This is a genomic window from Clostridium homopropionicum DSM 5847 (assembly GCF_001263795.1).
GTDB lineage: Bacteria > Bacillota > Clostridia > Clostridiales > Clostridiaceae > Clostridium_H > Clostridium_H homopropionicum.
The window spans coordinates 115,343-173,013 of the sequence record NZ_LHUR01000010.1 but is presented as its reverse complement, the minus strand read 5'-3'; the positions used below and the strand labels follow the sequence as shown (position 1 = coordinate 173,013).

The 57,671-nt window shown below is 29.6% G+C and carries 56 protein-coding genes and 2 other annotated features (2 of these 58 running past the window's edge); of the genes, 45 read left to right on the top strand and 11 right to left on the bottom strand.

The genetic code is table 11. The features are described from left to right. Both CLHOM_RS02105 and argH read left to right on the top strand, forming a co-directional pair. Positions 1-1,201 carry the 3' portion of an argininosuccinate synthase gene (locus CLHOM_RS02105; RefSeq protein ID WP_052220029.1) on the top strand. The gene continues 2 nt to the left of window position 1, outside the view, so 1,201 of the gene's 1,203 nt are visible here — the last part of the coding sequence; the start codon is cut by the window's left edge — 1 of its three bases falls inside, at position 1; its stop codon occupies positions 1,199-1,201. Positions 1,202-1,329: 128 nt separating this feature from the next. Next, positions 1,330-2,643 carry an argininosuccinate lyase gene (argH, locus tag CLHOM_RS02100; RefSeq protein WP_052220028.1) on the top strand — a complete coding sequence of 438 codons (1,314 nt, stop codon included), beginning with the start codon at positions 1,330-1,332 and terminating at the stop codon, positions 2,641-2,643. 87 nt (positions 2,644-2,730) lie between these two features. On the opposite strand, the gene CLHOM_RS02095 is transcribed toward argH, so the two are convergent. The 3 genes from CLHOM_RS02095 to CLHOM_RS02085 all read right to left on the bottom strand — a co-directional run bounded on the left by CLHOM_RS02095 (position 2,731) and on the right by CLHOM_RS02085 (position 4,596). Beyond that, positions 2,731-3,258, bottom strand: coding sequence for a tryptophan transporter (locus tag CLHOM_RS02095; RefSeq protein WP_052220027.1), 528 nt, complete (start codon positions 3,256-3,258; stop codon positions 2,731-2,733). A gap of 140 nt (positions 3,259-3,398) precedes the next feature. After that, positions 3,399-3,657: a binding site (T-box leader), on the bottom strand. A gap of 106 nt (positions 3,658-3,763) precedes the next feature. Next, on the bottom strand, positions 3,764-3,973 hold the full coding sequence (locus CLHOM_RS02090; RefSeq protein ID WP_052220026.1) for a DUF378 domain-containing protein: 210 nt from the start codon (positions 3,971-3,973) through the stop codon (positions 3,764-3,766). 158 nt (positions 3,974-4,131) lie between these two features. Beyond that, positions 4,132-4,596 (bottom strand): Lrp/AsnC ligand binding domain-containing protein, encoded by a 465-nt coding sequence (locus CLHOM_RS02085; protein ID WP_052220025.1) that lies wholly within the window; start codon positions 4,594-4,596, stop codon positions 4,132-4,134. A gap of 351 nt (positions 4,597-4,947) precedes the next feature. On the opposite strand from CLHOM_RS02085, the gene CLHOM_RS02080 reads away from it, so the two are divergent. The 3 genes from CLHOM_RS02080 to CLHOM_RS02070 all read left to right on the top strand — a co-directional run bounded on the left by CLHOM_RS02080 (position 4,948) and on the right by CLHOM_RS02070 (position 7,003). Then, positions 4,948-5,334, top strand: a complete 387-nt coding sequence (locus tag CLHOM_RS02080; RefSeq protein WP_052220024.1) for a hypothetical protein — start codon at positions 4,948-4,950, stop codon at positions 5,332-5,334. A 56-nt stretch (positions 5,335-5,390) separates the two neighbouring features. Beyond that, entirely contained in the window at positions 5,391-6,161 is a 771-nt protein-coding gene (locus CLHOM_RS02075; RefSeq protein WP_052220023.1) for a histidinol phosphate phosphatase, read from the top strand. 176 nt (positions 6,162-6,337) lie between these two features. Continuing rightward, the gene (locus tag CLHOM_RS02070; protein WP_052220022.1) at positions 6,338-7,003 is read left to right on the top strand and encodes a L,D-transpeptidase family protein; all 666 of its coding nucleotides are present in this window, start codon (positions 6,338-6,340) and stop codon (positions 7,001-7,003) included. 136 nt (positions 7,004-7,139) lie between these two features. On the opposite strand, the gene CLHOM_RS02065 is transcribed toward CLHOM_RS02070, so the two are convergent. The 4 genes from CLHOM_RS02065 to CLHOM_RS02050 all read right to left on the bottom strand — a co-directional run bounded on the left by CLHOM_RS02065 (position 7,140) and on the right by CLHOM_RS02050 (position 14,142). Continuing rightward, the gene (locus CLHOM_RS02065) at positions 7,140-10,127 is read right to left on the bottom strand and encodes a vitamin B12-dependent ribonucleotide reductase (RefSeq protein ID WP_052220021.1); all 2,988 of its coding nucleotides are present in this window, start codon (positions 10,125-10,127) and stop codon (positions 7,140-7,142) included. Positions 10,128-10,389: 262 nt separating this feature from the next. Next, complete coding sequence (locus tag CLHOM_RS02060) at positions 10,390-12,999, bottom strand: cation-translocating P-type ATPase (protein ID WP_052220020.1); 2,610 nt, start codon at positions 12,997-12,999, stop codon at positions 10,390-10,392. A gap of 76 nt (positions 13,000-13,075) precedes the next feature. Beyond that, the gene (locus tag CLHOM_RS02055) at positions 13,076-13,606 is read right to left on the bottom strand and encodes a chromate transporter (RefSeq protein WP_052220019.1); all 531 of its coding nucleotides are present in this window, start codon (positions 13,604-13,606) and stop codon (positions 13,076-13,078) included. After that, the gene (locus tag CLHOM_RS02050) at positions 13,606-14,142 is read right to left on the bottom strand and encodes a chromate transporter (RefSeq protein WP_052220018.1); all 537 of its coding nucleotides are present in this window, start codon (positions 14,140-14,142) and stop codon (positions 13,606-13,608) included. The genes CLHOM_RS02055 and CLHOM_RS02050 overlap by 1 nt, the downstream gene beginning before the upstream one ends. Positions 14,143-14,285: 143 nt before the next feature. Here CLHOM_RS02050 and CLHOM_RS02045 point away from each other — a divergent pair, with 143 nt between their 5' ends. Further along, entirely contained in the window at positions 14,286-14,708 is a 423-nt protein-coding gene (locus CLHOM_RS02045) for a YaaR family protein (RefSeq protein ID WP_052220017.1), read from the top strand. Between the two features lie 47 nt (positions 14,709-14,755). Here CLHOM_RS02045 and CLHOM_RS02040 read toward each other — a convergent pair whose 3' ends face one another. Next, positions 14,756-16,663: an NAD(+) synthase gene (locus tag CLHOM_RS02040; protein ID WP_052220016.1), complete on the bottom strand. Its 1,908-nt coding sequence runs from the start codon at positions 16,661-16,663 to the stop codon at positions 14,756-14,758. A 396-nt stretch (positions 16,664-17,059) separates the two neighbouring features. On the opposite strand from CLHOM_RS02040, the gene CLHOM_RS02035 reads away from it, so the two are divergent. The 21 genes from CLHOM_RS02035 (at position 17,060) to yhbY (ending at position 35,393) form a co-directional block, all read left to right on the top strand. Further along, positions 17,060-17,488, top strand: coding sequence for an NfeD family protein (locus tag CLHOM_RS02035; protein WP_082204337.1), 429 nt, complete (start codon positions 17,060-17,062; stop codon positions 17,486-17,488). Positions 17,489-17,512: 24 nt separating this feature from the next. Beyond that, entirely contained in the window at positions 17,513-18,460 is a 948-nt protein-coding gene (locus CLHOM_RS02030; RefSeq protein WP_161803188.1) for an SPFH domain-containing protein, read from the top strand. Between the two features lie 197 nt (positions 18,461-18,657). After that, complete coding sequence (locus CLHOM_RS02025; RefSeq protein WP_052220014.1) at positions 18,658-19,272, top strand: glycosyltransferase family 4 protein; 615 nt, start codon at positions 18,658-18,660, stop codon at positions 19,270-19,272. Positions 19,273-19,526: 254 nt separating this feature from the next. Further along, the gene (gene gdhA, locus CLHOM_RS02020; RefSeq protein WP_052220013.1) at positions 19,527-20,867 is read left to right on the top strand and encodes an NADP-specific glutamate dehydrogenase; all 1,341 of its coding nucleotides are present in this window, start codon (positions 19,527-19,529) and stop codon (positions 20,865-20,867) included. Between the two features lie 134 nt (positions 20,868-21,001). Then, the gene (locus CLHOM_RS02015) at positions 21,002-22,558 is read left to right on the top strand and encodes an ABC-F family ATP-binding cassette domain-containing protein (protein ID WP_052220012.1); all 1,557 of its coding nucleotides are present in this window, start codon (positions 21,002-21,004) and stop codon (positions 22,556-22,558) included. A gap of 106 nt (positions 22,559-22,664) precedes the next feature. Next, entirely contained in the window at positions 22,665-23,093 is a 429-nt protein-coding gene (locus CLHOM_RS02010) for a SoxR reducing system RseC family protein (RefSeq protein ID WP_052220011.1), read from the top strand. Positions 23,094-23,239: 146 nt separating this feature from the next. Beyond that, positions 23,240-23,662, top strand: coding sequence for a DUF2935 domain-containing protein (locus CLHOM_RS02005; RefSeq protein ID WP_052220010.1), 423 nt, complete (start codon positions 23,240-23,242; stop codon positions 23,660-23,662). Positions 23,663-23,846: 184 nt separating this feature from the next. Further along, positions 23,847-25,013, top strand: coding sequence for an iron-containing alcohol dehydrogenase (locus CLHOM_RS02000; RefSeq protein WP_052220009.1), 1,167 nt, complete (start codon positions 23,847-23,849; stop codon positions 25,011-25,013). A gap of 134 nt (positions 25,014-25,147) precedes the next feature. Beyond that, complete coding sequence (locus CLHOM_RS01995) at positions 25,148-25,561, top strand: bacteriohemerythrin (RefSeq protein WP_052220008.1); 414 nt, start codon at positions 25,148-25,150, stop codon at positions 25,559-25,561. A gap of 135 nt (positions 25,562-25,696) precedes the next feature. After that, positions 25,697-26,419, top strand: coding sequence for a M23 family metallopeptidase (locus CLHOM_RS01990; RefSeq protein ID WP_052220007.1), 723 nt, complete (start codon positions 25,697-25,699; stop codon positions 26,417-26,419). Positions 26,420-26,423: 4 nt separating this feature from the next. Next, a complete protein-coding gene (locus CLHOM_RS01985; protein ID WP_052220006.1) occupies positions 26,424-27,371 on the top strand; it encodes a M50 family metallopeptidase in 948 nt (315 codons plus the stop codon). A 78-nt stretch (positions 27,372-27,449) separates the two neighbouring features. Further along, the gene (locus CLHOM_RS01980) at positions 27,450-29,312 is read left to right on the top strand and encodes a TIGR03960 family B12-binding radical SAM protein (protein ID WP_052220005.1); all 1,863 of its coding nucleotides are present in this window, start codon (positions 27,450-27,452) and stop codon (positions 29,310-29,312) included. Then, a complete protein-coding gene (locus CLHOM_RS01975) occupies positions 29,290-29,991 on the top strand; it encodes a TIGR03936 family radical SAM-associated protein (protein WP_052220004.1) in 702 nt (233 codons plus the stop codon). Before CLHOM_RS01980 ends, CLHOM_RS01975 begins: the two co-directional genes overlap by 23 nt. A gap of 38 nt (positions 29,992-30,029) precedes the next feature. Then, entirely contained in the window at positions 30,030-30,650 is a 621-nt protein-coding gene (locus CLHOM_RS01970) for an exonuclease domain-containing protein (protein ID WP_052220003.1), read from the top strand. 14 nt (positions 30,651-30,664) lie between these two features. Next, the gene (locus CLHOM_RS01965) at positions 30,665-32,119 is read left to right on the top strand and encodes an Rne/Rng family ribonuclease (RefSeq protein WP_423230621.1); all 1,455 of its coding nucleotides are present in this window, start codon (positions 30,665-30,667) and stop codon (positions 32,117-32,119) included. Between the two features lie 34 nt (positions 32,120-32,153). Continuing rightward, positions 32,154-32,225: a sequence feature (ribosomal protein L21 leader region), on the top strand. A gap of 12 nt (positions 32,226-32,237) precedes the next feature. Next, positions 32,238-32,549 (top strand): 50S ribosomal protein L21, encoded by a 312-nt coding sequence (rplU, locus tag CLHOM_RS01960; protein ID WP_052220001.1) that lies wholly within the window; start codon positions 32,238-32,240, stop codon positions 32,547-32,549. Between the two features lie 2 nt (positions 32,550-32,551). Further along, on the top strand, positions 32,552-32,878 hold the full coding sequence (locus tag CLHOM_RS01955; RefSeq protein WP_052220000.1) for a ribosomal-processing cysteine protease Prp: 327 nt from the start codon (positions 32,552-32,554) through the stop codon (positions 32,876-32,878). A 3-nt stretch (positions 32,879-32,881) separates the two neighbouring features. Beyond that, positions 32,882-33,181 carry a 50S ribosomal protein L27 gene (gene rpmA / locus CLHOM_RS01950; protein WP_052219999.1) on the top strand — a complete coding sequence of 100 codons (300 nt, stop codon included), beginning with the start codon at positions 32,882-32,884 and terminating at the stop codon, positions 33,179-33,181. Positions 33,182-33,233: 52 nt separating this feature from the next. Then, on the top strand, positions 33,234-33,773 hold the full coding sequence (locus tag CLHOM_RS01945) for a Spo0B domain-containing protein (RefSeq protein ID WP_052219998.1): 540 nt from the start codon (positions 33,234-33,236) through the stop codon (positions 33,771-33,773). A gap of 44 nt (positions 33,774-33,817) precedes the next feature. Then, complete coding sequence (obgE, locus tag CLHOM_RS01940; RefSeq protein WP_052219997.1) at positions 33,818-35,092, top strand: GTPase ObgE; 1,275 nt, start codon at positions 33,818-33,820, stop codon at positions 35,090-35,092. A gap of 10 nt (positions 35,093-35,102) precedes the next feature. After that, complete coding sequence (yhbY, locus tag CLHOM_RS01935) at positions 35,103-35,393, top strand: ribosome assembly RNA-binding protein YhbY (RefSeq protein ID WP_052219996.1); 291 nt, start codon at positions 35,103-35,105, stop codon at positions 35,391-35,393. Positions 35,394-35,415: 22 nt separating this feature from the next. Here the strand turns inward: yhbY and CLHOM_RS01930 are convergent, their stop codons facing one another. After that, entirely contained in the window at positions 35,416-36,480 is a 1,065-nt protein-coding gene (locus CLHOM_RS01930) for a GerAB/ArcD/ProY family transporter (protein ID WP_052219995.1), read from the bottom strand. A 116-nt stretch (positions 36,481-36,596) separates the two neighbouring features. Here CLHOM_RS01930 and CLHOM_RS01925 point away from each other — a divergent pair, with 116 nt between their 5' ends. From CLHOM_RS01925 to CLHOM_RS01895, 7 genes are all read left to right on the top strand, one after another. After that, positions 36,597-37,997, top strand: a complete 1,401-nt coding sequence (locus CLHOM_RS01925) for a spore germination protein (protein WP_052219994.1) — start codon at positions 36,597-36,599, stop codon at positions 37,995-37,997. Then, a complete protein-coding gene (locus CLHOM_RS01920) occupies positions 37,994-39,115 on the top strand; it encodes a Ger(x)C family spore germination protein (RefSeq protein ID WP_052219993.1) in 1,122 nt (373 codons plus the stop codon). Before CLHOM_RS01925 ends, CLHOM_RS01920 begins: the two co-directional genes overlap by 4 nt. A 99-nt stretch (positions 39,116-39,214) precedes the next feature. After that, on the top strand, positions 39,215-39,817 hold the full coding sequence (gene nadD, locus CLHOM_RS01915) for a nicotinate-nucleotide adenylyltransferase (protein WP_423230622.1): 603 nt from the start codon (positions 39,215-39,217) through the stop codon (positions 39,815-39,817). A gap of 21 nt (positions 39,818-39,838) precedes the next feature. Beyond that, entirely contained in the window at positions 39,839-40,408 is a 570-nt protein-coding gene (gene yqeK / locus CLHOM_RS01910; RefSeq protein WP_052219991.1) for a bis(5'-nucleosyl)-tetraphosphatase (symmetrical) YqeK, read from the top strand. Positions 40,409-40,419: 11 nt separating this feature from the next. Beyond that, positions 40,420-41,373: an LCP family protein gene (locus CLHOM_RS01905; RefSeq protein WP_052219990.1), complete on the top strand. Its 954-nt coding sequence runs from the start codon at positions 40,420-40,422 to the stop codon at positions 41,371-41,373. A gap of 47 nt (positions 41,374-41,420) precedes the next feature. Beyond that, positions 41,421-41,804: a RidA family protein gene (locus CLHOM_RS01900; RefSeq protein WP_052219989.1), complete on the top strand. Its 384-nt coding sequence runs from the start codon at positions 41,421-41,423 to the stop codon at positions 41,802-41,804. After that, complete coding sequence (locus CLHOM_RS01895; protein WP_052219988.1) at positions 41,797-42,702, top strand: RluA family pseudouridine synthase; 906 nt, start codon at positions 41,797-41,799, stop codon at positions 42,700-42,702. Before CLHOM_RS01900 ends, CLHOM_RS01895 begins: the two co-directional genes overlap by 8 nt. A gap of 32 nt (positions 42,703-42,734) precedes the next feature. Here the strand turns inward: CLHOM_RS01895 and CLHOM_RS01890 are convergent, their stop codons facing one another. After that, entirely contained in the window at positions 42,735-43,985 is a 1,251-nt protein-coding gene (locus tag CLHOM_RS01890; protein ID WP_052219987.1) for a D-alanyl-D-alanine carboxypeptidase family protein, read from the bottom strand. Between the two features lie 156 nt (positions 43,986-44,141). Between CLHOM_RS01890 and CLHOM_RS01885 the strand changes: the two genes are divergently transcribed. From CLHOM_RS01885 to holA, 5 genes are all read left to right on the top strand, one after another. Further along, a complete protein-coding gene (locus CLHOM_RS01885; RefSeq protein ID WP_052219986.1) occupies positions 44,142-44,801 on the top strand; it encodes a helix-hairpin-helix domain-containing protein in 660 nt (219 codons plus the stop codon). Positions 44,802-44,894: 93 nt separating this feature from the next. Beyond that, positions 44,895-45,134: a hypothetical protein gene (locus tag CLHOM_RS01880; RefSeq protein ID WP_052219985.1), complete on the top strand. Its 240-nt coding sequence runs from the start codon at positions 44,895-44,897 to the stop codon at positions 45,132-45,134. Positions 45,135-45,272: 138 nt separating this feature from the next. After that, a complete protein-coding gene (locus tag CLHOM_RS01875; RefSeq protein ID WP_052219984.1) occupies positions 45,273-47,864 on the top strand; it encodes an HAD-IC family P-type ATPase in 2,592 nt (863 codons plus the stop codon). Between the two features lie 90 nt (positions 47,865-47,954). Further along, entirely contained in the window at positions 47,955-49,292 is a 1,338-nt protein-coding gene (locus CLHOM_RS01870; RefSeq protein WP_052219983.1) for a ComEC/Rec2 family competence protein, read from the top strand. A gap of 37 nt (positions 49,293-49,329) precedes the next feature. Continuing rightward, positions 49,330-50,358 carry a DNA polymerase III subunit delta gene (gene holA, locus CLHOM_RS01865; protein WP_074782843.1) on the top strand — a complete coding sequence of 343 codons (1,029 nt, stop codon included), beginning with the start codon at positions 49,330-49,332 and terminating at the stop codon, positions 50,356-50,358. 32 nt (positions 50,359-50,390) lie between these two features. Here holA and rpsT read toward each other — a convergent pair whose 3' ends face one another. Further along, entirely contained in the window at positions 50,391-50,657 is a 267-nt protein-coding gene (gene rpsT, locus CLHOM_RS01860; RefSeq protein ID WP_052219982.1) for a 30S ribosomal protein S20, read from the bottom strand. Positions 50,658-50,885: 228 nt separating this feature from the next. On the opposite strand from rpsT, the gene gpr reads away from it, so the two are divergent. The 6 genes from gpr to hrcA all read left to right on the top strand — a co-directional run. Beyond that, positions 50,886-51,860, top strand: coding sequence for a GPR endopeptidase (gpr, locus tag CLHOM_RS01855; protein WP_052219981.1), 975 nt, complete (start codon positions 50,886-50,888; stop codon positions 51,858-51,860). 54 nt (positions 51,861-51,914) lie between these two features. Continuing rightward, positions 51,915-52,976, top strand: a complete 1,062-nt coding sequence (locus CLHOM_RS01850) for a stage II sporulation protein P (protein ID WP_052219980.1) — start codon at positions 51,915-51,917, stop codon at positions 52,974-52,976. Positions 52,977-53,032: 56 nt separating this feature from the next. Continuing rightward, the gene (locus CLHOM_RS01845) at positions 53,033-53,437 is read left to right on the top strand and encodes a hypothetical protein (protein ID WP_052219979.1); all 405 of its coding nucleotides are present in this window, start codon (positions 53,033-53,035) and stop codon (positions 53,435-53,437) included. Positions 53,438-53,486: 49 nt separating this feature from the next. Continuing rightward, on the top strand, positions 53,487-55,292 hold the full coding sequence (gene lepA, locus CLHOM_RS01840; protein WP_052219978.1) for a translation elongation factor 4: 1,806 nt from the start codon (positions 53,487-53,489) through the stop codon (positions 55,290-55,292). A 22-nt stretch (positions 55,293-55,314) separates the two neighbouring features. Continuing rightward, on the top strand, positions 55,315-56,445 hold the full coding sequence (hemW, locus tag CLHOM_RS01835; RefSeq protein ID WP_052219977.1) for a radical SAM family heme chaperone HemW: 1,131 nt from the start codon (positions 55,315-55,317) through the stop codon (positions 56,443-56,445). A gap of 184 nt (positions 56,446-56,629) precedes the next feature. Next, positions 56,630-57,671: the 5' portion of a heat-inducible transcriptional repressor HrcA gene (hrcA, locus tag CLHOM_RS01830; protein ID WP_082204334.1), read on the top strand. 29 nt of this gene lie beyond the right edge of the window; only the first 1,042 of its 1,071 coding nucleotides appear in the window; its start codon is at positions 56,630-56,632; its stop codon lies off the right edge, out of view.

The following is a 57,671-nucleotide window of genomic DNA, read 5'->3' as shown; positions in this document are numbered from 1 at the left end:
GAAAGAAAAAGTAGTATTAGCTTACTCAGGTGGATTGGACACTTCAATTATAATACATTGGTTAAGGGAAAATTACGATTTAGATGTTATAGCTTGCTGCGTTAATGTTGGTCAAGATGAGGATTTTGAAGAAATTAAGAAAAAGGCTATAAAGTCTGGTGCTTCAAAAATATATGTAGAAGATGTAACAGAAGAATTTGTAACTGATTTTCTTTTTAAAGGAGTTAAAGCAAATGCAGTTTATGAGGGAAAATATTTATTAGGAACTTCTTTTGCAAGACCATTAATAGCTAAAACTCTTGTAAAAATAGCTCAATTGGAAGGAGCCAAGTATATTTGCCACGGATGTACAGGAAAAGGAAATGACCAAGTTCGTTTTGAAGTTGGAATTGCATCATTAGATCCTTCTATAAAGATAATAGCTCCTTGGAGAATTTGGAATATAAAATCAAGAGAAGATGCTATAGATTATGCTAATGAAAATGGAATAGATGTTCCAGTAACTAAAGAAAAGATTTATTCAAGAGATAGGAACATATGGCATACAAGCCATGAAGGTGGAGATTTAGAAAACTTAAAAAATGAACATAAGGGAGAAATGTACCTTATGACAGTTCCACCTGAAAAAGCTAAAGATGAGCCTACATATGTAGAAATTTACTTTGAAAAAGGTATAGCTAAAAAATTAAACGGAGAAGAAATAAGTCCAGTAGAATTAGTAAATAAATTAAATAAGATAGGCGGAGAAAATGGAATCGGTGTTGTTGATCTTTTAGAAAACAGACTTGTAGGCATGAAGTCTAGAGGAGTATATGAAACTCCAGGTGGATCAATACTATATGCAGCACATAGAGAGTTAGAATATTTAACTGTTGAGAAGGAAGCTTTCCACTTTAAAGAAATGGTATCTCAAAAATACGGTGAATTAGTGTATAACGGACTTTGGTATACAACAATAAAAGAAGCTCTTGATGCTTTTGTAGATAAAACACAAGAAAAGGTAACAGGAAGCGTAAGGTTAAAATTATATAAGGGAAATATCATGTTTGCAGGAATGGAATCACCTTATGCACTTTATGAAGAGACTATTTCTTCTTTTGGAGCTAGCGACTTGTATGACCATAAAGATGCTGAAGGCTTTATAAACTTATTTGGTCTTCCATACAAAATAAATGCAATGCTTAATGGCAATAAGAAATAGGTACTGGGTTCTAGGTTCTAGGAAAATATAATCACTAATCGCTAGTCACTAATCTCTATTCTCCAGAAATAAGTAGAGATTAGCGATTAGTGACTAGAGGTTAGCTATTAAAAGAACGGAGTGATTTAATGAAGCTTTGGGGTGGAAGATTTAAAAATGAAGAAAGCAAGCTTATGGAGGACTTTAATAGTTCTCTAAGCTTTGATAAACGATTATATAAAGAAGATATTACAGGAAGTATGGCTCATGTTAAAATGCTTGCTAAGTGCGGTATTTTGACAGAAGAAGAGGGCAATAAAATTGCAGAAGGATTAAAGTCCATACTAAATGACATAGAAGAAGAAAATCTTCTAATTGAAGGGGATTATGAGGATATTCACAGCTTTGTAGAAGTTAATCTTATAGGTAGAATTGGCGAATTAGGTAAAAAGCTTCATACTGGAAGAAGTAGAAATGACCAAGTAGCAGTAGATATGAGAATGTATGCAAAAGCTAAGGCTTATGAAGTTATTGAAAACATAGATGAGCTTTTAAATACTATTAAGACATTAGGTGAAAATAATAATGTTATAATGCCTGGTTATACTCATCTTCAAAGAGCTCAGGTAGTAACTTTCAAACACCATATGATAGCTTACTACAGCATGCTTATAAGAGATAAAAAGAGGATTTTAAGTGATATTGAAATTTTAGATGAAAGTCCTTTAGGGTGCGGTGCCTTAGCAGGCACTACCTACAATATAGATAGAGAGCTTACAGCAAAAGAATTAGGCTTTAAAAAGCCTGTAGATAATTTTATGGATGGTGTAAGTGATAGAGATTATCTAATAAGTCTATTATCCTCTTTCTCTATAATAATGATGCATTTAAGCAGACTTAGTGAAGAGTTAATATTATGGAGCAGTAAAGAGTTTGATTTTATTTCTATTAGCGATGAGTTTTCTACTGGAAGCAGTATTATGCCTCAAAAGAAAAATCCAGATGCCGCAGAGCTTATTAGAGGAAAAACAGGAAGAGTTTATGGGGCTTTGATGTCTCTATTAACAACTATGAAAGGAATTCCTCTAGCTTATAATAAGGATATGCAAGAAGATAAGGAAAGATTTTTTGATGGTTTAGACACTGTATTAAAAAGCTTAAAGGTTATGAATGGCATGTTAGCTGGATTAAAGATTAAAGAAGCAAATATGTACAATAGCGTGAAAAAAGGCTTTTTAAATGCTACAGAAGCTGCAGATTATCTTGTTAATAAAGGAATGGCCTTTAGAGATGCTCATGGGGTTATTGGCTCTATAGTGTTGTATTGTGAAGAAAATAATAAGGCTATTGAAGAACTAAATTTAGAGGAAATGAAAAAATTTAGTATTCTTTTCGATAAAGATGTATACGAATTTATTGATTACAAAAATACTTTAAAAAGAGGAATTAAGAAGAATATCTAACAAATAAAATAAAAAGATAGTAAAAACATGCAGGAGGGGGTCCTGCATGTTTTTTTACTATCAGTATTAAAGTCAGCATATTATAAATTAATATACTTTTGAGTTTGATCTTTTTAAAGAAATATTTATTATATTGTAAAGGATAACTCCTCCAATAGCGTTAATTAAAGTTGCTGGAAGTACTACACCTATAAATAAAGCTTTAAAGGAAGCTCCTCCAGGTAATCCTGCTAAAATGGCAGCTGATCCTAGGAAAACTGAACCACTAATGATAGTTCCAATTATAGTAATAACAACAGCTTTTACTTGTGAATTTAATTTGTTTCTAATTGGTAATAACATTAAGTATACAGCATGTGAAGTCACTATTTTATCTATGATGTTTGGAACTTGTCCATTTGGAAAGCCTGTAGTTAGCGCAGTCAGAATTCCACAAACAATTCCAGAAGTTAAAGCAGTTTGATAATCATCATTAATTAAAATTACTATAAATAACATTATTAATGCAAGATCGGGCTTCATTCCCATAATAATCGGTGGTGTTATTTCATGTAGTATCAATCCTACAGCTAGTAATAGTGAGTTAATGATAAGCTTTTTTACATTTAATTTCATAATTAATTCATCCCTTCTTAAATAAAAATTGTTATAATTGCAATTTGCAAGTTGTGTATTATATAACCAATTTGAGGATAGTTCCTTTCAAGCCATAATAACTCACCACCTTTTCTAAAAATAAAAAAACTCCGCCCTAATTATAGGGCGAAGTATCATTCGCGTTGCCACCTAAATTATGAATAAAGTGTATAAAGAAAAGCTTCATTCATATCTCATTTCAGATACATACATATCCTATCGCTGTAACGAGCGAATCACGGTAAATACTACTCTCTAAAAAGATTTCGGTTTACATCTAACAGGTCCATTCACTAAAGGTTATCGTATTGAGATCCCACCATCCTCAACTCTCTGAAACTAAATCCTAAAGTTACTATTCCTGATCAAAGATTTTGAAAACAAACTATTGAATTTATTTTAATGTAATAAAGTGATAAAGTCAATAGAAAAATTAAAAAAAATCTCAAATATTTTAAAATATTTGAGATTTTTTTTAATTTTTCTATTTTGTTTCTCTAGGTTCTCTATCTCTACCAAAGAAAGAAATAGCATAAAGTCCAGCAATACCAACTAAAGCATATATAGTTCTAGTAAGTCCTGAGAAATCTCCAAATATTGAAGCAACAAGATCATATCTAAAAAAACCGATAAGTCCCCAGTTAATTGCGCCTATAACAACTAAGATAAGTGCAATTGCATCAAATGTTCTCATAAGAAGTTACATCTCCTTTATAAAATATTTTTACAAAAATATTATTAGCAATTAATAAAAAAATATTAACTAATAAATAAACCAAATAGTAAAAATATGAAAAGCTATACTGAAAAGCACAATCAGTACAGCTTTAATTTAAGGAAATACTATATGTATTAAAGTTGAACATTTCTTTCAATAGGCTGTGATAATGAAATTAATGTATCTGTTCTTTGAATTTCAGGAATAGCTTGAATTTTGTTCATTAGCAAATTTTGTAAGTCTCCTATGCTTTTACAAATAACTTTCATAAACACAGAGTATTCTCCAGTAGTATAATGTAATTCTACTACTTCACTTATTTTTTCAAGCTCTGATAGGACGCTTACATAGGAAGCAGCCTTGTCTAAATATATACCTATAAAACAACATACATCATAACCAAGCTTACTATTGTCTAAGATAAGCTTAGTCCCCCTTATGATACCCATATCCTCCATTTTTTTCATTCTAACATGAATAGTACCGCCACTAACGTGACATTTTCTTGCTATTTCCAAGTATGGAGTTCTAGAATCTCTTATTAATATTTCTAATATCTGAATATCTAGATCATCAAGTCCGTTTATTTTTAAATCCATAGAAACCACCTCAAGAGATAATATATTTAATAACATTATAACAGAATTATTAATAATTTATCAAAAAAAACAATAGTAATTATTAATATATTATGAAAATATTTTTTTATTACATATTTTATTGATTAATTATTAGAAATTTAACGTTTTTTTATCAATATTATAATTATTCATAAAATATATTATGATTTTATAACATAACTTTAAAAATAATATATAGCATAAAGATAATTACTGAAAATAATATTTATTCATAATAAATGGGAGGTTAATGTAGATTAACCTTGATAAATATAGAAATATATATGTATAATAATAATGTACACAATTAGACTATGAGGAGGAAACACAATGGAGTTTTTAAAGGCATTTATACCAATGTTAATAATGGTCATTATAATTTTACTAGTTTATAATGCACTAAAGATTTTTGTTTTTGATAATATTAAGGTAAATAAATGGGTAATACTTGTTATTGCTGCGGTAATCTTTGCAGTTCCAAATATAATTTGGAGTGGTAAAATAGTAGGTGTATGGCAATACCTTCATATGGGCGTATTCTTAATTTTCTTTTTATGGTTTATGGATTTGATTGGATTATACGGAAAAGGAGCAAAGAAAAAGCCAAAAGTTGAAACACGTAATGGAGTTATAAAGGCTAAAGCAAAGCCAAATAGAATAAAAGATGGTTCTATGGAAGTAATATCAGCTAAGAGTAAAACTAGAAAAAAGAAATAGGTTAAATTAAGCAAAACATAAAGATGTTTTGCTGTTTTTTTAAAGGGAGAGAAAAGATGTTTGATACACATTTACATACAAAGTATTCTACGGATTCTAAAATGAATATAGAAGAGGCTATAAATAAAATTAAGAATAATCAAATTGGAATTATAGTAACTGAGCATATAGATTTAAATTATAAGGATAAAAGTCAATTTAACTTTAATATAAAGGACTATTTTAATGAATATGGATCATATAGAGGAGAAAACCTTTTACTTGGAGTAGAGATTGGCATGAGTAATAGATATTCTAAGGAAAATAGGGCAATATCTACGGACTATCCATTTGATTATGTAATAGGTTCTCTTCATGAAATGTATGACACAGATTTGTATGAGGCTGAAAAAATTTATAAAAGCATAAGTAAAAAAGAACTTTACATTGAGTATTTTAAGCAAATAATAAATTGCCTAGAAGAGCATTCTTTTGTAGATAGTTTAGGCCATATTGATTACATTTCAAGGTGTGCAGTCTATAATGATAAAGAGATGTATTATGAAGAGTATAGAGAATATATAAATGAAGTATTGCGAAAAGTAATTCATATGGGAATGTGTTTAGAATTGAACACAAGAAGGCTTGGAGATAAGAAAGCCGTAGAAAATTTAATAAAAATATATAAGAATTATTTTGATTTAGGTGGCAAATATGTGACTTTAGGCTCTGATGCACATAGACCAGAAGATATAGGTAAGAATTTTGAACTTGCAAAGGATATTATTGATTATTGCAATTTAAGAGCAGTCTATTATAAAAATAGAAAAATTGAATTTGCACATTAAGAATAAAATGGGATATCTAATTTTTAAGATGTCCCATTTTATTCTTATAGGATTTTTATTTTTTCTCGGTATTTTTATCTTTAAAATATCAAATCATAATAAAGGGACTTTTTAGATTTGTTTTGATATGAAATGAGGTGTTATAGCTGGTTAAGATAAGGCTTAAAAGGAAGACTATGATTTTATATCTAATCATCTTATTTATTTTTAATATTAGTGAATATACTGTAAATGCAGCACCTATTGAAAATTCTAAGAAGAATCTTGCTATATTAGTAGATCTTAATGAAGAAAGACTTTATTTAGTAGATAAAGATAACAACATAATAGTAAAAAAATATAGTATAGCTAGTGGCAAATTAGAAACTCCTTCGCCCATCGGTACCTGGAAAGTAGTGAGTATGGGGAAATGGAGCGGAGGCTTTGGAACAAGGTGGATTGGAATAAATGTACCCTGGGGAAAGTTTGGAATTCATGGAACCAATAAGCCACATACAATTGGATCAGAAGCTTCACATGGCTGTATTAGAATGTTTAATAAGGATGTTGAGGAGTTGTATGAATATGTGACATATGGAATGATAGTATCAATTTATGCAGGCCCTTTTGGGCCTTTCGAAAAGGGTTTGATTACACTAAAACCTGGAGACAGAGGTTCAGCAGTTTATGAGGTACAGAGAAAGATGAAGGAAAAAGGATATTATCCAGGGCATTTAGATGGAATATATGGAGAAGGCATGAAAGAATATGTAATAAAGTTTAGAAAAGATAATAACCTAACTATAAGTCATAATGTAGACTATCAATTTTATAAAAAGTTAGGAATAACATTAATTGATTAGGATATCTTATATAGAAGATATTTGTTAGATATATATTTTATAGATAATAAGATACTAATATTAAAAAATCACTACTTAATTTTGGGTTTAAGTAGTGATTTTCAATCTATTTATTACTTATGAATTAATAGTATCTTTAGCTGCATCCTGTTGTGGAGCCGCAATCAAGACAAACTTTACAAGTACCGTTTTTAACCATTCGGGTACTTGAACAGGTTGGGCAAATACTATCATATAGACGTTCTCCCTCCTGACTAATATCTTCTGGTTTAGGAGCAGTATAAGAATTTCTAAAATTAGCATTTAAGGTTTTTGCCATATACTCTTCATCTTTTACTTGACACCTTGTAAAATCCCCAAGTTCTATATCAATTATTTTACTAATTAAGTCTGAAATAGATGTTACGTATTTTATATACGGATGCTTCTTTACATAACCATATGGTTCATATTTTTGTCCTCTAAGCATTCTAGCGATGTCTTGCGGTGCTACATGGTATTGAAGCATTACGGAAATTGATTTTGAAAGAGAATTTAATAATCCAGTAATTATAGTTCCTTCTCTATCAGTAGTTATATATATTTCTGAAATTTCCCCTTCAGTATTTCTATTAACAGTAGTATATATTTTAACATCATCAATTTGAGCAGGATGAGTAGTACCTTGTCTTATTCCTATTAGTTTATCCCTCTTAGAATAATGATGTTTAGATTGAAGGTCTCGAACTTTATCTAATAGCTCATAATAATTCAAATCTTCAATTCTTTTACTTCCATCCTCTGAAAGACTTGTATTTAGAGGCTGGCTAGCTTTGGAACCATCTCTATATAGAGTTATTCCCTTAACTCCTAGGCACCATGAATTAAGAGTTACCGATTTAAATTCATCAATAGTTGCCGTTTTAGGAAGATTTACAGTTTTTGAAACTGCTCCAGAAATAAGTGGGGTAATAGCTGCAACTAATTTAACATGACCCATTGGGGCAATATACCTTTTACCACTTCCGCACTTATTGGCAGTATCAAAAATTGGGAGATGTTCTTCTTTTAAATGAGGGGCTCCTTCAATTTTTCCATCAACTATTTTTTCATATTCAAATCCATTTTCTTCTATAGTTTCTTTTCGCATAATATAGTTTACAATGTCATCAATCTCCTGATCAGTGTATCCAAGATTCTTAAGCGATACTTCTAAAACAGGATTTACAATAGTCATAAAGCCACCACCCGAGAGCTTTTTATAAACTACATGACTAAAGAAAGGTTCAATGGATGTAGCACCAGAATCCATAGCAAGGGAGATAGTTCCGGTTGGAGCCATAACCGATACCTGGGCATTTCTGTAGCCGTATTTTTCACCAGATTTAAGAGCATTTTTCCAAATTTCCTTTAAAGTAACACTTAATTTACTATGGTTTTTATTATTAAGTAAGTTATGATCAACTTTAATAGGTTCGTAATTTAAGTTTTCATAAGCTGAATCAAGAGCGCCGGCTACTCTAGAATGGTTTCTAATAACTCTTAACATATGTTCCTTGTTTATTTCATACTTATTAAAACTTCCAACCTCCTTAGCCATTAATGAAGAAATATAATATGAATAACCAGTTAGTATTCCTATTAAGGCAGAAGCAAGGGCTCTGGCTTCATCGGAATCATAAGGGTATCCAATTGCCATAAATAGTGAAGCTAAGTTGGCTATACCAAGGCCTGTTGTTCTAAAAAGATATGTTTTTCTTGCTATATCTTCAGTTGGAAACTGTCCCCAATGGATAGATGCTTCTAAAGCTAATTGAATAAGCCCTACCATATGTATGTATCCATCCAAATCAAATTCTTTTTTATTTATATTGTAGAAATTAAAAATATTAATGGAAGCAAGATTACATGAAGTATCATCTAAAAATGCATATTCTCCGCAAGGATTTGTTGAATTTATCCTATTGTATGGAGCATTAAATACACCATCTTCTCCTGATGGACAAGTATGCCAAGCATTAAAAATGTCATCAAATTGAGGTGCAGGGTCGGCACATTCATAAGCAGATTTATTAAAGGCATCCCATAACTCAGATACAAGTAGGGTTTTATTTACTATGTTACTTACTCTGCCTTTTAGTTCTATTTTAGCGTCAGAGTTAATAGAAAGATTATTTACTTTTCTCATGAAATCATCAGAAAATCTTACTGAGTTATTTCCATTTTGACCGGAAACAGTTTCATAAGCTTCTCCCTCAAAGCTAATGTCATAGCCCATCTTACCTAAAGCTCTAACCTTATCCTCTTCTTTAGCCTTCCAGGTTATAAAGTCCATAATTTCAGGATGATCTACATCAAGGCAAAGCATTTTAGCAGCACGTCTTGTTGTTCCCCCAGACTTTATAGCACCAGCATTTCTATCAAGTCCTTTTAAGAAACTCATAAGACCTGATGAAAAGCCACCTCCAGAAAGAGGCTCTCCTTTAGCTCTAAGGTGAGAAAAATTAGTACCAGTACCAGAACCACCTTTAAATAGTCTTGTTTCAGTTACGTATTGCTCTGAAATGGAATGTGGTCCTAGAAGCTTATCTTCAATAGATAAAATAAAGCAGGCAGATGCTTGGGTTCTTGAATAGGCATCTAAGCTCTCAACTACTGAATTATCTTTTTCGCTATAATAATAATTTCCTTGTTTTGAGCCCTTTATTCCGTATGATAGGGATAACCCAGTATTAAACCATTGAGGAGAATTTGGTGCATACATTTGGCTCAATAGTCCATAAACCATCTCATCGTAATAAATTTTAGCTTCTTCCTCTGTGGTGATTATTTTTTCATCCTTTAGAGCCTCAAGCCAAAAGTTTACTAATCTATGAGCTACCATTTTCATGCTGTTCTCATAACCAAGCTTATTTGGAACACCGGTACGCCTAAAATATTTTGAAGCTATGATATCACATGCGTTTTGAGAGAAATTTATAGGAAATTCTAAGCTTCTCATATCGGTTAAGGTTTCACCAGTTTTATAATCTTTTAATATTACATCTACTTTTTTCCATTGAAACAAATCATAAACTGTTTTTGAACTATCCTTTTCCAATTCCTTAGTATAATATCTAATAAGTATTTTTTTTATGGAATCCATTTTAATCCTCCTTTAAGGTACTACATATAGTGAACAATATGAAATGACACACTACATATAGTATTATATAGTAAACTTTTCTATGAATCAAGTAAATTATTCACATATGAGGATGCTAGTGTATGATTTGGAACTGTTATAAGATAAGGTAAAAATAAATTGAAAAGCTGTATATTAAAGTATCTAAAGAATATATAAAATAATATTAAACCAGTAATTAGTTAGTTTGTTAGTACTAGTTACTGGTTTAAAAAATTAAGATTTACTTTGAGTTTTTAAATAGTTTTACTATTTCATTTACTACTAGAGGTGTTAAGCTTAGAGCGATTATCCAGGACCAATCATATAGGTTAAGCATATAAACACTAAAAATATTTCTTAGTATAGGAATAAATAAAATCATAGTTTGCAATAATATTCCTATTAAAATGGAACCTAATAGTAATTTGTTAGTAAAAAAACCAAGTTTGAAAATAGATTTGTCTGTACTTCTTACATTTAAGGAGTGAACTAATTCAGAGATACTCATTACCATGAATGCCATAGTTTGTGCATGCAATAGAGAATTTGAATATCTAATCCTCCCAATATAGAAGGCAATTAAGGTAAGAGAACCAATTAGTAATCCATTAAAAGCAAGATTCCATAATACTCCATGGAAGATACTTTCTTTGGGACTTCTAGGTGTATCATTCATAACACTAACATCTTTTGGGTCAACTCCTAGGGCTAGTGCAGGAAGGGAGTCAGTTACAAGATTTATCCATAAAATATGTATAGGTCTTAAAGGAGAAGACCATCCTATTAGTATGGATATAAATATTGCAATTATTTCTCCCATGTTGCAAGATAGTAGAAACAATATGGATTTTTTAATATTTCTATATATATTTCTTCCTTCTTCAATGGCAGATATTATTGTTGAAAAGTTATCATCTGTCAGTATCATATCTGAAGCACCTTTTGCCACATCAGTGCCTGTAATACCCATAGCAACTCCTATATCAGCTATTTTTAAGGAAGGGGCATCATTTACACCATCTCCGGTCATGGATACTATATTTCCTTTTGACTTAAAGGCTTTTACTATTTTAACCTTGTGTTCTGGAGATACTCTTGCGAAAACCCTTATGTTTGGGATTATCTCATTAAGTTCTTCTTCAGACAAACTGTCAAGCTCTGAGCCTGAAATAATTTTTTCCTTATCTTTGGTTATATCTAAAGTTTTAGCAATAGCAAAGGCTGTGTCCTTGTGATCACCAGTTATCATGACTGTAGAAATTCCTGCTTTTTTACATAGAGCTATAGAGTCTTTAACTTCTAGTCTTGGAGGATCTATCATTCCAACTAAGCCTATAAAAGTTAAATCTTTTTCTAGAGCATCTATTTCTACATGGGAATTTGATAGTATCTTAAAAGCTGATCCCAGAACCCTTAGAGCCTCCTTTGACATTAATGAGGCAGAGGAGAGAATTTGATTTTTCTGATCTTCTGTTAATGGAATAATTTCACCATGTATATATACAGTATTACAAAGCCTTAATAAATTATCCATAGCTCCTTTAGTCATTACATAATATTTATTATCATAAGTATTAACAGTTGTCATTAACTTCCTATCTGAATCAAAAGGAATTTCATCTATTCTTTTATGGTTTCTTTCTAAATCTTCCTTAAAAATGTTATGTGCTAAACCAGCATTTAATAGTGCTATTTCTGTAGGATCACCTGTAGCATTGTTTTTTGAAGAAGTTGCATCATTACATAAGACTATGTTTTCTAAAAGTAATCTGTGAACAGGATTTGAGTAGTCTAGCTGTTCAATATCATTTAAACTATTATCTGAATAAAATTTTGTTACTGTCATTTTGTTTTGAGTTAAAGTGCCAGTTTTATCTGAACATACAATATTTACTGAACCTAAAGTTTCAACTGCAGGTAATTTTCTTATTATGGCATTTTCCTTTATCATTCTTTGAACTCCAAGAGCAAGAACAATAGTAACAATTGCTGGCATTCCCTCTGGAATAGCGGCAACTGCTAAACTAATTGATGTTAAAAAAAGTTCAAATAAATCTCTACCTTGAATAAGCCCAATTATAAATATAATAGTACAAATGCAAATGGCTGCAATACCTAGTATTTTACCTAGCTGCTCTAATCTCTTTTGAAGAGGAGTCAATTCATTTTTGTTTTCCTTTAACATTGAGGCAATTTTACCTATTTCAGTTTTCATTCCTGTATTTACTGCTATTCCAACACCACGACCGTTGCTAACAAGAGTAGACATAAATGCCATATTTTTTTGATCGCCTAAAGGGGTGTTTAAATTCTCCAATACTAAATCAGCATTTTTATCAACGGGTATAGATTCACCTGTAAGAGATGATTCTTCAATTTTAAGATTAGCAGATTCAATAAGTCTTAAGTCACAAGGAACATATCTTCCAGCATCAATAATTACAATATCTCCAGGAACAATATCCTCAGAAGATATCTCCTTTAATTCCATATCTCTTTTTACAAGAGCTTTTGGAGTGGATAAGCTTTTTAAGGCTTCTAAAGATTTTTCAGCTTTAGATTCCTGAATTATTCCTATGATGGCATTTAATAATATTATTATTCCTATAATAACTGAATCACTAATTTCACCTACAAGGGCAGAAATAATTGCTGCAGCAATTAGAATATATATAAGAATATCATTTATTTGAGCAAAAAATCTTTGAATTATAGTTTGTTTTTTTTCAGTTGCTAGTTTATTTAAACCGTATTCTTTCCTTCTTTGTTCTACTTCTGAAGTAGTAAGTCCATTTGAAGAATTGGTTTTAAAGTCTTGTATAATCTGCTCAGTTTTCTCTGAATAAAACATAAAAATCACCTCGTTCTTATTATTCTATACTGGCAATGAAAATATTACTTTTAATCATTACTTCTTAAATATATTTTTAGTACCAAAATATAATTCCCAAAAAACCAGATAATAATATTATTAAAATTGGATGAAGTTTTGTTTTAAAAAGAAAAAATCCTATAATAGTCCCAATGATTATGCTTTTAAAATCTTTTATATTATAAGATATTTTAGCCAAGGATAAGAATGCAGAAATAATAAGACCAATTAGAGCAGGTCTCATCCCAAGAAGAGCTGCTTTTAAATGTTTAGATTTCTTGAATTTTATTACATAATGACTAGCTATAGATACTAATAAAAAGGAAAAACTTACTACACCTAAGGTTGCAGCTATGCTGCCCAATATCCCACTCATTCTATATCCGATAAAAGTAGCTGAATTTATTGCTACGGGACCAGGGGTCATTTGAGATATTCCGATTATATCTATAAATGTTTTTGAATCAATCCATTTGTGATTAATTAGAACCTCCTTTTCAATAAAAGGGAGCATTGCGTAACCGCCTCCGAAGCTAAACATTCCAATTTTTAAAAAGGTAAGGTAAAGGTTTATTAGTAATTTCATTAGTTAACCTTCTTTCCTAAAAAAATTAGACCATACAGTGCGGAGAGGATTATTACTAGAATAGGATGTATCTTTAAAAAAGAAATGGCTATTACTGTGAAAAGAACAATTGCTAAATTTATTAAATTTTTATTTACTGACTTTGAAAGGCTAATTACTGCAACTAAAACTAACATTGGCACTGCAGCAGATATTCCTTTAAATACTAATTCAACAGTTGGATTATTTCTAAATTGTTGGAAGAATATTGCTACGATTAGTATTATGAAAAATGATGGAAGTACAACACCTAGTAGAGCTAGAATTCCACCTAAGATACCACCAATTTTATACCCAATAAATATTGAAGAATTCACTGCAAGAGCCCCGGGAAAGCTTTGGGAAATTGCAAGTATATCAAGGAATTCTTCTTTTTCTAGCCATCGTTTTTTATTTACTACCTCTGCTTCAATTATGGGGATCATAGCGTATCCACCACCAAAAGTAAAGGCTCCTATTTTAAAAAAGCTAATAAACATAATTAGTAATTTTTTCATGAGATCACCCTTTAAACTTTTTATTGCTTACATTATTATAATCCTATATTAAGTTACAAGCAAATGTCATTAGTAAAGGATGCTTTGTTTTTGCAGTAATATGCTATATAATATAAGTAAAGTTGTTATTTGGAGGTGAATTGATGGAAATATCTAGGATAAGGCGAGGTTCTCAAGTAAGTTCAGAAAAAAAAATAATTTCAAGCAAAAAAGATTTTTCACAAAGCTTCAGCTTTGCCCACCAAAGAAAATCCGAACAGCAACTTAAAGAAATGATTGAAAATATTAAAAAGAAGGGAAATAGGTTAACAGTTTCTAAATGTTATGGGGATGTAGCTGCATATAAAAGAATGATTAGAGAGTATTTGGAATCAGTACTTTATTATATGTATGGGATAAAGAAGGATATTAGCTTTTGGCAAACACAGTACTTCATTACAGTTGAAACTATAGATGCTAAGCTCGAGGAGTTAACACAAATGCTTTTAAATGAAGAGAAGGACAACCTGGCCATTGCAAGCACTATTGATGAAATTACTGGACTTGTTGTAGATATATACAAGTAAAATAATAAGGAATAAATCATAGGTTAATGATTTATTCCTTATTATTTTTAAGGAAGCCAAAGTGAATAATCTGCATCTGAAGGCATTCTCCAATCTCCTCTAGGAGAAAGACTAATGGTACCGACCTTTGGACCATCAGGTATAGCAGAGCGTTTAAATTGCTGAGTAAAGAATCTCCTTATAAATTTATTAAACCATTTATTTATAGTTTCAGTATCGTAGTCATATTTAAAAGCTTCTTTTGCTAAAAACATTATTTTCTCAGGTGAAGCATTTTGTCTTATAAAATAATATAAGAAGAAATCATGAAGTTCGTAAGGACCAACTATATCTTCAGTTTTTTGAGATATTTCTCCACTAGTATCTTTGGGAAGAAGTTCAGGACTTACAGGAGTATCTAAAATGTCTAAAAGTACTGCGCTAGCTTCCTTATTTACTTCCTTTTCAGCCACATACTTTACTAAATATCTAACAAGAGTTTTAGGTACTGAACAATTTACTGAGTACATGGACATATGGTCTCCGTTATAAGTAGCCCATCCTAAAGCAAGCTCAGATAAATCACCAGTACCAACCAATAAGGCATTTTCTTTATTAGATAAATCCATTAATATTTGAGTTCTTTCTCTTGCTTGAACATTTTCATAGGTTACATCATGAATTTCAGCTGCATGACCAATATCTTTAAAGTGCTTAAGGCAAGCTTCTACTATATTTATTTCTCTAATTTCAACGCCTAGTTCAGTGCAAAGAGAAATAGCATTATTATAAGTTCTGTCTGTGGTTCCAAACCCTGGCATAGTAATAGCTATAATATTTTTTCGAGGCAAATTAAGCATATCCAAAGTTTTTACTGCAACAAGTAAAGCTAAGGTTGAATCAAGCCCACCAGAAATACCAATAACTGCTTTTTCAATTCCTGTATGAGTTAGTCTTTTTGCTAAACCAGCAGCTTGAATATTAAATATTTCTCTAGAACGTTCCTCTCTTTCGTAAGGATTTGAAGGAACAAAAGGATGTTTATCAATAAACTTATCAAAATTTATTGGAAGTGTATTTTCAAAATTAAAGTTAATTACTTTTGCCTTATATGTGCTTATATTGGCACTATCTCTAAAGCTTATATTTTTAATTCTTTCATTATTTAGCTTATCTACATCTATTATATAAGAAATAATTTCATTTTCTCTTTGAAATCTTTTATTTTCATTTAAAATTCTGCCATATTCACTAATTAACAAGTGTCCGCTAAATACTAAATCAGTAGTAGATTCGAATACTCCACAGGATGAATAAACATAAGAACACATGCATCTAGCACTTTGAGATTCTACAATAGATGTTCTATAATTGGCTTTAGAAACTAACTCGTTAGATGCAGATAAGTTTCCAATTATATTAGCACCTAATAGACTTAAATATGAACTTGGTGGAATTACTGTCCATAAGTCTTCACAGACTTCAAAAGCAAATTTAAAGGCGCCACTTTCAAATATTAAGTTTACACCGAATGGAATGTTATCTTGAAAAGACAAGTTTATTATATCATCTATAATATCTTTCCCAGGAGTAAACCAACGTTTTTCGTAAAATTCAGTGTAGTTAGGAATATAGCTTTTAGGTACAATTCCAAGAATTTTACCACTATAAATTATATAAGCACAATTATATAAACAATAGTTTTTCATTAGAGGAGCACCAACAGCTATTAATATATCTTTATTTATAGAAAAATCACAAAGATCCTTTATTGCTTTCATACTTTCATCAATTAAGTGCTGTTGCAGAAATAGATCTGCACAAGTATATGAAGTTATTGATAGCTCAGGAAAAACAATGAGTTTTGAATTTTCTTTTATAGAATTATCTATACATTCTTTTATATTAGTTAAATTAAAAGAAATATTTCCAACTTTTGTAACGGGACATGCAGCGGACACTCTAATATAATTCATTAGTTTCACTCTCCATATGTTAATTTAATTAAATTTTACTATTAAACTTTAACTCTTAAGAATATATTTTGTCAACGATTCTTGAGATTATACTTAATTACAATTTAAGAAAAATGCGATGCATTTTTCTTAGGTACTAGGTGCGAGGTTCTAGGTACTAGTGAAAGATGTTTTGCTTAGGCGAAACTACTATCGCATATTGTAGCTTGCTACAATTGGGGATTTCATAATTAAGCTCTGCTTAATTATTTCAATTACTAGAACCTAGTACCTCAAGAATTTTACGTCGTAGAATTCTTAAATTATGGAAAAAATTATATATGATGTTATTTAAGCTGATTTTATAGTATAATAGATATGAAGTAATTTAAACAATATATGGGGGGAGGAAATGAAATGTGGCAATATGTGTTATTATGGATAATAATTGCTGCCATAGCCTTAGCGATTGATTTAATAACTAGTAGCTTCTTATTTGTCTGGTTTACAGTAGGTGGAATTGTAGCAACAGTATTAGCTTTATTTAACTATACATTTTCAATTCAATTAATTACTTTCATCGGAATAAGCTCTGTTCTTATGGCTATAGGTTATCCCATTGTAAAAAGAACAATACAGAAAACAGTTCCTATAACTCCAACTATGGAAGAAAAATATATTGGCGATGAATTTCATGCAGATTCAGATGTAAATGAAAAAGCAACTATAAAGTTCCAGGGAATTTATTGGACAGTTAAGAATGAGGGAGAAGAAATAAAAAAAGGTGATAAGGTAAAAATAATTGGAATTGAAGGAAATAGACTTGTAATTAAAAAAATTAATTAATAAAAGAAAGGTATGGTGTTAAGTATGCCAAGTATTATAAGTATTATAGGAATTATTTTGCTAATTATTGTTTTAGCGGCAGTGTTGTCAAGTATTAAGGTAGTAAATACTGGTAACGTGTATATTGTTGAAAGATTTGGGCAATATCACAGAACCCTTGAGCCAGGTTGGCATTTTACAATCCCATTTGCAGACTTTGTTAGACGCAAAATTTCTACAAAGCAACAAATTCTTGATATTGAACCTCAATCGGTTATTACAAAGGATAATGTTAAAATATCTATTGATAATGTTATTTTTTATAAAATTTTGAATTCAAAAGACGCTGTATATAACATTGAAGATTATACATCAGGTATAGTATATTCAACTATAACCAATATGAGAAATATTGTGGGAGATATGACACTTGATGAGGTTTTATCAGGTAGAGACAAAATTAATTTAAAGCTTCTTCAGATTATAGATGAAATTACAGATGCTTATGGAATAAAAATATTATCAGTAGAAATTAAAAATATAATGCCTCCAAATGAAATCCAAATGGCTATGGAAAAACAAATGAAGGCAGAAAGAGATAAGAGAGCTACAATTCTACAAGCAGAAGGACAAAAACAAAGTGAAATTGAAAGAGCTGAAGGTGAAAAGAGAGCTGTTATTCTTCAAGCAGAAGCAGAAAAAGAGGCTAATATAAGACGTGCAGAAGGTCTTCGTGAATCACAATTACTTGAAGCTGAAGGTAAAGCTAGGGCAATAGAAATTATTGCTAATGCAGAAGCAGAAGCAATAAATAGAGTAAACAAGGCAATTTTAGAATCAGGAACAAATGAAACGGTTATTGCTTTAAAACAGGTGGAAGCCTTAATAGAGATGGCTAAATCCCCAGCTAATAAGTTGATACTTCCAAATGAAACAGTATCATCACTTGGCAGCATCGCAGCAATTGCAGAAATGTTAAAAAAAGAAAAATAGGCTATATTTTAAGAGATAGTTGAGTTCGTATAATATCGAAAACAATTCTAGATTTATAATAACTACTAAAACACTCATAATATGAGAAAAATAAAGCTAGTAGAGAAAAATACTAGCTTTATTTTTATAGTTATTTTACATAAAATGGATTATAATATAGTATTAGGAATTAAATTGTTTTAGAGGAGAAAATGTTTATGAAAATTATAATGCTTACTTTTAAATATCCTCCATGTACTGGGAGCATTTCAGATTATGTGTATTTTTTAGCTAAAGGATTAATTGATTTGGGACATGAAATCCACTTAATAACCATTGAAAATAATATGTGCCCAATAAAAGAAGATCAGAATGGAATTTTTATAGCTAGAGTAAAAGCATCTTTCCCATATACAGAAGATTACACAAAATGGGTTTTACAAGTAAACTTTTCTATGCTTGAAGAATGTATCAGAATTATTGAAAAATACGGAAAACCAGATTTAATTCATGCTCATGACTGGCATACTTCATTTGCAGCTAAAACAATTAAGTGGGCATATAATATTCCGTTAGTGTGTAATGTACATTCCACTGAGTTTGAAAGAAATGGATCAATTAATACTGACAGTAGAAGATTTATTTCTTCTACAGAGTGGACACTTGTTTATGAAGCAAAAAAAATAATAGTATCAAGTGAATATTTAAAAAGTCAAATTAAAGATATTTATTCAATACCTAAAGAAAAGATAAAATGTATAAATAATGAAATAATTTTGGATAAAAACATCTCTAAAGAAGTTGGTCAGATTTATGAAGGAATATTTTTATAATTGTATTAAAAAGTGTAATTTAGATACCATTTTAGTTAAAAGCAATGAAATTTTTAGCAAATTCATAATTTTATTGAGAAAAAGTTAGCGAATTAACATCTTAGATGTAAAACTTTATGAATTTTGAGAAATTAGGTATGTTTTATTATTAAAATGACAATTTTACCCCCAGTTATTTTAAAAAGTTATAAAAAATAACAAAAAATTGTGTTATTATATAAAGCATAATAATAATTATTTAGGGGGGCTATTTAATGCAAGCAAAACAATATGTAGAAAAAGTCTATGAAGATTTATTAAAAAGAAATGAGGGGCAAGTAGAATTTCATCAGGCAGCAAAAGAAGTTTTTAATTCTTTAATTTCAGTATTTGAAAAGCATCCTGAGTACGTTGAAAATGGAATTTTAGAAAGAATTGTTGAACCAGAGAGACAATTAATGTTTAGAGTTCCTTGGACAGATGACAAGGGAAACGTACAAGTTAATAGGGGGTTTAGAGTTCAATTTAATAGTGCCATAGGACCTTACAAGGGAGGATTAAGATTCCATCCAAGCGTAAACTTAAGTATTATAAAATTCTTAGGCTTTGAGCAAATATTTAAAAATTCTCTTACTGGACTTCCTATAGGTGGAGGAAAAGGTGGTTCAGATTTTGATCCTAAAGGAAAATCTGATAGAGAAATAATGAGATTTTGTCAAAGCTTTATGACTGAACTTTCTAAATACATAGGACAAGATATGGATGTGCCTGCAGGGGATATTGGAGTAGGTGGAAGAGAAATTGGATATATGTATGGGCAATACAAAAGATTGAAAACCTCTTATGAAGGCGTTTTAACAGGAAAAGGATTAACTTATGGTGGAAGTCTTGTAAGAACAGAAGCAACTGGATATGGATTAGTTTACTTTGTTGATGAAATGTTAAAAGGAAAAGGCAAAAACTTTGAAGGCAAAACAGTAGTTGTATCAGGAGCTGGCAATGTTGCTATTTATGCTATAGAAAAAGTTCATCAATTAGGTGGAAAAGTAATAACTTGTAGTGATTCTAATGGATATATTTACGATGAAAACGGAATCAACTTAGATACATTAAAGAAGATTAAAGAAGTTGAGAGAAAGAGATTAACTGAATACGTTAAATATCATCCACAAGCTAAATACACTGAAGGTAAGGGTGTATGGAGTATACCATGTGATATAGCTCTTCCATGTGCAACTCAAAATGAAATTAATGAAGAAGATGCTAAAACATTAGTTAAGAATGGAGTAATAGCTGTTGGTGAAGGAGCTAATATGCCATCTACACTAGAAGCAATAGATGTGTTCCTAAATAATAAAGTATTATTTGGACCTGCAAAGGCTGCTAACGCTGGTGGAGTTGCTGTTTCTGCCTTAGAAATGTCTCAAAATAGCATGAGATATTCTTGGACTTTTGAAGAAGTAGATGCAAAATTAAAGAATATAATGAAAAATATATATGAAAACTCAGTTAAAGCAGCTAAAAAATACGGATTTGAAGATAATTATGTAGTAGGAGCAAATATAGCTGGATTCATAAAAGTTGCGGAAGCAATGATGGCTCAAGGAATAGTATAAAATATAAAAAAAGCAGTACTATAATAAATTTATAGTGCTGCTTTTTTTCTTTTGACAAGCCATACAAATATACCTTAAAATATACTTTGTTATGGAATAAAGCTTTAAATTATTCATCTTTAAGGAGAGAAAAAATGAGTATATTAACAGTTAAAAATATGAGTCATGGCTTTGGAGATAGAGCGATTTTTGAAAATGTATCTTTCAGACTTTTAAAAGGAGAACACGTTGGTTTTATTGGTGCTAATGGGGAAGGAAAATCTACCTTTATGAACATTATAACTAATAAGCTTATGCCAGATGAAGGTGAAATCCAATGGTCAAATAAGGTTAGAGTTGGATATTTAGATCAGCATGCAGTGTTAGAGAAAGGGCAGTCTATTCGTGATGTATTAAAGGGAGCCTTTAAATACCTTTTTGATTTGGAAGAAGAAATGCTTAAAATTACTGATAAAATGGGAGATGCTACTCCAGAGGAATTAGAAAAGCTACTTGAAGAGATGGGAAACATTCAAGATATGCTGGATAATAATGACTTTTACTCAATTGAGTCAAAGGTTGAAGAAATAGCAGGAGGTTTAGGACTTAAGGATATTGGATTAGATAGAGATGTAACAGAACTAAGTGGAGGGCAAAGAACTAAGGTATTGCTTGCAAAGTTGTTACTTGAAAAACCGGATATACTATTACTAGATGAGCCTACAAATTATTTAGATGAGGAGCATATAGTTTGGCTTAAAAGATATCTTCAAGATTATGAAAATGCCTTTATATTAATTTCTCACGATATACCTTTTTTAAATAGTGTTATTAATCTAATATATCATGTGGAAAATAAGGAATTAACAAGATATGTTGGAGATTATGATAATTTTCTAAGAATATATGAAGCCAACAAGAGACAATTAGAGGCAGCTTATAAAAGACAGCAGCAGGAAATAGAAAAATTAGAGGATTTTATTGCAAGAAATAAAGCAAGAATATCTACTACAGGTAGAGCCAAATCAAGACAGAAGGTGCTTGATAAAATGGATGTTATAGAACTTCCGGAGGAGAAACCAAAGCCACAATTTAACTTTAAATCTGCTAGAGCCTCAGGAAAAATAATTTTTGAGACAACAGACTTAGTTATAGGATATAATGAGCCTTTGTCTAAACCATTAAATTTGAGAATGGAGAGAGGTCAAAAAATTGCTCTTCGTGGTTCTAATGGAATTGGTAAGACTACCTTATTAAAGAGTTTAATAGGTGATATAAACCCATTAGGTGGTAAGGTTCATAAAGGGGAATATCAATATATTGGATATTTTGAACAAGAAGGAAGCAAAAATAATAAACATACATGTATCGAAGAGTTTTGGAGTGAATTTCAAGGATATACACAGTATGAGGTTCGAGCTGCTTTAGCTAAATGTGGACTTACTACTAAACACATTGAGAGCAAAGTAATGGTTTTAAGTGGTGGAGAACAGGCAAAGGTAAGATTGGCGAAGCTAATAAATAAAGAAACTAATATATTGATTCTTGATGAGCCTACAAATCATCTTGATGTTGATGCAAAAGAAGAATTAAAAAGAGCCTTGAAGGAATATAAGGGAAGCATTCTTTTAGTATCCCATGAACCAGAATTCTATGAAGATGTAGTAACTGAGGTTTGGAATTGTGAAGAATGGTCTACTAAGGTATTTTAGCGTAGATTAACAAAATGTTCAAAATAAAAAATTCTTAATAAAATGTAAAAAATCCTACGATTATGGTATAATTAATTATACAAAATGTTATTTAGGAGTTGATAATATGACAGAAATCGGATATGTAGCGTCTATTCATGGAGAATATGCATCTGTAGTTTTTCAAAGAAGATCTGGTTGCGGAGAAAATTGTGCTCACTGTAAAGCTGGATGTGAGGTATCCTCTGTTACTACTGATATAAAGAATACTCTTGGAGCAAAAACAGGAGATAAAGTAAAGGTTGAGATGAATCAAAAGGCTTTTAATACAATGCTTCTATGGGTATATGTATTTCCTCTTATTATGTTAGCTCTTGGAATAAGTATTGGAACAAAGATATTTCAATCCATGGGGTTTGCAAATTATGAGCTATTAAGTTTCTTAGTTGGAATTTTAGCTTTGGCTATTTCTTATTTTATTCTTAATAAGTATAATAAGAGAGCAAGTAAAAATGCTGATTATACATTACAGATGACAAGCATAATAGAAAACTAGTATAATTAATGGATATCCCAAATATAAAGCTTTCTTGGTATTTTATATACTAAGAGAGCTTTTTTTATATTTTTTATAATAAGTTTTCACCTAATTTATTGAATTCAATATTATATTATTGTGTATTATTATTTGGAGGTAAAACCTTGTATTGCTATACTTATGTAAGTGGAATTAACTGTGTTATTAATGAATTGTTATTATGGACTGAGATTTCTAGTGAACATCCTATCTTTATTCAAACGGTGGCAAAACTAACAAACAAAGATTTACCTAAGAACATAATAGATAATCTTAATAATGTAAACAAGATTTTTAAAGATTTAAATGAAGAAACCAAAGAATTAAGAAATAGATCGGCTTTTAATTTCATGAATTTCTATTATGTACAACAAGTAAAAAGAACTGTGTATGAATTTTTAAGAAGAGATGAGTATTTCCTTAGAGTCTTAATGGAAGTTAAGGCTTATGGTACAGAAGATAAGGTATGGCAGACTTTATTAGAGCATATTATAGAAGAGCAGACATTTATGTATACTACATTTAATCAAATAATAAATCAATTATAGTAAAAGTATTTATACCCTTAGAAATAATATCTAGGGGTATAAATATTTTTATTAAAAAATTTATTAAACCACTACAATTAGACAAAAATATATGGTATAAGTATTAGATAAAGAATTAATAACTCATATATATATAGCTTATAAAAAGCTTAAGAAAAAATTTTTTTAATTAGGAGGAACAGACATGTTAAACTTTAATTATTCAATTCCAACAAATATTTATTTTGGAAAGGGGAAAATGGATAACCTTCCAAAGCTTATCAAGCAATATGGATCAAAAATTCTAATGACTTACGGTGGCGGAAGTATAAAGTCTAATGGAATTTATGACAAAGTAGTTAATTTATTAAAAGAAAATAATATAGAATATTTTGAACTAGGTGGCGTAGATCCTAATCCAAGAGTAACAACTGTAAGAGAAGGAATAAAAATTTGCAAAGAAAACAATGTGGACTTTATTTTAGCTTTAGGTGGAGGAAGTGTAATAGACTGCAGTAAAACCATTGCAGCAGGCTGTTATTATGATGGAGATCCTTGGGATTTCTTTATTGGTAAGGCAAGGATTAAGAACGCTTTACCATTAGGTACAGTGGTTACTTTAGCTGCAACAGGTTCAGAAATGAATGGGAATGCAGTAATAAGTAATGTTGATACAGAAGAAAAGCTTTTAACCTATGGAGAAGCATTAAAACCAAAGTTTTCAATATTGGATCCAGTTAATACTTTTACTGTGCCAAAAACACAGACTGCCGCAGGAACAGCAGATATAATGAGCCATATTTTTGAACAGTATTTTAGCACTACAGAAGGTGCTTACATACAAGATAGAATGGCAGAAGCGTTGCTTAAAACATGTATAAAATATGGACCTATAGCTATTAATGATCCGGAAAATTATGAAGCAAGAGCAAACTTAATGTGGGTTTCTACGTTAGCTTTAAATAATTTATTGACTTATGGAAAAGTAACTGATTGGGCTACCCATGGAATGGAACATGAGCTAAGTGCAATTTATGATATTACTCATGGAGTTGGTCTTGCAATACTTACTCCAAACTGGATGACATATGTATTAGATGATTCAACTTTAGATAAATTTGTTGAATATGGTGTGAACGTATGGGATATAGATAAAACACAAGAAAAGATTACTATTGCTAGAGATGCTATTAAAAGGACTAAGGAGTTTTTCATAAGCTTGGGAATTCCGTCTACATTAACAGAAGTAGGCATAGGAGAAGATAAACTAAAAGAAATGGCAGCGAAGGCTACAAAGAGAGGACCACAGGGAAATTTCAAAAAATTATATGAAGAAGATGTTTTGAAAATTTATTTAAGTTCATTAAAATAGATTGAAACTCAGAAATATTTATTCTTTGTTAAATTATTGTAAAGCTCTAAAGTTTGCGGCAAAGTTAACATATATTATGCTATAATTGTCTTTAAAATAAAATGGGGAATAAATATTTGAGGAGTTGGGGAATAATGTTTAAGTGGAAAGATGCTTATAGCTGCAACATTGCTGAGATTGATTCTCAGCATAAAAGATTATTTGAATTGGGAGAAAAGGTATACGATATTGTGTCAATTAAGGATGGATTTGATCATTACGATGAGATAATGAGTTCTTTATTTGAACTTCAAAAGTATGCTATATACCATTTTGATTTTGAAGAAAAGCTGATGAAAAACAACGGCTATGAAGAGTATGATAGTCATGTAAAAAAACACAGAGAATTTTTCGATAAGATATTAGAATTATCAAAGAAGGATATTGATGAAAATCAACATAAAGTATCTATGGATATTTTAGTTTTTATTGCTGATTGGATAGAAAATCACATACTTAAAACAGATACTAAATATAAGAATTACCTAAATTCTAAAGGAATATATTAAATCTATTAGATAAAAAAGAGTAGCAAAAAAATGCTGCTCTTTTTTTGCCTCTAATACTAAGTTTTTAGAATAAATGTAATACAAAAGAAATTAAATAAATATATATTATAGTGATAAATTTCTAGGGGGAGTATAATGGGACACTATAATTCTCAATATGAGAGCTACTATAATTCAATAGTTAACAAAAGAAATAGTAATGTAAATTCATTAAATAGTAGCTTTAGCGGAAGTAAGAAGGAAAATTGGATAGCAAGACGATTGACTCAAGAATTACTTGGAGTGCTATTAATGGCTATGCTGCTAATATTTTGCAGGGTATATGAAACACCTCAAACTCAGGCAGTTTATAGTTTTTCAAAGAGTATAGTTAGTAATAATGTGGATTACGTAAGAATAATAGATCAGATAAAGCTTATCAGTACGGGAGATAATTTACATGATAAGGCTATAGAAGTCATTGATAATTTGAAATCAAAAATAACTGGAGGAGAAACTATTAGAGAAAAGATAAAAAATCAGTTTTCTTTACCAATAAAGGGAGAGATAATAAGCAAAGGCAAAGACGGAATTGACATTACAGCCAATAAATCAGAGAAAGTTTTTGCAAGCTTTCAGGGAAAAGTCAAGGAATGCGGTGAAGATGATAAGTTAGGGAAATATATCATAATGGATCATGGTGAAGGAATAGAAACTGTTTATTCAAACTTAGGATCTATTCAAGTTCAAAATGGTAATGTAGTAAAAAAAGGTGAAGCCATAGGTATGAGTAATGCTTCTGAAAACTATGTACATTTTCAGGTGCTTTTCATGGGACAAAACAATGGATTAGAAAGTATTATAGGAAACTATAATTAAAAATATGAAAAAAAGACATGAGTTAGTAATAAAAATAAGTAAATTATTTTTTCCTTATATAATACTTTTAATTATCATTGGCTTCAAAGGGAAATTACTAATATCGTTTATTCTTGTATTTCTTCATGAATTAGTACATTTTATAGTCGCAAAGAAATTGGGTTTTAAAGGATTTTATATAGAAATCCTTCCTATAGGAGCTGTGCTTAGATTAAAAGATTTAGACGAAGCAGATCCTAAAGAAGATATGATTATTTCTTTAAGTGGACCCTTATTTAATTTATTTTTAGCGGCTATTTTTTATTTAATAAGTAAGTTCCATTACAACTATTATTATGAATATCTAGTTATGAGTAATCTAGCATTAGGTATATTTAATCTTATACCGGCTTTTCCGTTAGATGGAGGAAGGATAGTAAGAGATTTATTTTCTTTTAAGACATATTATAAAAATGCTAATAAAATTACTGTTAAAATTAGCATTGTTCTTGGAGTACTAATAACATTATATTCACTGATATTGCTTATATTCGACAAAAGAAGCATAAGCATGATGGTACTAGGAGTATTTATAATTATTGCTTCTTATAAAGAAAAAGAAAGGATAGTTTATTTGATTATGGGAGATATAATTAATAAGAAATATAAATTTAACAAAAAAGGGTATATTGAAAATAGAAGTATATCAATGCACTTAAAAAAGAGCTTATTAGAAGCTTTGAGTATTATTGATAAAAATAAGTATAATATATTTATAATACTTAATAGTGAAATGAAAGCTGTAAATGTTATATATGAAGGTGAGCTTATTGAAGCTATTAAGATCTATGGGAATATAAGTATAGAAGAATATTTAAAAAATACCGATGAAATAGACAAAATGGACAAATTTGCGAAAAAGACAATTGATCAATGGAATAGTTGGAACAATGAATGTAATAAAGATATATAATCATGCAATTTATTTTTATATAATTTTATGGTAAAATGTAGTGATTCAATTATGCCAATTAACTTAGGAGGAAAGTACATGAACAAAATTTCAGATGATATATTATATAAGGTTGAAAAGCCTGCTAGATATACTGGTGGAGAATTAAATTCATTTAATAAAGATAAAAAAGCTGTTGAAATAAGATTTGCCTTTTGTTTTCCTGATGTTTATGAAGTAGGAATGTCTCATCTAGGAACAAAGATACTTTATTATACTTTAAATAAAAGAGAAGATACCTTTTGTGAGAGAGCTTTTGCCCCTTGGCCGGATATGGAGAAACAAATGAGGGAGCATAATATTCCTATGTATACCTTAGAAACTAAAGATTCCTTGAAGGAATTTGATTTTGTAGGCTTTACCCTTCAATACGAGATGAGCTATACGAACATTCTGAATATGCTGGATATGGCGGGAATTCCTATAAGAGCTTCGGAAAGAAAAGAGGAAGATCCTATTGTAATTTGCGGCGGTCCTTGTGCATATAATCCAGAGCCTCTTTATGATATTGCAGAAATATTTGCAATTGGAGAAGGAGAAGAACAGCTTAATTATTTAATGGATTTATATAAGAAATGTAAGAAAAATGGGCTTAATAAAAAGGAATTTTTAAGGAAAGCTGCAGGAAGCAGAGGAATATATGTTCCAAGTCTTTATGAAGTAAGCTATAAAGAGGATGGAACTATAAGGGAGTTTAAGCCAAAGTATGAAGATGTGCCAAGGGTAGTTCATAAAGCATTAGTAAGGAATTTTGAAGAAGTAGATTTCCCTGATAAGCTTCTAGTTCCGTATGGAGAGATAGTTCATGATAGAGTAACTATTGAAACCTTTAGAGGTTGTACTAGAGGATGCAGATTTTGCCAAGCTGGAATGGTATATAGACCTGTTAGAGAAAAAACCACTGATAAATTAATGGAACAGGTTGATAAACTTTTAAAAGCTACTGGATATGAAGAAGTATCATTAATATCCTTGAGTATTTGTGATTACTCTGATATACAGAGGCTAATAAGGTCGATAATAGAAAAATATAATGATAAAAAGGTAGGAGTATCCTTGCCTTCTATTAGAATAGATTCTTTTTCAGTGGATTTAATAAATGAAATTCAAAAGGTAAGAAAAACTGGCTTAACCTTTGCTCCAGAAGCTGGAAGCCAGAGAATGAGAGATATAATAAATAAGGGAGTTACTGAAGAAAATTTAATGGATTCGGTATCTAATGCGTTTAAATCTGGCTGGTCAACTATTAAGCTTTACTTTATGATTGGTCTGCCATATGAGACTATGAAAGATGTTGCTGGAATTGCTGATCTAGGACAAAAGGTAGTTAGTGAATATTATAAAGTCCCTAAGGAAGTTAGAAAAAAAGGATTAAAGGTTACTTTAAGCACATCAATTTTCGTACCTAAGCCTTTTACACCATTCCAATGGGCAGCTCAAGATAGAATGGAAACTGTTAGAGAAAAAATAAAAACCTTAAGAAGTTCAATTAAGAGTAAGCAAATTTCTTACAACTGGCATGAAACTCCTGTCAGCTATATGGAAGCTGTCATTGCAAGGGGAGACAGAAAGCTTTGTGATGTTATTATTAAAGCCTTCCAAAAGGGAGCAAAGTTTGACGGATGGGGAGAATATTTCAATTTTGACATTTGGCTTGAAGCCATGAAAGAGTGTGGAGTAGAAGGTGACTTTTACACATTCCGTGAAAGAGATTATGATGAAGTATTGCCATGGGATTTCATAGATATTGGAGTTTCAAAGGAATTCCTAATAAAAGAGAATGAAAAAGCTAAAAAAGCAGAAGTTACTCCTGATTGCAGATTAGGTTGTGCAAATTGCGGCATGAACTCAAGAGAAAATTTTAAAGAGGGAGCGTGTTTTGAGAATGCGATATTTAATTAAATATACGAAAGGTAGTGACATTAAATATGTCTCCCATTTAGAATTAATGAGAACTATTCAAAGAATAATCAGAAGATCAGAGCTTCCTGTTGAGTATTCTAGAGGATTTAATCCTCATATGGCACTATCTATTGCCCAACCTCTAGCTGTAGGAGTATATTCAAAGGGCGAGTATATGGATGTTCATTTTAATGAAGAAATAGAAGAAAAATATATAGAGGAAGCTTTAAATAAAAATGCTCCAAGTACCATTAGGTTCTTAGATGCAAAAAAGATAAAGGAAGAAGATAAAAAAGTTCCTCAGGCTATGGCGGCTGTAGAAGCTGCCAGATACATATTAAAGTTTAAGTTAGTGGATGCAACAAAAATAGAAGAGGAGATAAAAGATATATTAAATCTTAAAGAATGGCTTGCCACAAAGAAGGGAAAAAAAGAAGAAAAGACAGTGAATATAAAGGAACTTATTAAAGACATAGATTATAGAATCGTAGATAATCTTCTGATTTTAGAAGTATTAGTTGCATGCGGAAGTAAAGAAAATCTTTCTGCACAATTGCTTGGAGAATATTTTAGAAATAATATTCATGATATAAATAAGGAAGCCTTTATTGATATAGAAAGGCAAGAAATGTATGCCTTTAAAGGGAAAAAATTAGTTCCCTTAAATCGCGTTCTATAGAATTAAAATTATATATTCTAAGGAGAATAATTTTTTTAATGAGCTTATATTTTACGCATGAGGATAAAGAGATTTTTGTTCCATATAATTTGTTAGCAGTAGACTTTGAGTTTATTACTACAAAAACAATAAATAATAAGGCTAAAAAGTATATACAAGAAATTGTAGAAGTAGGACTTATATTTAGAAGTGAGAATATGGTAAAGGAATTTACTAGTCTTGTTAGACCAAATGAGTTTTTGAAATGTAAGAATAAAAATAGACATAGTATTTATTCTGACAGATTCAATCATCTAGATATAGAAAAGGGAATGGATTTACGTGAAGTATTTGAAAAAATTAAAAAAATATATATTCCTAAGGAAACAATTTGGATTTCTTGGGGAAAAGCTGAATATGATACATTAAAAATGGTATGTAGAAATGAGGGTATAGCTATACCTTTACTCAAAGATGATTACATGGACTTATCAAAAGAGTTTGTAGAATTTTATAATTTTAATCAAAATATTTCACTAGATAAAGCTTTGACCTTTCTAAAAATACCTATTAACGATAGACATAGGGCATTATCAGATAGTAAGGCACTAATGGATATTATAAATAAAATGTTTATAGATGGATATACGATAAATGATAAAAATCTAAAATTTTTTTAGATTTATCAATTGAGGTGAGAAATTTGGAAGAGATATTTATTGAAAGAGAGAAGGATTCTTTAAGAATTGCCATAAAAGAAAATGGAAGTTTAAAGGAATGTCTTATTGAAGAAGATAATTCAGAACCATCACCAGGAGAACTTTATAAAGGGGTAGTTAAAAATATTGTTGCATCTATAAAGTGTGCATTTATAGATATTGGGTGTAAGAAAAATGCCTATATGTTGCTACATCATAAATTTGACAATGATAAAATTAAAGTTGGCGATGAAGTTATAGTTGAGATAATGAAAGAAGCTACTGGTGAAAAAGGTGCTAAGGTAACAAGTCAAATTAGTGTCCCAGGAAGGTATGTAATCTTAATTTCACATAATAATAAGATAAACTTCTCAAAGAAAATAGAAGGGAATACTCAATTTATAGAGTATGTTCATGAGAATATCAATAAGCCTTCTGATGTTGGAGTAATGGTGAGAACTAATGCTCTAAATAGTACTATAGAAGATATAAACAGAGAACTTGAAGAATTATATGATAGCTATTTGAGAATATTGAAACAGGGAAAGCACTCATTAAAGCTGGGGCTTCTATATAATGGAGGGGGTGCTTTAGGAAGATTATTAATAGATGTAATCAATGAAGATACTAGTAAAATAATAGTTAATAGTCAAGAGGACTATGGTCATATTGAAAGATTTATAAAAAACAAATCAGATATAAATTTAAGTCTAGAACTACATAAAGATCCCCAAAGTATTTTTAGCTTATATAATATTGAAAAGGAACTGCTTTCTCTAAGAAATAGTAAAGTTGTATTACCAAGTGGAGGAAACATTATAATAGAAAAAACGGAAGCAATGTATGTAATAGATGTAAATTCAAGCAAAAATACTAAGGAAACTTCAATAGATAAAACTGCATTTTCAACTGATTTAGAGGCTGCAAAAGAAATTGCAAGGCAAATAATGTTAAGAAATTTGGGAGGCATTATTGTTATTGATTTTATAGATATTGAAAGTAATGAAAAGAGAAAGAGAATAATTCAAACCTTAAAAGAAGCTTTCAAAAATGATAAGAAAAAAACTATTGTGTATCCTTTTACTCAATTAAATCTAGTTCAAATAGCAAGAAAAAGAAGAGGTAAATCTATATATGATTATATTGAAGATGATTGTAGTCTATGTAGGGGTAAAGGAAAAAAGATAAAGCTAACTTATTTAAACAATCTAATTAAAAATGAAATTATAAAAATAAGTAAAGAATATGAATTTAAAGATATACATATTGAAATTGATGAGATCTATAAAAAGGATATCCTTGGAAATGTAATAGAGTTTATTAATGAAATTGAAGCCTTGGATAAAAGAGTCTATGTTAGCTTCATCAGCAATTTAGAGTATTTTAAAGTAGAAGCTTTATTATTTGCAAGTCAAATTAAAAAATTTGAGAATATAAAGATATATGGCTGATTTTTCTTTACAAATAAATGCATATATGATAAAATGGCATTTGTAACCGCACGCATAAGGTTTTAAATCACAAATTTTGTGTACCGATGGCGGCGAGACTCTAAAAGGAGGTGTTTTAATGTACGCTATAATTCAAACTGGTGGAAAACAATACAAAGTTCAAGAAGGAGACGTTGTTTTTGTTGAAAAGTTAAACGCTGAAGTTGATTCAAATGTTGAATTAACAGAAGTAATGGCTGTAAATAAGAATGGTGAATTACTTATAGGAGCTCCAGTTGTTGAAGGAGCTAAGGTTGTTGCTAAAGTACTTAAACAAGGTAAAGCTAAAAAAGTAATCGTGTTTAAATACAAGCCAAAGAAAGATTCAAGAAAGAAAAATGGACACAGACAACCTTATACAAAGTTACAAATCGAAAAGATTGAAGCTTAATTATGACTAATGTTATTTTTAAAAGAAAAGATGAAAGACTAATTGCTTTTAAAATAGAAGGGCATTCAGGGTTTGATGATTTTAATAGAGATATCATATGCAGTGCTATTTCTATGGTATCACAAACCACTTTAATTGGCATTTTAGAAGTTTTAAAAGTAGAAGCAAAATATTGTATTGAAGATGGTTTTTTAAGTTTAAGTTTAGAAGAGAAATCCATGGATGAAATTGATAAATGTCAGGTTTTACTCAAGACTATGTTGCTTGGACTTGAAAACATCCAGATATCTTACGGTGATTATATAAATGTGAAAGTAGAGGAGGTGTAGTTTATGTTACTAATAAACCTTCAATTATTTGCTCATAAAAAAGGAGTAGGTAGTTCAAAGAACGGTAGAGACTCTGAATCTAAGAGACTTGGAACAAAATGTGGAGACGGACAATTTGTTCTTGCAGGAAATATCTTAGTAAGACAAAGAGGAACTAAAATCCACCCAGGTAATAATGTTGGTAGAGGTGGAGATGATACTCTTTTCGCTAAAATTGACGGCGTAGTTAAATACGAAAGAGTAGGAAGAGATAAAAAACAAGCAAGTGTTTATCCAGTAGAATTAGAAAAAGTAGCAGAATAGTAAAAGGCACCCATAAGGGTGCTTTTTTAAAATTCGTTGATGGGGGATTAATATGGAAGAACTTCATAATTTTATAGATATGCTTCGAGAGCAAAGACATGATTTTATGAATAATGTACAAGTAATCTATGGATATTTACAAATAGATAAGAAGGATGAAGCTTTAAAATACATTGAAAAAATTGCTGGTGAAAATCAAAATATAAGTAAATTATATGCTTTAGGAGATAAAAGCTTAGCATTTTCGTTGGAAATAGAGATAAAGAATTTATGGAAAAAAGGATTTCTTGTAGAAGTAGATTTGGAAATAGAATCTCTCTCTAAGGAGATGTTTTTAAATGAATACCATAAAAAAAGCAATATAGTAAATACTATATTTAAAGAGATGGAAAACAGCAAATTTAAATTTGTTTATATATATCTTTTTCAAGATGAATTAGGTGAAAGTTTATTGATATGTAATAGCGAAGCTTGTGTAAATGAGCTTGACTGGATGGAGGATTGGGAAGAAATTCAAGCAGAATTAGGAGATATAATTATTCATAAGTATTTTAATAATGAAAAAAAAGCATATAGATTAACTTTCAATTAAATACTAATATTAATTTATAAATTTAGATAAGGTTAGGTGATTTCATGTTTATAGATTTAGCAAAGATATATGTAAAGTCAGGCAATGGAGGTAACGGAGCTATTGCCTTTAGAAGAGAAAAATATGCTCCTCTAGGTGGACCAGATGGAGGAGATGGGGGAAATGGTGGGAGTGTAATAATTCAAGCAGATAGAAATTTAAATACTCTTTTAGATTTTACATACAGAAAAAAATATGTAGCCGCTAATGGAGAGGATGGATCAGGTTCTAAATGCTTTGGTAAAAAGGGAGAAGACTTATATATAAAGGTTCCAATGGGAACCATTATAAGAGATGCAGAAACTAATAAAATTATGAAGGATTTATCAAAGGATGGAGATAGTTATATAGTAGCTAAGGGTGGAAAAGGTGGAAAAGGAAATTATCACTTTGCTACACCTACAAGGCAAGCGCCAAGCTTTGCAGAACCAGGTATGCCTGGGGAAGAAAGATCCGTATTGCTTGAAATTAAACTCATAGCTGATGTAGGTTTAATTGGTTTTCCCAATGTAGGCAAGTCAACTTTATTGTCCATGGTAAGTAAAGCTAAGCCTAAGATAGCAAACTATCATTTTACAACTTTAAAACCTAATTTAGGAGTAGTAAAGATTGAAGGAGCTCCATCCTTTGTTATGGCAGATATACCAGGATTAATTGAAGGTGCCTCTGAGGGTGTAGGACTTGGTTTTGACTTCTTAAGACACATTGAAAGAACTAGGCTTTTGATTCATGTAGTAGATATATCTGGGGTAGAAGGAAGGAATCCTATAGAAGATTTTATTAAGATAAATGAAGAGTTAAAAAATTATAGTGAAAAATTAAGTCAAAGACCTCAAATTGTAGTAGCAAATAAAAGCGATATGTTGTATGAAGAGGAGGTATTTGATAAATTTAAGGATGCAGTAAATAAAATGGGATATGATAGTGTATTTAGAATCTCAGCTGCTACTAGAGAAGGGGTAGATGAACTAATCAAGGAAGCAGCTAGAGTATTAAGTACTATACCTGAAAAAGAATTGGAAATAGCCCCAGAAGAATTGTTTATAGAAGAAGAAAAGAAATTTACTTATGAAATTTCTGTTGAGGAAGGAATATATACAATTACAGGAAGCTTTGTAGACAGACTTCTTGCTAGCGTAAATGTTAATGATCCTGATTCTTTAAGATATTTCCACAAGGTATTAAAAAATAAGGGTATAATGGATGAACTTATTGGACTTGGAATTCAAGATGGGGATATTGTAAGGCTTAATGATTTTGAATTTGAGTTCTTATTATAGGAGGAAAAATATGATAAGTAGTAAACAAAGAAGCTATTTAAGAGGATTGGCTAATACACTTGAGCCAATATTTCATGTAGGTAAGAATGGAATAGATGATCCGTTTCTAAAGCAAGTAATAGATGCCTTGGAGGCAAGAGAACTTATTAAGCTAAAAGTATTAAATAATAGCGGAATTACAGCGAGAGAAGCATCGGACATTATATGTGAAGAAATAGGCTGCGAAGGTGTTCAGGCCATTGGAAGCATATTTGTACTTTATAAAAGATCTAAAAACAAATCTAAAATAGAATTGCCATAAAAATGAAGGTATAAAGCTACCTTCATTTTTTAATACCATGAATTGTGAAAACAATCGCTGGAATAATTAATAAATTTATCAATGAAATATAATTATAATATGTTAGAAAAGATAAAAGTAAAAATCCATTTTTAGATGTAAAAAAGGAAAAAATAAAAACCAATATAGAGATTATTATAATTGCTTTCATATTTGATTTGTTCCCAAAGGACTCTAATAGCTTTAATAATCCATAAAAAGTCAGACAATATTTTAAAAACCATCCTCCTATTATTTGGAGCATTACAAATAATTCTCCACTTTCTAAAAAATCAAGGTGGCTAACCATTTGAGTCTGAAGCAATTTTGGATAATATATTGTTAAAGCTCTTTCATAACCAAAAGTAGTTATTACTCCTATAGTTGAATATACTTCCATCTGTATTATGATGATTAGAGCTACTAAAGAAGTTGTTAATAAGTCTTTTTTATTTTTTATTTCATTTAGATAAGGTAAAGTTAATCCGATGCTAGCGTAAAATCCTAGGGATTTTATGCTAGCAATAAATAAGTCTTTATTAAATCCATTTGCTAGGATTGGGTATAGATACTTATTTTTTTTATAATTAGCTGTTAAAATGCTGAGATTTGTACCAGCTAGCATTACAAAAAATATTCCTATAATTGTAATGATAACTAAAGGTCGCAATCCCTTATTTACTGAATAAGCTGCGGCAATTATAAAAAAAATTAGAATAAACCATGCTGGGGTCTCTAGCAGCATATTCTGATGCATTGAATTAGATTCCACAGAAGAACTTTCTACTAAGGTTAGGAGAAAAGTTAAAATCAGTAGTACATAAAGAATGTTTCCTACAATATCTCCACAAGAATTAGTATATATTTCATATAAATTAAATTTGTTAGTTTTTAAACTTATCCTGAGCATATAAGTAAATAATATAATAATAAAAATTGAAGCTATAATAGCAGCAATCCAAGAATCGTTTTTGCCATATTTTATTACGATATTAGGATATGTTTTAAAAGATACTATTGAAGTTCCAAGTATAATAAAAATAAATTGTCTAGCGTTTAACTTTCCCATATATCCTCCCTAGTTAACTTTAGCTATTTGAAGATAAATTTTCCTAATAATAATATTATCAACAAAGATAGAGAATAATATTCTAAAAGTTACAGACACTATAAATGGTGATTTATATGAGTGATAATTATATTAACTATTTTAAAGAAAAATTAGAAAAGAGTTTTGATACTAAGATTAGAGAAGTTAATAGTGCCCTAGGGACAATTTATATTATATTTATAGATAATTTAAGTAATAGTAAATTTATAAGTGAATATATAGTTTCTCCTTTAACTGAAAATAAGATATATACTAACATAGAATATGTAAAAACAGAAGTATTATATGCTAATATAGTTGGAGATGTGAATACAAAAGAAGAGGCACTAAATCATATATTATCTGGAGATGTGATAATTCTCTTTGATTTTTGGAATTCTATGATATTTTGTGAAGCTAAAAGTTATCCTAAAAGGGATATTAGTGATGCAAAACGAGAGAAAACAATAAAAGGACCTCATGAAGCATTTAATGAAATAATAGTAGATAGTATTGGTTTAATAAGAAAAAGAGTTAAAAATGAAAATTTAGTTTTTGAAAGCTTAGTTTTAGGAAAAGAATCTAATACAACTGTTGCAATAGCATATATAAAAGGAGTAGCCAAAGATAGTTTCGTAAAAAGTATTAAAGATAAAATTGTTAGTATAGACAATGATTTTTTGCTGGGTACAAATGCTATAGAGGAATTGTTAAAAGAAAAAAATACTCTATTTGATTCTATAGGTTTTACAGAAAGACCTGATACAGCAGCATCAAAATTATTTGAAGGGAGAATTCTTATATTAGTAGAAGGAACTCCTGAAGTTATAGTAGCACCTTCATTCTTTGTGGAAGCTTTAATGGCATCTGAGGATTATTATTCAAATAAATATTTTGCAAATATTATTAGAATTCAAAGGTGGATAGCATTTTTTTTAGCCGTATTTCTTCCAGGAATTTATATTGCAATAACAACCTATCACTTTTCCCTTATACCTCCACTTTTTGTTTTTAGATTATCTATTTCTAGAGCTGGGGTTCCATTTCCTACCGTAATAGAAGTAATCTTAATGATATTTTTCTTTCAACTGCTCAGAGAGGCGGGTGTAAGATTACCGGAGCCTACAGGGCAAACAATGAGTATTGTAGGAGCACTTATATTAGGGGATGCAGCAGTAGGAGCTGGTTTAGCGTCAAGAGCCACAATAGTAATTGTTTCAGTTTCGTCTATTGCAACTTTTCTAGTTCCAACTTTATATAGAGCCATTTCTGTTTGGAATATAGTTATTATTATTTTTTCATCAGTACTTGGATTGCCAGGATTTTATCTAGGCTTTTTTATATTCGTTGCTCATCTATCTTCAATACAAAGCTGTGGGTATCCTTATTTATATCCACTAGGTTCAATTGAAACTTTAAAGTATAGAGATTTAATACAAAGAGAAGATTTAGACGAAATATCTGATAACTTATTTAATGAGGATGATATAAAATGAAGAAAATCATAGGTATTTTATATCTAGTTATATGCATGTTAATTTTTACAAGCTGTTTTAACTACAGAGATATAAATAAATTGCTTTTTGCCACTGCTGTAATTGTAGATGTAAATGAAGAAAAACAGCCTATAATATACATTGAAGCCTTTAAGGCTGTAGAAGGAACTGAAACCGGTCAAAGACTTATTTTTCGAGGAAGAGGCAAAACTAACTTCGAAGCACTTAGAAATATTAATTTAGGAACTAGTTTTAAATTCAACGTAACACAAAATAAAGCACTTATTTTTACAACTAAAGCTGCAGAAGTTGGGATAGATAAATTTATTGATTTCTATCACAGAGACCAAGAATTTCTTAATAGACAATATATTTGTATTTACAAAGGAGAAATTGAAAATCTAACAAATGTAGAAATAAAAGAAAATAAATATATAGGTGATTTTTTAAAGAGACTATTAGATAATGTAGGAGCATCTTCTAGAGCAACACACATAACCATAAACGAGTATTTGAATCAAAGACTTGTAGGAGATAAAGCAAATATAATTCCTATAATTGAAGTAAAACAGGATGTAGGTGGAGATAAAAAAATTATAATAAATGGTTCTGCTGTTGTAAAAAATGACAAGATGGTATCAGAGATACCTAGAGAAATGGGGAAAGGTTTTAACTTTTTATTAAATAATGTAAAGTCAGGAACCCTTGAAGTTACTAATCCGAACTTTCCTAATGAGTTTATTACCTTGGAAATATTAAAATCCAAAACCGATACAAAATTAAGATTAGAAAATGGAAGATTGATAGTAAATAAAAATATAAAGGTAAAAACAGCTATTGCAGAAGTTCAAGAAGGGCTTGATATTACCAAGCAGAGTTTAAATGAAATAAAAGAGGTAGCACAAGATAATATAAAGAAAGCCTGCTATCATATATTTGAAGAATATAAAGAAAAAGGTATCGACATTTTTGATATAACAGAAGAATTTGAAAGAAAATATCCTAAAGAACAAATTAGTAATGTCATTGAAAAAACAGATTTATTTGTAGATGTTAAAATAGAAATTGAGTCCGGTAATGATGACTTAGACTTTATAAATGTAAGTGAGAAAAAATAGAGGGCAAATAAAATGCCTTTTATTTTTATTTTTTTATGATATACTTTTCATGGAATAGAATATTGTTTTAAAATTATTTATAAGGATAGGTGCTTTATGATTAAAAGGAAGGGAATATTTGGAGGTACTTTTGACCCTATACATAACGGACACTTGCACATAGCCTATGAGGCATTATATAGATTAAAATTAGATATGATTATATTTATGCCTTCAGGGAAACCCCCTCATAAAACTAATAAGATTATAACAGACCCTAAAATTAGGATTGAATTAGTGAAGGCTGCAATAGATAAGGAGAATAAGTTTACTATAAGTAGCTATGAAATTGAGAAGTTAGGATTAAGCTATACTTATGAAACATTAGAATATTATAAAGCTTTAGAACCTGATACTGAATGGTACTTTATTACTGGAACAGATTGTCTAATGGACATTAGGACCTGGAAAAATATAGACAGGATTTTTAAATCATGCAAATTTGTAGTGTTTAATAGAAGCGGTTACTTTAAGAAAAAGGTGATTGAACAAAAGAATAATATCGAAAAGGAATATGGAACTTCAATAATTTATTTAGATATACCTGTAATTGATATATCTTCAACAGAAATAAGAAATAAAATAAAAGAGTCCAAGGAAATTAGTTACTTAGTTCCTAAAAAAGTAGAATATATTTTGAATGAAATGAAGCTATATAAGTAGTAATTTAATGGGGGGATAAAAATGTGGGATGAAGGTAGAATGATAGAATATTTAAAGAAAAATCTTAAAAATTCAAGATTGCAGCATAGTCTTAGTGTAATGGATACCGCAATAAAGTTAGCTGAAATATACCATTGTGATTCTAATAAGGCAAGGATAGCAGGGCTTATTCATGATTGTGCTAAAAATATGAGTAGTAATGAAATGATAAATATTATGAAAAAATCTGGTTATAATACTAATGACGAATCATTTATGATACCACAAACTTTACATGGACCAGTTGGTGCCTACGTAGCAAAAAATGTTATGGGAATAGAGGATAAGGAGATTTTAAATGCTATAGAATACCATACTATTGGAAGAAAAAATATGAGCATTTTAGAAAAGATAATATACATAGCAGATTATATTGAGCCTCTAAGAAACTTTCAAGAATTAGAAGCTGTTAGAAAATTTGTGTATTCTGGAAATATAGACAAAGCCTTACTTATGAGTTTTGATAACACTATAAAGTACATAATAAAAAAAGGTCAGCTTTTACATAAAAACACTATAGAGGCTAGGAATTATATACTTAGTAATAGATAGGTGGGTATAATATGACATTAAGAAGAGCTTTTAGGGTTATAATAAAGGTTTTCATAATACTTTTACTATTAGTAATAGCAGCTTCAGTTTATTTCTACCAAGGACTTTCTAAGTTAAGTAAAAATACAGAATTAAATGATTATAATTCTGTTAGAAATAGTGTTGAAGCAGAAGAAAGTGACAATAGTCAGAGTATAAATATTTTAGCTTTAGGAGTAGATATAGGAACTCCTGGATCTAAAAGCGAAAAAGACCCTAAGAGGACAGACACTATGATGTTGATGCATTATAATGCAGAAACAAAAGAAGTTCAAGTCATATCCATACCTAGAGATACCTTAATAAAAATAAATGGGAAAAATGCTAAGATTAATGCTGCTCATGCAGTAGGAGGAGTCAGCTCCTCAATAGAAGCTGTGGAAAAGCTTTTGGACATTAAAATAAATTATTATGGTAAAGTAAATTATGAAGGTTTCAGAAAAATCATAGATTCTATCGGAGGGGTTGATGTAAAAATAAATAATGATATGGACTATGATGACTTTGAACAAGATTTACATATACATTTTAAAAAGGGTGAAATTGTCCATTTAGATGGAGAAAAAGCAGAAGAATTTTTTAGATGGAGAAAAAATAACAATGGAACAGGCTTATTAGAAGGAGATATAGGGAGGATAGAAAACCAACATTATTTCATTTCAGAAGTTATAGATAAAGTAAAAAGCCCTTGGATTATTCCGAAGATCCCAGGTATCTTAATGACTTTACCTAAATATAGTGAAACAAATATGACTCCTGATGAAATAATAAAATATGGATTTAGCTTTGTAAAAGCATCAAAGATTGAAATGGTGACACTAAAAGGACACGATAAATTCATTAAAGGTATATCATATTTTATTTATGATGAAGATTATAACAAAAAAATAATGGATAAAATTCGTAATAAAACTGGAGTATTTTAGCCATTAATATTAAAATTAATATACAGTAATTCATAGGAGGATGAGATATGAGAAAGCAAATAGTATATACAAAAAATGCACCAGCTGCAATAGGACCTTATTCACAAGGAGTTATAATAGGGAATTTATTATTTACCTCTGGACAAATACCAATTAATCCAGCCACTGGAGAGCTTGTTAATGATGATATAGCTATGGCAACTGAAAGAGTAATGGAGAATATTAAAGCTATATTGGAGGAGGCAGGGACAACCCTTGAAAATGTTGTCAAAACAACTATTTTGCTTAATGATATGAATGATTTTCAAAAGGTAAATGAGATATATGGAAAGTATTTCACTAATGAACAACCAGCTAGATCCTGCTTTCAAGCAGCTAAACTTCCAAAGGATGCATTGGTAGAAATTGAGGTAGTTGCTGCAATTGAGTAATAAAGATAACACCCTAAGATTTATAGTAAGTGAAAAAGAGAATGGATTTAAGCTAAAGGAATATTTAAAAATAACAGCTCAGTTGTCTAGCAGATTTGTAACTAAAGCAGTAAAGGAAGATAGAATTAGAGTAAATCATCAAAAGCTTACTTTATCTTATGTATTAAAAGCTGGAGACATTATTGATATTAAAATAAATAGGGAAGAGCATCAAGATATTATTCCAGAAAAAATTGATTTAAATATAATATATGAAGATGAAGATATTATAGTTGTAGACAAACCAAATGGTATGGTTGTACATCCAACTAAAAGACATTTAAATGGAACCCTTGCTAATGGACTGTTATATTATTTTCAAGAAAAGGGTTCAAATAATATAGTAAGATTAGTAAATAGATTAGATATGGATACTTCAGGTTTAATATTAGTTGCTAAAAATTCATATAGTCACATGTCTTTATCTAGGGATATGGTTAAAGATGAATTCGTTAAAAGTTATCTAGCTATTGTTCATGAAAATATAAAAGAGGAAAATGGAATTATTGATAAACCTATATATAGAGTAGGAGAGGGAACAATTAAAAGAATAATTGATGAAAGAGGGCAGAGGAGTATTACTAAATATGAAGTAGTGGAAAGTTTTAAGGAAGCTGATCTAGTTAAACTGACTTTACTTACGGGAAGAACCCACCAAATTAGAGTACACTTAAGCAGTATTGGACATCCGATATATGGTGATGCCTTATATGGTCAAGAAGAAAAGGAGTATATAACAAGACAAGCGCTTCACGCTTACAGACTAGAATTTCCTCATCCTACTACTGATAAAATTATTAAACTTGAGAGTAATATCCCAAAGGATATGAGAGATTTAATAGATAAACTTAAAAAATAAAATTTAAAAATAGGCACTAAAGTTAAATTACTTTAGTGCCTATTTTTGAAGTTTTTTCGCAATCTAAGTTTTCTAATCCTCAATAAAACAACTGAGAAAGCTGCAAATGAAAATATGTATAAAAAAGTCTTCCCGATTGAACTTTGCTTACCATCGGAATTTTTAGATAAAGTAGGTATAAAATTCATGGCTGAATATTTTTCACCGCTGGCTAGTTTAATAACTCCAATTTTTTTACCATCCAACATTACATTTCCATTTAGTATGTTATCCCCTCTTTGAAAAGAGGTTTTGCTTAAATCTTTATTTTCAATATCTACTTTAGGAATGGAGGTTGATTTTTTTTCTTTAATATAATAAAAATCTTCTGCTGCCAGCAAAGGTATTTCTACTCCAGATTTCACTGAATAATTACCTACTAAATCACCCTTTAAATATAAATGATTCAAAGTGAAATTGTTAAATCCATAATCAAATAGAACTTTAACATCTGTCCAATAAGTATATTTTGAATCATGAAGAAGTACTGCAATTAATTTTTGACCATTTTTTGAGGCAACAGCTACGTAAGAATGTTTCGATTGAACGGTATATCCTGTTTTGCCTCCCTCACAGCCTTCATAGTAATTTTTGGAATTTTTTTGAACTAATCTATTTTTATTCCATATAGGACGCTCTTTGTCGCTTTTATTTGTTGGTTTTATATAATACATATTAGTTGTAGCTATTTCTTTATATTCTGGGTGTTTAGAAAGCTCTCTTAAAATTAATGCTAAATCTCGCGCAGTTGTTCTATGATTTTCATCATACAATCCATGAGGATTCACAAAATTTGTGTTTAAAGCTCCTAATTCTTTAGCACGGCTGTTCATTAATTTAACAAATTCATCAGTAGATCCGGAAATATGTTCTGCTAAAGCTTCTGCTGCGTCATTAGCTGATTGAAGAAGAAGAGCATATAATAAATCTTTTACGGTTAACTTTTCTCCTTCATAAAGATATATTTTACTTCCATCTACAAAAGGAGGTTTTTTACCAACCACAACTTCATCATCTAACTTGCATTTTTCAAGTGTTAATAGGGCAGTCATAGTCTTAGTAGTTGATGCTGGGGGGTATGGAGTATCTATATTTTTTGAGTAAATTATTTCACCAGTAGTGTAATCCATAAGTATAACACCATCTGCAGAAATATTATTTACTGAATTTTGAGCAAAAGCAATTTCGGAGAAAATTCCTAGAGTAATAGTAAAAATAATTATAAAAGTCACTATTTTACGCATTGTCAACCTCCTATTATTAATAGCAATAGTATATCAGAAAATATTTATTATATCAAAGCGTAAAGAGAATAAAAGTTAAAGTTTAGTTATGTTTTTCGAATAAATGGTAATAATTAATTGACAAATAGAAATTTAACTTTTCCAGGAGGGAATACGATGGATAAAAGAGATAAAATTATTGGCTCCATGGTAATGCTAATAGGATGTAGTATCTTTTTAATAGTAGGATATATTTTATCACAACCTAAATCAACAAATGAAGAAGAGATTTTATTAGAGAATAAAATTCAATATAAGGACAATAGAGCAGCTCAAGTCTCTGGAAAATTAGATGATAGTAATTCTGAAAACAGTAATTCAGATGAATTTAAAAAAATTATAGTTGAAATAAAAGGGGAAGTAAAAAACCCTAATGTATATATAATGGACTATAATAGTAGGGTAAATGATTTGATAAAGAAAGCTGGAGGCTTTACAGATGAAGCTGATGTAATGAGCGTTAATAGCTCAATGAAGCTGAAGGACGAGGATTGTATAATCATATATAATAAAAATGAAGAAAAAAACATAGGTATAAATAATTCAATTAGTAGAAGGAATGAAAATACTAAAGCTGATGGAGGAAAGATAAATATAAATACTGCTTCAAAGGAAGAATTGAATAGTATTCCAGGCATCGGAGATGTAACAGCACAAAAGATTATTGATTACAGGGAAAGTGAAGGAGGTTTTAAATCTATAGAAGAATTAACAAATATTGATAGAATTGGTCCTAAAACCTTGGAAAAGATTAGAGATAAAATACAGGTAAGATGATATTATATTTTGAATTAATAATACAAAAATGGTATAATACTATCTATGCTAACTATATGAACATTTAATAATTAATGAGAAGGAGTAATAAAGATGGAACAAACAATAGAAAATATTAAGCCTATTAAAAAAGTCATATTTTGGAATAATACTCAAGAAGAATTAGGAGTAAAAGTTAATTTGACAAAAGGAAAAGAGTATGATTTGCTAAGTGTAAAGGTTCCAGCTCAATATGAAATAAAACCATCAGTTAACAATGTTGTTATGTATTTAATTGAAGATGATAACGGAGAAAAAAAATATTTCTTATCTAATTATTTTAAAAATAAATAGGATATATGAAGTGAGCCTAAAAGAGAGACTTAGGCTCGCTTTTTATATACATCTGATATAGGATTTATTAAAGTATTTGTTGAATTTTTCGATTATATTTTTAGAATTTTAAAGTACTTAGAGAATGAGGTATAAATTATGAAGACTTTTTACAATCTCAGCTGGAATGAGGTTATAAAAGAATTAAATAGTGATGTAATTTATGGTCTTTCAGATGAAATGGTAGAACAACGAAGAAAAGATTTTGGAGATAATAAAACCATTGAAGTAAATAATAAAGGTTTTATCAGAATATTTATAAAACAATTATTAAAATTTTATTCTATTGTAGGAATTATAATTTGCCTCGGGTTATTTTACTTTAAAGAATTGAATATTTCTATAATAATACTTAGTATTATTATATTTTGTTCAATTTTGTATGCATTTAAGGAATATAGGAAAGAAGAAAAGCTAAATCAATTGAGAAGCATAACTCCGAAAAAGGCTGTAGTTGTAAGAAACAAAAGAACTAGTACTTTAAATACTGATGAAATTGTTGTAGGAGATATAGTTTATTTAGAAAAGGGGGACATTGTTCCAGCAGATATAAGACTAATTGAATGTAATTGTTTAAAGGTAAAGGAATCTGCTATTACTGGTGACAAAGAGATAATTGATAAATATGAAACTAAAATAGAAGACAGAGAAATATCTTTAAGTGAAATGAAAAATATTGTATTCAAGTCATCATTTATAATTGAAGGTGATGCTAAAGGAATTGTAATCAATGTAGGAGATAACACTGAAATTGGTATGATTACTAAGAGCTTGCTTGAAGATAATTTAACAGTAAATGTTTTAGAAGAAAGCATTAGCAAAATAGCAAATTCCCTAACAAGGCTTTTTATCTTATGGGCGGTTTTATTTTCTGCTTACAGTTATTCTGTTAAAGATAGCATACAAGCTACCTTAAAGTTAATATCTTTAAGTTATTTTATAATCGTCCCTCTTGAGATTTTGTTATCTGTTGGATTTATTTCCTTTATAATAAATAAGGTTAAGCACAACGAAGGAATACAGCTTGAAGGATTATCTACTATGAAGTTATTATCTGATATAGACGTAATGATTTTTGATAAGATAGGCTTTCTAACTGAAGAAAAAATGTATGTAAACAATTTTTTTACAAATGGCAAGCTGTTTGAAGTAAACTCTATTGATATAGAAGAAAATATGGACAACATTGATAGAATTATTAAAATTGGACTTGCTTGCAATGACGCAAAAATTAATAGTGAAGATGAATTTTCTAAAGGAACTCTTATTGAAAAGGCAATAATAAAACAAGGTATGGATTTAGGTATTAACAAGAAGGCAGTAGATCTAGAACAGCCAAGAGTATTTCAAATACCATATGATGTAGATAAGAGAATAAGAACTACTTTGAATAAAATTGATGATAAATATAGAGCCAGTATAGTAGGATCAGTAGATAAGCTGCTTGAAAGATGTACTCATGTAATGAGAAATGGCATAGAGGTAGAAATTTCTTTAAAAGATATTGAGGAAATTAAAAATGCAGATTTGAAGCTTTCAATGAACTATCTACATGCTATAGCTTTTGCATACAGGAATTTTAGTTATGAACCTAGTGTAAATGAAAACATTGAAAGTAATCTTGTTTTTGTAGGACTTATAGGCTTTTATAATCCAATTCATGAAAACATTCAAGGATACATTAGATATTGTAAAGCTCTAGCTATAAAGCCAGTTATAATTACCGAAGATAATAAAATAGTTGCTACTGTTCTTGGGGAAAGAATTAAAGTGCTAAATAAAAATGATTTGGTGCTTTCTGGTGTAGAGCTTGATAATATGGAGGAGGATGAAATAGAAAAATATGTTGAAAGGGTAGGAGTCTACTCTAGAATATCCTCACAAAATAAATTAAAAATTGTAGAAAGTTTTAAAAGGTTAGGTTATAAAACAATAGTTACTGGTGATAGATTTACTGACTTACCTAGTTTTAAAATGGCGGATTTAGGTATTGCTGTTGGCACAGAATGTACTAACATGGCAAAAAAATTGAGCGATATTTATGTAAATGAAAAAGGATTAAATAAAATTTTAAATTTAATGAATGAGGGCCGAAAAGCAGTTCTTAGTATAAAACATATTATTACTTTTAATTTAGTAATTGCTATAATAGAGATGATGTTTATTATTCTTGCTAATACTTTGAGTCATAATTCTATAAAATCAGATGTAATTATTTTAACTAATTTTATAATATTAGCCTTCAGTTCATTATTAATATTTTCAGAACATAATAACATTATTGGCAACAGAAATGAAAAGTTAGAAATAGATAAGAATATTTTAGGAAAATATACCACAGGTATGATTATTTACATTGCAGCTGTAATTATAGAGATGGTAGTAGCTTTATACTTTGGTATCAATAAAAATACAGCCTTAGGAGAAATGAATGCTTCTATTTTAATTAGTCTTAGCCCTATAATATTTTCTATGTATTTTGTAGAGATAAAGAAGCTTTTAAAGAGTAAAATGTCTACAATTTTTCTGATAATTAATTTTATTGTATTTTCAGGATTTTTTGCTCTAATATATATGAATAACCAGATAAATTTATCAAATATAATATGGGATTTAAAATTAATAATACCTATGATAATAATACAGATTATAATAGTAGCTTTTACTAAAGAACTAGATAAGAAATATTAAGAAATTGATATTGAATACACTTTGACATATGTGGCTATAATCATATGCTAAAGTGTATTTTTTATTTACTAATTTTAAAGGAGAAATGCGGTGGAAAGACCTTTAGTATATTATTTTATTTCAACATATATAGGGGCTCTTGTTTTAGTGGTTTTTCAGTATAATTACCTATTGTGTACATTGCTTGTTGGTATTTTTTTAGGAGTATTTTATTTTAATGAAAATAAAAAGAAATTTATAATACTTGTGAGCTTTTTTATTCTTGGAAGTGTTAGTTTATCGTTGTATTATAATGTAAATTTAGGAAATAAAGCTGAAGTAAGAATTATTGAGAAAAAAAGAGGGTATTATTTAGGAGAATATAAAGGGAGAAAGCTTCAAGTTTATATAAATAATAATAGCTTGAACAGTGGATCGAGGGTAGAATTAGAAGGTAAATTTAATAGGCAGAAAGATTATTTAAAAGGTACAATTGGGCAATATATTGGTGAAAATTATGCAGAGCTAAATATGGATTTTATTCAAAGACTTTACGAGTTTAGGGAAAAGCTTTATAAAAAATATAATAAAATACTAGATGAAAAGAAAACAGCAGTAATTATGGCAATTTGTTTTGGAGATACTAGATATTTATCCTATGATCAGAAGAACGAATATAATTCTTTAGGACTATCACATATTATAAGTGTATCAGGTTTTCATATTGCAGTTGTGTATAAGTTTTTAGAAATGTTTTTAGGAACAAGTACTTCGATAATTATGACATTTTTATATGCTATTTTTACTGGGGCAGAAGCAGCAACTATTCGTGCATTTATAATGATAGTGATACTAAAGGGTTCTAAAATTGTATACAGAAATTATGATAGTCTATCTGCTCTTTGCTTTGCAGGTTTAGTATTAATACTAGTTAAGCCTTATTATATTTTAGATTTAGGCTTCAATTTATCTTTTCTTGCAACCCTTGGAATTATACTATTCAATAAAAAGCTTCAAAAAATTTTTTATAAATTACCTAAAAAAATAAATGATTCGGTAAGTATAACCTTAAGTGCCCAAGTATTCTCGATGCCGTATGTAATGTGTACTTTAAATAATGTTAGTTTATTTTTTCTACCTGCAAATTTAATTTTATTACCTATATATTCAATGATTATACTACTGGGAAATTTAGGTATGATTTTATATAAGGTAGATTTTTTATTTAATATTAATTCATATTTATTATATTCTATTTTAACATCAATTGATGGAGCTACTAAATTATTGAAAATACTTTCTCCTAATGTAGTAAAATATAATTTTTTTCATGGAATATATATGTTAATAATATTTCTTACATTTATATTTATTAAAAGAGGCTATGAAAACCTAAAATATTTCCCTTTGATAATCACTTATATAATAATAGTCTTCAAAGTGTTATAATAAATAATACAGACTATAAAAAGAGAGGGAATTTATTTTGAAGGATGTCTTATATCTAGAAGAACAATTAAGTAAAAATCGTATGAGTAACTGTTATATTTTTTGTGGCAGTGACGAACACAGCATAAAAAATTATATAAATAAAATAGTAGCTAAATTTGTCAATAAAGATTTTTTAGACTTTAACTATTCTGAAATTGATGGTTTAAATGCAAACATTGATAATGTAAGAAATGCCTGTGAGACACTACCTTTTATGAGTGAAAAAAAAGCTGTAGTAATTTATAGAGCAAATTTTTTAAGAGATAAAGTAGATAAAGCATTAGAAAGCTCTTCAAAGGAAATAATGCAGTATATTAATAACATACCATCAGAATGTATATTAATAATGTATTATATTTTTGAAAACGACAGGGAAAAAGAAAGTAATAAAGTTAGAAAATTAGAAAAAGCAGTATTAGCAATAAAGATGTCAAAGCTCAAGGGAAATAGTCTAAGCAAAAAGGTAACTGATATTTTAAAGGATAAGGGTAAAGATATAAACAAATCCGATTTAGCTATACTTTGTAATAATGTTGAAAATAATTTGGATATAATAGAAAACGAATTGGAAAAATTGTATTGTTATACAATAGATAGAGAAATAACTGGAAAAGATATATTAGATATTATTACTAAGAAAAATGATAATGACATATTTAACTTAGTAGATTTTATATCTCAAAGAAAGCCTCAGAAATCTTTAGATATTTTAAATGAGCTTATATTTAAAGGGGAAATTGAAACATCAATACTCAGAATGATACAAAGACAGTTTAAATTGCTCTTCATAATTAAGCTTGGTATAGAAACCGGGAAAAGTAAAGAACAGTTATCAAGCGAATTAAAGCTGAATCCATTTATTTGCGAAAAGATGATGCAGCAAAGCAGTAAGTTCACATTAAATCAATTGAAACAAAATGTAGAAGCATCCTTGGAAACTGAAAGGATTTTAAAAAGTAAGTCAGTTGATTCTAAATTAGAAATGGAGCTTTTAATACTTAAAAGTACAACAATAAAAATATAAATAAAAACCGGTGTTATCACCGGTTTATTTAATTAAGCGCTTAAACCATTTAATTTTGCAGCTAGTCTTGATTTTTTTCTTGAAGCCTTGTTCTTATGTAAGATACCTTTTGATGTTGCCATATCTAAAGCTTTAACTACTGTAGTATAAGCAACTTTTGCCTCAACTACGTCATTATTAGCGATAGCAGCTTCAAATTTCTTTATCTTTGTTTTTAATGCTGATTTAATTATTTTATTTCTAAGAGTTTTTGTTTCAATAACTTTAATTCTCTTCTTAGCTGATTTTATGTTTGCCATCTCATTTTCACCCCCTTGCTATTTTAGTAGGGTTAAGCAGCTTTGGGGAATTCATATTTGAATTGCCTTACTCAACAAATGATATTATAGCATTATTTACTAGGCACTTCAAGTAGAAAATTTCTAAAATTTAATATATTAAATTTTAGTTGATGAATTATAAAACAAAACTAGGTAAAAATAGTTTTATAGTATAAGCATTAATGAATTTTGAAAGGAAGTGTATTCATGAGAAACATCAGAACAGATTTAGCAGTAGAAGCAAAGGAATTATATGATGAACAAAATAAAGAAGAAATGCAGGGAATAAAGATAAATGAATACTTTGAAAGTGGAGTAAAAATTACAGATGTGAATATCTTAGATGAAATTGGGGAAAGAAATATGGGTAAACCTATAGGAAAATACATAACCTTAGAGATGCCAGAAACCTTTATGCATGACAAGGATGTAATGGATGATGTAAGTAAAGTATTTTCAAAAAGTCTTTCAGAAGTAGTAAAATTAGATAAAAGTATGACAGCTTTAGTAGTAGGTCTTGGAAATTGGAACGTAACTCCAGATGCTTTAGGACCAAAAGTAGTTTCTAGGCTTATGATTACAAGACACCTAAAAGAATTAGTTCCAGATAAGATTGATGAAAATATAAGACCTGTTTGTGCAATATCTCCAGGAGTTTTAGGTTTAACCGGAATTGAAACTGGAGAAATAATAAAGTCTTTAGCAGATAAAATACGACCTAATCTAATTATATGTATAGATGCTCTTGCCTCAAGAAAAGCTGAAAGAGTAAATAAAACTATACAAGTAGGGAATACAGGTATATCACCAGGCTCAGGAATAGGAAATAGAAGGATGGAAATAAGCGAAAAAAGTCTGGGAATACCTGTAATTGCAATAGGAGTTCCTACAGTAGTCCATGCATCTACCTTAGCCAACGATGCTATTGATATTGCCTTAGATGAGCTAATTAATAAATCCACAAAGGGGTCTGAATTCTATACTATGCTAAAGAATTTAGACAGAGAAGAAAAACAAAATCTAATAAATGAAGTTTTATATCCACAACTAGGAAATATGATTGTAACTCCAAAAGAAATTGATTTAGTTATAGATGTTGTATCAAAGATCGTTGCTAATGGAATAAATATAGCACTTCAACCAGCTTTAGGGCTTGAAGATATAAATAAATATATAAATTAGTAATATAGTTTTAATAACCTCTCATATATATTTACAAACAAGGGAGGGATAATTATGCACTATCAGAAAAATGAGAAAAGTAAAATACTAATAATTTTATTATGTATTTCAGTAATAGTTATTATATTTGCACTAAATGGAGCAAAACTTTTTTATGATAATATAAATATAAAGGATAAATTTTATAAGGGGATTTTAGAATTAAGTCTTCCAATAAAAAATAATGAAAGTATAGGGGATAGCAATGAACTTAATGTGGGCAATAATTTATTAAATAATATACTAAGAGAGAATACATTAAATATCATTGGGAGAGAAATTTCTACTTTATCCCCTTATATAAATGAAAATAATAATTTTAATATTGATTATGGTGAACATCAATTTGATAGGTTTGTTCTTAAAGATGACCAAGTATTAGAAGAGGAAAATAAGACAAGCAATTCAGTAGATATGAGTTCGGTAACGGCATTTAATCCAGAATTAAAAAAAGAAATGTCAAAAAAGCCGGAGGTTCTTATTTATCATACACATACTTGCGAAAGCTATAAACCATATGGAACGAATATTGTGGACAAAGACAAAAATATAACGGCTGTAGGCGAAGAACTAAAAAAGGAACTTGAGAAATACGGAATTTCAACCATTCATGATACTACAATTCATGATCTGGATACATATGATAAAAGTTATGAAAGATCTAGAGTTACATTAGATAAATATTTAAAAGAAACCAAAGACTTTAAACTTGTTATTGACATGCATAGAGATTCTATAGAAAATAAAGAGGCAGTTACAACTACCATCAATGGAGAAAATGTTGCAAGGTTTATGTTTGTTATGGCTAAGAAAAGTCCGAACTTTAATGAAAATAGCAAGCTTGTAGAAAAAATTAGAGATATATCAAATAAACTGTACCCTGGAGATAAAAAAAATTCAAGCTTTAATAAAGGGACATTCTATTATAATTATGGAAGAAAATATTTCAATCAAGACTCAACGAAAAATTCTGTTTTAATAGAGGTAGGTTCCCATGTTAATACTCTAGATGAAGCAAAAGCATCAGCAAAATATTTAGCTAGAATATTTGCTGAAGAGATTAATGGAAAGAAATGAATAAAGTAGCAACAAAAAGTACATCCTTAATAATGAATAAAAGGAGGTACTTTTTTATGTATAAAAGGAAAGCTATTATAATACCATTTGTATTATTTATATTTGTAACTGTTACTGGGCTTGCGGTAGTAAATTATAATTTAAATAGACAAATATATTCAGGAATTTTAGAAGATATAAAGGATGAAAATAAAGCTTATGATAATAAGAATAAGTCAAGAGATTTAGATATGATGGCTGATGTGCTTACATATCCAGAAAAATACCAGATAGAAAAAATAAGTTTAAAAGATCGTGAAACAGAAGAAAAAGTTGTAATTCCAAAAGTGAGAATTCTGTATAATTCATCTCCCTTTGACTTTAGAATAGATACAAATAAGTATACTTTCTTTATTAATGGCAATGTAATAGAAAATATTAAAGGTAAAGCATTAAGTATAGTTGACACATATCTAGAATAATATGTTATAATTTATAGGATTTATTACGTGCAATGGGGGTAAAATTACAATGCAGAAGGATAGGAAGAAATATATAAGAAATTTTTCTATAGTAGCTCATATAGATCATGGGAAATCAACTCTTGCAGACAGATTGTTAGAGGCAACTGGTACTTTAACTGACAGAGAGATGGAAAATCAAGTTCTAGATAATATGGAATTAGAGAGAGAACGTGGAATTACAATAAAGTCACAGGCAGCAAGACTAGTTTATAAAAGGGATAATGGAGAAGAATACATATTGAACTTAATTGATACTCCAGGGCATGTAGATTTTAACTACGAAGTTTCAAGAAGTCTTGCAGCATGCGAAGGTGCTATTCTTGTAGTAGATGCTACTCAGGGTATTCAAGCTCAAACTCTTGCAAACTGTTATCTTGCTCTTGATCATGATCTTGAAATAGTTCCAGTAATCAATAAAATAGATTTACCAAGTGCAAGACCAAATGAAGTTATTCAGGAAATTGAGGATGTTATAGGAATAGAAGCTCATGATGCTCCTTTAGTTTCGGCTAAAACAGGATTGAATATAAAGGATGTATTAGAAGCTGTTGTAGATAAGGTACCAGCACCAGCTGGTGATGAAGAAGCACCTCTAAAGGCATTAATATTTGATTCTTATTATGATAGCTATAAGGGCGTAGTATCCTATGTAAGAATAATGGAGGGTACTGTAAAAGTAGGAACAAAGATTAAATTTATGGCGAGTAAAAAAGAGTATGAAGTAACAGAGGTTGGAGTTTTTACCCCAGGATTTTTATCAATGCCTCAGTTAAGTGCTGGGGAAGTTGGTTATATAACTGCTTCAATTAAAAATCTTAGAGACGCAGCTGTAGGTGATACTATTACGGAAGCATTAAGGCCAGCAAGTGAGCCTCTGGAAGGGTACAGACCAGCAGTGCCTATGGTATACAGTGGTATTTATCCTGTTGATGGAGCAAAATATGATGAACTGAAAGAAGCCTTGGAAAAGCTAAGAATAAACGATGCTGCCCTAGCTTTTGAGCCGGAAACTTCTATTGCTTTGGGCTTTGGATTTAGATGCGGTTTCCTTGGATTACTTCACATGGAGATAATACAGGAAAGAATAGAGCGCGAATTTAACTTAGACATTATTACCACAGCTCCTTCTGTTATATATAAAATATATAAAAGAAGTGGAGAAATGCTGGAGATTACAAATCCAACTAATTTACCTGATCCAACTGAGATAGAAAAAATGGAGGAGCCTGTAGTAAAAGCAGCTATTATATCTCCTTCTGATTACGTTGGATCGGTTATGGAGCTTTGTCAAAATAGAAGAGGCGTATTTATAGATATGGAATATATTGAAACAACTAGAGTAGTGTTAAATTATTATATTCCATTAAACGAAATAATATATGACTTTTTTGATATGTTAAAATCTAAAACAAGAGGTTATGCATCCTTGGACTATGAATTAAGCGGATATAAACAAGCTAATCTTGTTAAACTAGATATGCTGCTTAACGGAGATGTTGTAGATGCTCTTTCTATGATTGTGCCATCTGAAAAGGCATATAATAAGGGCAGAGCTATTGCTGAGAAGCTAAAAGAGGTAATTCCAAGACAAATGTTTGAAATTCCAATTCAGGCTGCTGTAGGAGCTAAAATTATTGCTAGAGAAACAGTAAAGGCAATGAGAAAGGACGTTCTTGCAAAATGCTATGGTGGAGACATTTCAAGAAAGAGAAAGCTTCTTGAAAAGCAAAAGGAAGGTAAAAAGAGAATGCGTCAAATTGGTAGTGTAGAAGTACCACAAGAAGCATTTATGTCTATTTTGAAAGTAGATTAAAAAATTTAGAATGGAGCGTAGTATGAAAAGAGATATTTCTTTGTATATACATATTCCATTTTGCAAGCAAAAGTGTTTGTATTGTGATTTCCCATCCTATGGGTGTAAGGAAAACCTGATGCTAAGCTATGCAAAAGCTCTTTCTAAGGAAATAGATAGTTTAAGAGACATGAACATGAAGACAATTTTTATAGGTGGGGGGACTCCCACCTATTTATCTTTAGAAGCGTGGAATATTATTAAAAAAAGTATTGATTGTTTAAAGAAGGATAAGGAAACAGAGTTTACTGTAGAATGTAACCCAGGAACTATAGATAAAGATAAATTGTCGTTATTTAAGTCAATGGGAGTCAATAGATTAAGTATAGGACTTCAAGCAGTGCAAGATGAGCATTTAAAACAGCTTGGCAGAATACATTCCTACAAAGAATTTTTGGATACTTTTACTCTAGTTAGAGATTTTGGCTTTAATAACGTAAATATTGATTTAATTTTTGGAATACCTAATCAAAGCTTGGAACAATGGAAGGAAACCTTAAAAGAAGTTACTTGTCTGAGCCCTGAGCACATTTCTTGTTATAGCTTAATAATTGAAGAAGGTACAGCTTTTTATGAATTAGAAAAGTTAGACAAAATTATTTTGCCTAGTGAAGATATTGAAAGAGAGATGTATTGGTATACCTTAGAATACTTAAATAAAAAAGGCTATGGACAATATGAGATTTCAAATTTTGCTAAGAGCAATTTCCAATGTAGACACAATATGGTTTATTGGAATCTTCAAGAATATATTGGATGTGGTTCAGCAGCCCATTCTTATTATGAAGGATATAGATACAGTAATCATAATAAAATAGAGGATTATATTAGACTAATAAATAAAAATGGAGATGCTATAATTGATAGATCGAAGAATACAGTTCAAGCTGATATGGAAGAGTTTATTTTTATGGGACTAAGGAAAATTCAAGGAATTTTATTGGAGGAATTTTCAGGTAGATTTCATATGTCAATCTATAAAATATACGGAGATATAATAGAAAAATATAAAAATAATGGTTTGTTAATTGAAAAAGAAGGATATTTGGCGCTTTCGCAAAAGGGTATTGAAATTTCCAATGTGATTATGAGTGATTTTATACAAGACCGATAATATGTATACAAAAGCTTAGAAAAAAAGAGAATTATAAAGAAAACATATAATTGTTTATTAAATTTGGATATAATAAATAATTTTCTAAATTATATAAAGTTGACAAAAAAATAGTAGAGTGATAACTTTAAATCGTAGTTATTAGCACTCAGTTGATATGAGTGCTAATAAAGAGGTGATTTAGGTGGATAACTTTTTTGGAATAGATGATAGGAAAATCAAGATACTTCAGGCTATTATTAATGATTACATTTCAACTGGAGAACCGGTAGGTTCAAGGACAATATCAAAAAAATATGATTTAGGTATAAGTTCAGCTACTATTAGAAATGAAATGTCAGATTTAGAAGAGATGGGGCTAATTGAACAGCTTCATACTTCATCTGGTAGAAAGCCTTCTGATAGTGGATATAGGTTATACGTTGATAAGCTTATTAAGCTGCCTAAATTAACAAAGCAAGAAGAACTAATGATAAAAAATGAGCTTATTGGAGAGGCTCTTTATGAGGTAGATAAAATACTAAAGAAATCTATTCACCTTTTATCAGAGCTTACAAAATTAACTTGTGTAGTAAATACTCCTTCAGTTAGAAACAGTTCAATTAAACTAATTCAGTTACTGTTTATTGATTCAAACAATATAGTAGCTGTAATAGTTACTCAAAATGGTATTGTTGACAATAAGATAATAAGACTTAATAAGCCTATAAATAATCAAGTATTACAAAGAATTTCATTGCTTTTGAATAATAGATTATCAAATCTAACTATTGAGGAAATAAATCTAAAAGTAATAAACGAACTTAAAAGAGATTTAACAGGATATGAGGATATTTTTGATGCTATTATTACTGTGCTTTATGAATCACTAACAAAAGCTGATAATTCAGAAATATATTATGAAGGTGCATCAAATATTTTTAACTACCCTGAATATAACGATATAGATAGAGCAAGAGAATTCTTATCATTAATTGATAACAAAGATGTATTGAAGCAATTAATTTTTAATAGCTTAGAAAATATAAACGATGGAATGAGTTTTACCATAAAAATTGGTAAAGAAAATTCTATAGAAAATGCTCAAAATTGCAGCATAATTTCTGCGGTCTACAGTATTGGCAGTAAACCTATGGGGACAATAGGTGTTATAGGACCAACTAGAATGCACTACTCTAAAGTTATTTCACTATTGACTAATATGGTTATGACGATAAATAAGAGTG

Coding starts and splice junctions, on each gene's coding strand:
- CLHOM_RS01920 (WP_052219993.1), top strand. CDS start 37,994: ATGAAGAAAATCATAGGTATTTTATATCTAGTTATATGCATGTTAATT.
- CLHOM_RS02075 (WP_052220023.1), top strand. CDS start 5,391: ATGTTTGATACACATTTACATACAAAGTATTCTACGGATTCTAAAATG.
- CLHOM_RS01970 (WP_052220003.1), top strand. CDS start 30,030: ATGAGCTTATATTTTACGCATGAGGATAAAGAGATTTTTGTTCCATAT.
- yhbY (WP_052219996.1), top strand. CDS start 35,103: ATGATAAGTAGTAAACAAAGAAGCTATTTAAGAGGATTGGCTAATACA.
- CLHOM_RS02025 (WP_052220014.1), top strand. CDS start 18,658: ATGAAAATTATAATGCTTACTTTTAAATATCCTCCATGTACTGGGAGC.
- CLHOM_RS01945 (WP_052219998.1), top strand. CDS start 33,234: ATGGAAGAACTTCATAATTTTATAGATATGCTTCGAGAGCAAAGACAT.
- CLHOM_RS02035 (WP_082204337.1), top strand. CDS start 17,060: ATGTGGCAATATGTGTTATTATGGATAATAATTGCTGCCATAGCCTTA.
- CLHOM_RS01880 (WP_052219985.1), top strand. CDS start 44,895: ATGGAACAAACAATAGAAAATATTAAGCCTATTAAAAAAGTCATATTT.
- rpmA (WP_052219999.1), top strand. CDS start 32,882: ATGTTACTAATAAACCTTCAATTATTTGCTCATAAAAAAGGAGTAGGT.
- CLHOM_RS01980 (WP_052220005.1), top strand. CDS start 27,450: ATGAACAAAATTTCAGATGATATATTATATAAGGTTGAAAAGCCTGCT.
- CLHOM_RS02000 (WP_052220009.1), top strand. CDS start 23,847: ATGTTAAACTTTAATTATTCAATTCCAACAAATATTTATTTTGGAAAG.
- CLHOM_RS01990 (WP_052220007.1), top strand. CDS start 25,697: ATGGGACACTATAATTCTCAATATGAGAGCTACTATAATTCAATAGTT.
- CLHOM_RS02070 (WP_052220022.1), top strand. CDS start 6,338: ATGATTTTATATCTAATCATCTTATTTATTTTTAATATTAGTGAATAT.
- argH (WP_052220028.1), top strand. CDS start 1,330: ATGAAGCTTTGGGGTGGAAGATTTAAAAATGAAGAAAGCAAGCTTATG.
- CLHOM_RS01930 (WP_052219995.1), bottom strand. CDS start 36,480: ATGGGAAAGTTAAACGCTAGACAATTTATTTTTATTATACTTGGAACT.
- CLHOM_RS02080 (WP_052220024.1), top strand. CDS start 4,948: ATGGAGTTTTTAAAGGCATTTATACCAATGTTAATAATGGTCATTATA.
- hemW (WP_052219977.1), top strand. CDS start 55,315: ATGAAAAGAGATATTTCTTTGTATATACATATTCCATTTTGCAAGCAA.
- CLHOM_RS02065 (WP_052220021.1), bottom strand. CDS start 10,127: ATGGATTCCATAAAAAAAATACTTATTAGATATTATACTAAGGAATTG.
- CLHOM_RS01900 (WP_052219989.1), top strand. CDS start 41,421: ATGAGAAAGCAAATAGTATATACAAAAAATGCACCAGCTGCAATAGGA.
- CLHOM_RS01850 (WP_052219980.1), top strand. CDS start 51,915: ATGCACTATCAGAAAAATGAGAAAAGTAAAATACTAATAATTTTATTA.
- rplU (WP_052220001.1), top strand. CDS start 32,238: ATGTACGCTATAATTCAAACTGGTGGAAAACAATACAAAGTTCAAGAA.
- CLHOM_RS02045 (WP_052220017.1), top strand. CDS start 14,286: ATGGAAATATCTAGGATAAGGCGAGGTTCTCAAGTAAGTTCAGAAAAA.
- CLHOM_RS01905 (WP_052219990.1), top strand. CDS start 40,420: ATGACATTAAGAAGAGCTTTTAGGGTTATAATAAAGGTTTTCATAATA.
- rpsT (WP_052219982.1), bottom strand. CDS start 50,657: ATGGCAAACATAAAATCAGCTAAGAAGAGAATTAAAGTTATTGAAACA.
- CLHOM_RS01955 (WP_052220000.1), top strand. CDS start 32,552: ATGACTAATGTTATTTTTAAAAGAAAAGATGAAAGACTAATTGCTTTT.
- CLHOM_RS02040 (WP_052220016.1), bottom strand. CDS start 16,663: ATGAATTATATTAGAGTGTCCGCTGCATGTCCCGTTACAAAAGTTGGA.
- yqeK (WP_052219991.1), top strand. CDS start 39,839: ATGTGGGATGAAGGTAGAATGATAGAATATTTAAAGAAAAATCTTAAA.
- CLHOM_RS02010 (WP_052220011.1), top strand. CDS start 22,665: ATGACAGAAATCGGATATGTAGCGTCTATTCATGGAGAATATGCATCT.
- obgE (WP_052219997.1), top strand. CDS start 33,818: ATGTTTATAGATTTAGCAAAGATATATGTAAAGTCAGGCAATGGAGGT.
- CLHOM_RS01925 (WP_052219994.1), top strand. CDS start 36,597: ATGAGTGATAATTATATTAACTATTTTAAAGAAAAATTAGAAAAGAGT.
- CLHOM_RS01845 (WP_052219979.1), top strand. CDS start 53,033: ATGTATAAAAGGAAAGCTATTATAATACCATTTGTATTATTTATATTT.
- lepA (WP_052219978.1), top strand. CDS start 53,487: ATGCAGAAGGATAGGAAGAAATATATAAGAAATTTTTCTATAGTAGCT.
- CLHOM_RS01875 (WP_052219984.1), top strand. CDS start 45,273: ATGAAGACTTTTTACAATCTCAGCTGGAATGAGGTTATAAAAGAATTA.
- CLHOM_RS02015 (WP_052220012.1), top strand. CDS start 21,002: ATGAGTATATTAACAGTTAAAAATATGAGTCATGGCTTTGGAGATAGA.
- CLHOM_RS01890 (WP_052219987.1), bottom strand. CDS start 43,985: ATGCGTAAAATAGTGACTTTTATAATTATTTTTACTATTACTCTAGGA.
- CLHOM_RS02090 (WP_052220026.1), bottom strand. CDS start 3,973: ATGAGAACATTTGATGCAATTGCACTTATCTTAGTTGTTATAGGCGCA.
- CLHOM_RS01885 (WP_052219986.1), top strand. CDS start 44,142: ATGGATAAAAGAGATAAAATTATTGGCTCCATGGTAATGCTAATAGGA.
- CLHOM_RS01985 (WP_052220006.1), top strand. CDS start 26,424: ATGAAAAAAAGACATGAGTTAGTAATAAAAATAAGTAAATTATTTTTT.
- gpr (WP_052219981.1), top strand. CDS start 50,886: ATGAGAAACATCAGAACAGATTTAGCAGTAGAAGCAAAGGAATTATAT.
- CLHOM_RS02055 (WP_052220019.1), bottom strand. CDS start 13,606: ATGAAATTACTAATAAACCTTTACCTTACCTTTTTAAAAATTGGAATG.
- CLHOM_RS02050 (WP_052220018.1), bottom strand. CDS start 14,142: ATGAAAAAATTACTAATTATGTTTATTAGCTTTTTTAAAATAGGAGCC.
- CLHOM_RS02085 (WP_052220025.1), bottom strand. CDS start 4,596: ATGGATTTAAAAATAAACGGACTTGATGATCTAGATATTCAGATATTA.
- CLHOM_RS02030 (WP_161803188.1), top strand. CDS start 17,513: ATGCCAAGTATTATAAGTATTATAGGAATTATTTTGCTAATTATTGTT.
- CLHOM_RS01995 (WP_052220008.1), top strand. CDS start 25,148: ATGTTTAAGTGGAAAGATGCTTATAGCTGCAACATTGCTGAGATTGAT.
- CLHOM_RS02095 (WP_052220027.1), bottom strand. CDS start 3,258: ATGAAATTAAATGTAAAAAAGCTTATCATTAACTCACTATTACTAGCT.
- gdhA (WP_052220013.1), top strand. CDS start 19,527: ATGCAAGCAAAACAATATGTAGAAAAAGTCTATGAAGATTTATTAAAA.
- CLHOM_RS02060 (WP_052220020.1), bottom strand. CDS start 12,999: ATGTTTTATTCAGAGAAAACTGAGCAGATTATACAAGACTTTAAAACC.